Below are 56459 nucleotides of genomic sequence, written 5' to 3'. Positions count from 1 at the left end.
GCCGTGCCGGGCGGCCCGCAGCCGCTCGTGCAGCTCCGGGCCGAGCTTGCGCACGGTGGCGCTGTCGACCAGCTCCAGCCGGCCGTCTTCTGCCGGGCGCTGCCGGTCGAGGCCGGTACGGGTGGCGTCCACCTCCCACTCCGTGGTCCAGGTGGCGGGCCCGAAGCCGTACCGCCCGTAGATCGGGTACTCGGAGGCGATCAGCGTCGCGGCGGCGTCGCCGCGCTCCTTCGCGGCCCGCAGGGCGCGGCCCATCATGCCGGTGAGGAGTCCGCGCCGGCGGTGCGTCGGCGAGACGGTGACGTTGGAGACGGCGCTGACCGTGACCGGGGCGCCGCCCGGCACGGTCAGCTCCTGGGCGAAGGTGCGGAACGTGCCGGCGCAGCGCCCCTCGTCGAAGACGCCCTGGGTCCGCGCGAAGTCGATGGAGGAGCGCCGCAGTTCGAGCTCTTCCGCGGTCACGGCGGGGGTTACCAGGAAGCCGGTGTGCAGTGCGCGGCACCACTCGGGGAGGTCGGCGTCGTCGATCGTGCGTATCTGTGGAGCCATGCCCGCACGGTAGGGACCGCGCGGTACGGGCCGCACCCGAATTTCGTCAGGAGAGCAGGTCGTCCACCTGCGCTTCTCCTTCCCGGTACCGTCGCGCGATCTCCGCGCTGCAGTCGTCGGCCGTGAGCTGGAGCTGCCGGCGGCGGACCGAGACCTGCTGCTCGTACGCCACCAGCCGGGCCAGGCCCGCGTGCAGTTCGGTCTCCGTGCGCGCGGCCAGGTCCGACAGCTCGACCTCGCCGAGCATGTCCTCGGCCAGCCGTCGGTACTCCTCGCTGTGCGGCGGCCCGAGCGTCACGTGCCGGGCGGAGGAGCGGTGGGCGGAGGGCTCGTCGGCGAGGATCTCCGACAGCCGGTCCACCACCGGGGCGTCCGGCCGGGAACGGTGGGCCAGTTCGGCCCGCAGGATGTCGACTCGGCCCTGGAGCAGGCGTCGTACATAGCTGAGGTCCGCCTCCTCCTGCTGGGCGTCCCGGCGCAGCGTACGCAGCTCCGCGAGGCTCAGTTCGCCCAGCCGTCGCGCGGGGGCGTCCGCGTCCGCCAGCCGTCCGGAGCGCTGGATGGGGGGTCTCGCGTGCGGGGTGTCCACAGGGTGCACTCTGTCCAATGCGTCGTGTGTGGTCATGCGGTTCCGTCCCCTCGCGCCGGGTGGCCTGCACGCATCGTGCCACCGGTGACGGTGCGTGCGCAGGCTGTCTCCACCCGAACGGCCCTGGAGGGGCACGGGGCATCATGGTCCGTATGCGTGCTGTGGTGCAGAGAGTGGACGGGGCGAGCGTCTCCGTGGACGGCCGTACGGTCGGCGAAATCCTGGGTGAGGGGTTGTGCGTGCTCGTCGGGGTGACGCACGACGACACCCCGGCGAAGGCGGCGCAGCTGGCCCGCAAGCTGTGGTCCCTGCGGGTGCTGGAGGACGAGAAGTCCTGTTCGGACGTGGGGGCGCCGCTGCTCGTGATCTCCCAGTTCACGCTTTACGGTGACGCGCGGAAGGGGCGGCGCCCCACGTGGAACGCGGCGGCTCCGGGTCCCGTGGCCGAGCCGCTGGTCGACGAGGTCGTTGCGCAGCTGCGGGCGCTGGGGGCCACGGTGGAGACGGGCGTCTTCGGTGCGGACATGCGGGTCTCGCTGACGAACAGCGGCCCGTTCACGGTGCTGGTGGACATCTAGCCGGGCCAAATCCAGCCTGTCCGGCGCTTGAGGACGAGCGGCGAAGCCGCGACAGGGGGTCTGGGGCGCAGCCCCAGGAGACGGCGAGAGGGCGGGACCGGGGCACAATCCCCGCCCCCGTCCCCGCCCGGCAGGGCTACGGCTCGACCACGACCTCCTGCGACGCCGCCGTCGTGTCGGCGATCAGCGCCGCGTCCACCGGAACGTTCCGCTTGACCAGTGCCAGCGCGATCGGCCCGAGCTCGAAGTGCCGCGCCGAGGTCGTGACGAACCCGAGGGCCCGGCTCTCGGGCCCGTCCGCGGCGAGCCGGATCGGCGCCCCGTGCCCCGGCAGGGTCACTCCGCTCCCGTCCAGGTGCAGGAAGACCAGCCGCCGCGGCGGCTTCCCCAGGTTGTGGACGCGGGCGACGGTCTCCTGGCCGCGGTAGCAGCCCTTCTGCAGGTGCACCGCGGTGCCGATCCAGCCCAGCTCGTGCGGGATGGTCCGGTGGTCGGTCTCCAGGCCCAGCCGGGGCCGGTGCGCCTCGACGCGCAGCGCCTCGTACGCGAGGGTGCCCGCCGCCGGGCCGTGCTCCGCGGCGAAGGACTCCAGCCGCTCGCGCGGCAGGAACAGGTCGCGCCCGTGCGCGGTCTCGCGCGCCACCACGTCCTTGGGCGTCTCGGCGACCGAGCCCGCCGGGAGGTGCACCACCGCGAACGCGTCCGTGCTGTCGGTGACCTCGACCCGGTAGAAGAACTTCATGCTCTCCAGGTAGCCGATCAGGGCTTCCCGCGTGCCGGGCTCGACGTGCGCCCAGGTCGTCTCGCCGTCGTCCACGAGGTAGAGCGCGTGCTCGATGTGGCCGTGGGGGGAGAGGATCAGCGCCTCGGTGGCCTGCCCGGCCGGGAGTTCGCTCACGTGCTGGGTGAGCAGCAGGTGCAGCCAGCTGAGCCGGTCGGTCCCGGTGACGGTGATCACCCCGCGGTGGGAGAGATCGACGAAACCGGACCCGTCGGCCAGCGCGCGCTGTTCGCGGAACGGATCGCCGTAGTGCGCGGCGACGCCTTCGTCCGGGCCCTCGGCGGGGACGGCGCCGGGCAGCGACAACAGAGGGCTCTTCGATTGACGCAGCATGTACAAAGCCTACGACCCTGCCGAAGGCTCTTTCGAGGGTTCCTCCGGGGGTTCCTGCGACGGCTCCTCCGAGGGTCCCTGCGAGGGTTCCTCCGAGGTACAGGAACCGCACCGCCCGAAGATCGCGAAGTGCTTCATATCGGTGTCGAAACCGAACTCCTCGCGCAGCTTCCGCGTGAACTCCCCGGCCACCGACTGGTCGGCCTCGATCACGCCCGTGCAGTCCCGGCACACCAGATGGATGTGGTGGTGCCGGTCGGCGAGGTGGTACGTCGGGGCACCGTGCCCGAGGTGGGCATGGCTGACGAGACCGAGCTCCTCCAGCAGCTCCACCGTCCGGTAGACGGTGGAGATGTTGACCCCGCCCGCGGTCTTGCGGACCTCGGTGAGGATGTCGTCCGGCGTCGCGTGCCCCAGCCGGTCCACAGCCTCCAGCACGAGCTGGCGCTGCGGAGTCAGCCGGTAGCCGCGCTTACGGAGATCGCTCTGCCAGTCGGTGTCCACCACGCCTTCATTTTAGGCCGGGCCACCGCGCGGGCTCACGGGTTGTAGGGCGTCCCGTCCTGGCGGTAGAACGCGACGCCGTCCGGCAGGTCGTCCGGCAGGTTCTGCGCCCAGGCCTGAAGGTCCTCGGGGACCTTCTTCAGCTGCGCCGACATGTACGGCCGCAGCGGCACCTCGGGGGTGGCCTTCTCGCCGACCCACATCAGGTCGCCCTTGACGTAGCCGTACAGGCGCTTGCCGCCGGAGTACGGGCCGGAGGCGGCGGTCCGCGCGACCGCGTCCGTGACGATGTCGATCTGCGGCTTCTTGTCCGCCAGCTCGCCGTACCAGACCTCGACGATGCCCTGGTCGCGGATCATGACGACCTCGACCTTGCGGTCCTTGTCGAGCCGCCAGTAGCCGCTCTCCGTCTCCAGCGGACGGACCTTGTTGCCCTTCTCGTCGAGCACCCAGCTGTGCGAGACGTACTCCAGGAAGTCACGCCCGTCGTGCGTGAAGACGACCTCCTGCCCGAAGTTGCACTTCTCGGCCCCGGGGAAGTCGGCGACGCCCGCACCCTCCCACTTGCCGAGGAGGAAGACGAGGGGCACCAGGTCCCGGTGCAGGTCGGAAGGAATCTCGATCATGGGATCAGCTCAGACGATCTGTAGGGGTGAACAAGGAGGGTCAGCGCTGGCCCTGGTACAGCTTCTTCCAGGTCAGCCCGGCGAACGCGAGAACGCCGACGGCGACCAGAACCAGCAGGGTGGTGAAGAAGGTCTCAAGCGCAGCCACGAGCGTGCTCCTCGGTCGGGGGGAGGGTGTATACGGACCGGGGACGAGTCTAATCGGACCGGCCGCAAGCGTTCCTATGAGGTTGATCGTGCCCCTCGGGCTCCGGGGTCACCACTGGTTCTGGCCGTCGCCATCCCCGCCCCCGGTCTCGCCGTCCATGGCCGCGCGCCAGTGCACGACCACGTCCCGGACGATGAAGTTGTCCACCTGGTTCCCCGGGGTCTTGCCGTGCTGGATCTGGATGGTGTTGGTCCCCTTCTTCAGAACGCCCTCCTCGACCGGGTCCATCCAGGTCTGCCAGAGCACCTCGTTCCTGGGGCCCGCGGCGATGTCGAAGTCGGCGAGGTCCGTCCCGTTGACCAGCACCCGGTGGCCGGTGAAGTTGACCCCGTACACCTGCATCACCAGATAGCCCTCGCCGACCGGGTCCGAGTCGATCTCGAACTCCTCGGCCGTCGTCTTGGTGCCGACGTACTGCGACGAGCCGGCGATGAAATTGAACGGTGGCTTACGGTCACCGATCCTCTGGTTGAAACGGACCATCCGGAAGTCGGCTCGCGTGCTGCCCATGCGGATCCTGCCCTCTCGCGTACGTGCGCCTGGCCCCCGGATCAGCCTGCGCCGCGCCTCGCGCTTCCGCCACCCGGTGACGTGACGTGACAAGTGGGGCGGCATGCTGCTCGGCCGGGTGCGGGTCTCGTCTCGCGCCTTCGGCGCACAGCGGCGGGCTACGGGCGAGCAGGGATCCCGGCTGGTGCGCGTTGCCGGGTGCCGGTCCGCTGCGCGGGGGCGGGACCGCTCCGGTCTCACGGGTCCCGTGCGCCACAGTCCGGATGCCGAACGGCGAGTCGGGTACGGGTTTCCTCACGGCTGAGGGCAGTTTTCGTGAGGAAACCCGTACCCGACTCGCCAGCCCCCCTCACGCTCGCGCATGGAGCGGCAGCGGTGGGCGGTTCGCGGTGTGGGTGGGGCGGGTGTGATGTGAACGGGATGCCAGACCACCCAGCCGGTCCCGCACCCGGCGACGAGAGCCCGGCTCGCCCCCCATCCACCCTGTAACCAGCCGCTTTTCACGCGCACAACGACGATACGGTCAGACGGCCAAGCACCCGCCACGTAAACCGCCCACCGATGCCGCCCCGACAATGCGGGCCGTGCCGCCGAATCTTGGGACTGAAGTACCGAAGCCTTCAACGGATTCGGCAGACCGTGGTCTCATCGGCGGGCTACCGTCGGACACGCCGCGTTGCCCACGGTCAACTCCCAGGAGGAATCCTGTGTCATCGCCCTGCGACCCCCAGCATGCTCCCGCCGGCGACGTGGGTGCGGCACTCATGGTGATCGACTCTCGGCTCAAAGCCATCTACGCCGACAAGGTCGAGTCCGACCCCGAACAGCAGCAGTTGATCGACCAGTTCACCGCGTCACTGGGTCCCGAGGAAGCCCATGACCTGGTGGACGGCGCGTGCACGCTCATCTACATGTTCATGCAGTGGCTGCGGCTGGCCCACGAGGACCACGACAAGGACGTCATCGAGTACGTGGTGCCCACCCTGGTGGACTCGATGCGCATGATGCGCAAGAGCGTCCGCCCCGAGACCATCCCCACCATGGCCGGCCTGGTCATCGCGGCCGGCACCGGCCTGAGCCCCAGTCTGTGGCGCAAGCAGTACGGAGACTGGACCGCAGACGAGCTGAATGCGCTGGAAGTCACGGCTGTGCTGCTCGCGGAGCACATCAACCGGCTCACTGACGACCGCGACTTCGCCACCCGCGTGATCGCCGAAGCGCTGTCCAGCGCGGACGACGACTGACGTTGTCAGCCGCCGGGCGCCCCGGAACGGACCTCACGTATGAACGAGGACCAGGCCGATGCGCGTATCACGAGCGCGGGCCCGTTGCTGTGCTTCGAGTCGCGGACGCCGATCAGCTCACCTAGGGGCGCGACCGAGACGCAGCTGACGCCGTTTTTATCGTCGCTGTGACTGGACTTGAACCAGGCGCTTTCATGCGCCATTTCGAGTGCTGTCAGGCAGGTATCAGTCTGCATCGATCTCTCTCGCCAGTCGGTGGAGGAATTCTGCTGTCTTCGCCGGGGCCAGGGCGCCCTCGCGCATTGCGTCGAACCTCCGGGTGTAGGCCCAGACCTCGCTTCTCTTGTCGGACACAGTCATGACCGGGCCGTCTTCCATGACAACGGGATCGAGCTTGGCACCGAAGTCCAGGAGCACGAAGTTCACGCCGGACCGGTAAGTGGCAAGGTTCAGCGGGAGGATCTGGACTGTCACGTGATCAAGTGCAGCCACCCGTGCGATCTCCTCGTACTGCTCACGCATGACATCCGGGCCGCCAATCATGCGGCGGAGCGCCGCTTCGTCGACGATCACCCGCAGTTCGATGGGGTCTTCCCTGTGCACGATTTCCTTGCGCCTCATACGAAGCGCCACGTTCTCCTCGATGAACTCTGTCTTCTGCTCGTCGACCGGCTTCGCCATCGTGAACATGGCTCGGGCGTAGTTCTCTGTCTGCAGCAGCCCGAAGACAACCTGCGAATGCCATGCACGCATGGCGGCGGCGTCTGACTCCAGTCCCGCATACAGCAGAGCCCCTGAGGGAAGGAAGTTCTGGTACGGCCTGTACCAGTCCGGGCTGAGCGACTCCCGGTGAAGCATCAGCAGGTGGTCACGGTCGTCGGGGTCCGTAACGCCGTACAGGTCGAGCAGATCTTCCAGGTCGCGAACGCGGGGCAGCTGATTGTTGCCGCTTTCCACTCTGTTGATTTTGGTGTCTGAGCTCTCGATGGCGTCAGCCGCATCCTTCGTGCTGTAACCCTTCCTCACCCGCAGGCGCTTGAGCTCCTTGCCCAACTCCCTCCGACGGAACGTCGGACCGCGTCGTGCTGCCACTTCGAGCCCTCTCCATGCTGTACCCGGCATCGCGCGCCTGTACCCCGTCGACGCTTCCCTGTTGGTCCACAGCGAGCCTTTGCAAGCCCTGAAACGCGCTGTGTTCGCAGTCTTTCAGCGCGTGTAAGTGCCTGTACAAGCCATGCCCGGCCATTGTCATATGCCAGTTTTCACGGACGGGTTCTCTGCCCTTGCGAGGAAAGTCGCCGCTGCGGAACGGTGGTTCAGCCGGTCGGCACTCTCACCCCACCGCTCGCCAGGAGCTGCACCATGCCCGTCTTCCCCTACACCGCCAACCCCGGCGGGTGGCTCACCGCCCCGCCCCAGCTCGCCACCCCCATGCGGCTGCCCCGAACCGTGGTCCGCGAACTGGTCCGCGAAGCAACGACGCTGGAGCAGTCGCTGCCGGTCCCCAGCCGGGTTCACGTACTGACCGAGCGGCTCCGCACGTATATCGGCCCCGCAGCAGATGAGTTGGACGGCATCGCAGCCGCCAGGCCCATGGGCGACTCCGTCCGCGAGGACGTTCTCGCTGTGGTGAAGGAGGCCCGCCACCGGCTGGGGCTGACCCCCGGCGACGGCTACGCGTCGGCGATCACGTACGCCAGATGTCTGGGACGGGCCGCAGAAGACCTGCTCCACTACCAGCGCCAGTTGTAGAGCACCTGATGAACAACAGCTGCCGCCACGAGTTCGGTTGGGATGCCACAAACGGCCAGCAGCGGTGCAAGACGTGCGGGACGCGCCGTTTCACGGAGTACGGCGCGCTGCGCCCGCCGGGGCTGCCGGACAAGGCGACCCCGTCGCCCAGGGACCGCGTCCGCGCGGACCGCGCAGCTGCGATCGTCGTGTCGCGCGCCGTGCGTCACCTCAGCCGCTGGCGGCTCGGCAGGACGGCCCTTTGGCCGGCCACTTGACCAGTCCCGGGCCCTACGGTGCGGCGGTCACGCCCGCCGCGTGGGTGTCGTGCCGGTGCTGCGGGCCGAGCTCGCGCAACTCGTCCAGCACCGTGGTGCCACCGGGCGGAGGGGTGAAGATCCGCAGGCGCTGGTCCGCCGCGGGCGTTGCCAGCACCTCGCAGTCCAGGTCGATCCTGCCCAGGTCGGGATGCACGAGACGGTACGGGTGCGACCTGCGCACGGCGACCTCGTGCCGGTCCCACAGCGCCGTGAATTCCGGGCTCGCGGCCCGGAGCCGCGTCACAAGCGAGCGGGACGCCGCGTCGTCGCCGCGACGGGTCGTCGCTGCCCGCAGGTCGGCGACCAACTGCCGGGCCTGCTCCTCGTGTTCCTCGGCCGCGAAGTGACCGCGGACGCCGGGGTCGGTGAACCAGCTCAGCACGATGTTGCGGTCCTCCTCGGCGACCGTGCACACGCACCCGAACAGCGCGAGCGCCAGGTCGTTCTGCGCCAGCAGGTCGCCCAGATCGCTCACCACCTGCACGGGCACGCCGTCCAGGCGGTCGAGGAGGTACCGCAGGCCCGGCCGCAGGTACTCCCCGGCCCGCGCGCCCTCCGGCGGGCGGTGCCCCGCGAGCAGGTACAGGTGGTCCCGCTCGTCCTCGGTCAGCCGCAACGCGCCCGTCAGCGCGGCGAGTACCTGGACCGAGGGCTGGGGGCCGCGGGCCTGTTCGAGCCGCATGTAGTAGTCGGCCGACATCCCGGCGAGCATCGCGACCTCCTCGCGACGCAGGCCCGGGGTCCGCCGCCTCGGCCCTTCGGCGAGCCCGACGTCGCGCGGCGTCAGCCGCTCCCGGGACCGGCGCAGGAAATCGGCGAGGTCGGGACGGTTCAGTGTCATGTCCTTCTCGGGATAACGGTGTTGTGAAAGCGCATCCTGGGACCGCCGATCCTAGGGGAAGCGCTCCGATTCCGCGGCGTCGGCGACGGCGGCACGATCGGCACATGGCCGTCCAAGGCCTGTCCGACGAGAGGATCGGTGGTCGCACCATGAAGGAATCCATACTGGAAGTGCCGGGCGCGCGACTGCGCTACGCCGTCCGCGGCGAGGGCCCCTTGCTCCTGCTCGTCGCCGGGGGCCACCACGGTGCCGACGCGAACGAACCGCTCGCGCGCCACCTCGCCGACCGGTACACCGTCCTCACCTACGACCGGCGCGGCCTGTCGGGGAGCACCACCGACGCCCCCGCGACGACGCTCGCCACGCATGCCGACGACATCTCCCACCTGCTCTCCGCCCTCACCCCGGAACCCGCGTTCGTCTACGGCACCAGCATCGGCGCCCTGATCTCGCTGGAGCTGACCGTCAGGCACCCCGGGCAGGTCGCGGCGGTCGTCGCGCACGAACCGCCCGTCACGCAGCTGCTGCCGGAACCCGGGCGCACCCTCGCCCTCGGGCAACTGCTCACCGTCGAGGAGACCTTCAGGGCGGAGGGCGCGGCCCCCGCGATGCGCAGGTTCGCGGCCGACCTCGACATCGACCCGAACGACTGCGAGCCGGACGTCCCGGCACGCGCTCCGGGGCCCGACCACCTGCGGAACGCGAAGGTCCTCCTCACGCACGACATGCCGGCCATCAGGGCGCACGTTCTCGATGTGGCCGCGCTCAAGGGCTCACCCGCCCGTGTCGTGCCCGCCGCCGGTGAGAACTCGGGCCACGTCTGGCCGCACACGTGCGCCGCGATGCTCGCCTGCGAACTGGGGACGCGCCTGGAGATGTTTCCCGGCGGTCACAACGGATACGTCTTCCGCCCGCGCGGAACCGCGGAACGGATCCGCGCGGTGCTCGGTTCCTGAGGGGCCCTGCAGGCAACTCCCCGTCACAAGTACCGCTGCCGCTGTTGCGGTTCGCTCGCCGCCTACAGTGGCCGCATGAACAAGAAGCTCGTGATCAAGGTGACGGCGGGTGCGGACGCGCCCGAGCGGTGCTCGCAGGCGTTCACGGTGGCGGCCGTCGCGGTGGCCAGCGGCGTCGAGGTGTCGCTGTGGCTGACCGGGGAGTCGTCGTGGTTCGCGCTGCCGGGCCGGGCGGCGGAGTTCGAACTGCCGCATGCGGCGCCGCTGCCGGAGCTGATCGAGGGGATCAAGGCCGGGGGCGGGATGATCACCCTGTGCACGCAGTGCGCGGCACGCCGGGGCATCGAGGAGAAGGACCTCATCGAGGGCGCGCGGATCGCCGGGGCGCAGGTGTTCGTGGGGGAGATCATGGCGGACGGCGTGCAGGCGCTGGTCTACTGAGCGGGCTGATCTGATCGTGGAGGGCAATGATGTACGCGATATCCCTGGGCGATGACGGCTCCGAGCTGCGCCCGCTCGAGCCGTGGCAGGCTCAGGAGCTCCTTGACCACATGGACCGTGGACGCGAGTTCATCGGGCAGTTCATTCCGCTGCCCGACGTCGTCGCGGACCTGGAGTCGAGCCGCGCCTACCTTCGGGGGTACGCGGAGAAGGCGGCCACCGACACCGGGCGGATCTACGGCATTTGGGTCGACGACAAGTTGGTCGGCGGAGTCCTCCTCCGGACCATGGACATCGAGCAGGGCACTGCCGAGGCGGGCTGCTGGCTGGAGCCCTCGGCGGCGGGCAAGGGGCTGGTGACCCGGGCCGTACGTGTGCTCATCGACTGGGCTGTCGAGGAGCGGGGAATCCACCGTGTGGAGTGGCAGGTCGCGGCGGGCAACCAGCCCAGCATCGCCGTGGCCCGGCGGCTGGGGATGGTGAAGGAGGCCGTGCTGCGCGAGTGCCGCCTGTACCGGGGGAAGCGGCACGACATCGAGATCTGGTCGGTACTGGCGTCGGAGTGGCGGGCGGCCAAGCGCAAGTCAGGCGCTGTAGGGCTGTAGCACGCTGGTGTCGAGGGTGAAGCCGAACGGTTCCGGGATGTGGACGGTCTCACCGAAAGCGGCGTCTTCGCGAAGGCGATAGCGGCCGTTCTCCGGTTCGCTGAACAGCGTGACCGTCTTCTCCCGCGCGTCGACGATGAGATACAGCGGGATGTGCATCAGCGGATAGTCGCGAAGCTTCCCCACCCAGTCGTTCTCCGGATTGGACGGTGAGACGACTTCGACAGCGATCAAGGCCAGATCGGCGGGCACGCTGCTATCCGTTGTGACCATGGCCTCTTCGGGCAGGTACGTCAGATCCGGGTTCCGGACCTTGGAGGTCTCCGGGGATTCGAGGTCCGTGTTGCCCGAGTCGATGTATCCGGGGGGGACGTGCTGGTCGAACTGCCTGCGGATCTTGCTGAGGTTGAGCTGGTGGAGCGCCGAAGGCGAAGCCTGCATCACGATGGTGTCGCCGGACAGTTCGGTCTTGAAACCATCGGGCAGGGCGCGGCGAGCCGCTTCGAGCAGTTCAAAGTGCTGTGGGTTCACCATGGTGTCCATCATGGCGTAGCGCGGATGCAGATACCTGCTGTAGTGGTGCGGCTACCGCTTGCCGTCCAGTTCGTCCCACCAGGCGTCCGACTCCGGGTCGCCGGAGGGGTCGTCCCACCAGCGGTCGTCCGGGCCGTGGCGGTTGGCGACGATCGCGGCGACCGGGGGGATGACCATGGCGAACAGGCAGAGGCCGACGGCTGCGGGGACGGAGAAGAGCCGCACGACGGCCCACGCCAGGACGAACAGGCCGATGCAGGTGCCCATCATGGCGAAGTAGAGGTGCCTACGCCGCGCGTACACAGTTACACGGTACGGCGCGGTGTGAGATGGCGCGAAGGGGCGTACTCCTCCATCGGCGGCGTCCAACCCCCGGAGTACGCCCCTTCGCGCGGCGTGTGCGCCGTCTGACGGTGGTCGTCAGACGGCGATGGCGACCTCGGTCAGGTCGCCCTGCTGCGCGACGACCTTGCGGTCGGCGGTCGCGCCCGGGACGAGGGCGCGCAGCGTCCAGGTGCCCTCGGCCGCGTAGAAGCGGAACTGGCCCGTCGCGGAGGTCGGGACCTCGGCGGTGAACTCGCCGGTGCTGTCCAGGAGGCGTACGTAGCCGACGACGGGCTGGCCGTCGCGGGTCACCGAGCCCTGGATGGTGGTCTCACCGGAGCGTACGGTCGAGGCGTCCGGGCCGCCGGTCTTTGCTCCACACATGGGGGATCCTTCGGTTCGCTGATCGGGAGGGTCAGTTGGCGCCGAGCTCGATCGGTACGCCGACGAGGGAGCCGTACTCGGTCCAGGAGCCGTCGTAATTGCGGACGTTGGGCTGGTTGAGGAGCTCGTGCAGGACGAACCACGTGTGCGCGGAGCGCTCGCCGATGCGGCAGTAGGCGATGGTGTCCTTGCCCAGGTCGACGCCCGAGTCCTGGTAGAGCGTGCGCAGTTCGTCGTCGGACTTGAAGGTGCCGTCGTCGTTGGCCGCCTTGGACCACGGGATGTTGCGGGCCGACGGCACGTGGCCGGGGCGCTGCGACTGCTCCTGGGGCAGGTGCGCGGGGGCGAGCAGCTTGCCGCTGAACTCGTCGGGCGAGCGCACGTCGACGAGGTTGAGCGTGCCGATGGCGGCGATGACGTCGTCGCGGAAGGCGCGGATGGAGGCGTCCTGCGGCTGGGCCCGGTACTCGGTGCGCGCACGCTTGGGGACCTCGGCGACCAGGTCGCGCGAGTCCAGCTCCCACTTCTTGCGGCCGCCGTCGAGGAGGCGGACGTCCCGGTGGCCGTACAGCTTGAAGTACCAGTAGGCGTAGGACGCGAACCAGTTGTTGTTGCCGCCGTAGAGGACGACGGTGTCGTCGTTGGCGATGCCCTTCTCGGACAGCAGCTTCTCGAAGCCGGCCTGGTCGACGAAGTCACGGCGGACCGGGTCCTGGAGGTCGCGCTTCCAGTCGATCCGGATGGCGTTCTTGATGTGGTTCTTGTCGTAGGCCGAGGTGTCCTCGTCGACCTCGACGATGACGGTCTTCGAGTCGTCGATGCGGGCTTGTACCCAGTCGGCGTCCACCAGGACGTCACTGCGGCTCATGCTGTTCTCCTCCGGGAGTTGCGGATGTCGCCGGGGTGTGCAGGCACAAGTGCCGTGTGCTGCACGGCGGATGGGAGGGTACGGGTGGGGCGGGGCCGCCCGTCAGGCACGGCGACACAGCATGGCGGACAGGCGGCACAGGTCGACTGCCCGCCGCTTGGTGAGGTCCGCCTGTCGCTTCATGCGACCGATCGTAGGGAGGGGTGGGGAGGTGTGTCACCGGGGTGCCGGATTGTGAGACGGCGGGTCTTGGTATGTGGGAACCTGGGGGTTCCCGGAGGGATCTGTTCGCCTCTCGCGGCGCCGCCGTGACCGGGGGGTCTGGGGTGCGGACGGTGTTGTCTCGCACCGTGGACGGAGTTGTGCCCCTGCCCCGCCCTTTCACCGTTTCTTCCGGGGCTGCGCCCCGGGCCCCCGAACCGCGCTTCGCGCGGTGTCCTCAAACGCCGGACAGGCTTAATTTCCCGCGAGCTTGATGTCTGTGCCGGTGAGGGTGATGTCCACGCCCTTGTCCGTGGCGGTGACCTTGTCCAGCTTCAGGCCTCTCGGGAGGCCCGTGATCTGGCGTTCGAAGTCGATCTTGCCACGGATGAGCTGCTCGGCGCCCGGGATGCCCACGGAGGGGATCTCCGTGGCGTGTGCCTTGATCGTGTTGCCGTTCGCCACGGTCAGGGTGGAGAGCACGCTCTTCTCGATCGTCTGGCCCATCATGTCCGCCTTGCCGGTGACCTTGACCCGGTCCTGGCCGCCGTAGGCGACGGTGATGTTGGGGCCGTTGACCTTGCTCAGTTCCTCGTAGGAGAGGTGGGCCTTGCCGCTCGCGCGCTCGGCGGTGGCGGAGGTGAAGCTGCTGTTGAAGGTGACGCCGTGGAGTGTGGCGTCGAAGTTGGAGACGTGGATCGCGTGGCCGTTGCCGGTGTCGCGGGTCACTCCGCCGTCGAGGGAGACGTCGACCTCGTCGAGTTTGGAGTCCGCGATCTGGGTCAGGAAGGGGAAGCCCTTGATGGAGACGTCCGGTGTGCCAGAGAGGTTCTGGCTGCTGCGTATCTTGTCCGCGGCCTTGTTCTCCGCGAAATAGACCGCGACGCGGTCCGCGGCGACGAACAAGCCGCCCAGGACCACGACGAGGATCACAAGGTTGCGTATGAGGCGCATCGGACGATCTTCCCCCAAGGCTTCGGTTGGCTCTGCCGTTTCCGCGAGCCTAACCAAAGCCGTCGGGGAAGTGCCGTCAGAGCAGCGTTCTGGCGATCACGTAGACCGCGGGGGCGGAGAGGGCGAGGGGGAGGGCAACGCCCGCCGTCATATGGACAAAACGGGACGGATAGTCGTAACTCGCCACGCGCAGGCCGGTCAACGCGCAGACGCCGACCGCGAGTCCCGCCAGCGCGGCCGACGGGCCGGCGCCCGTGAGCTGGCCGCCCACGATGCCCGCCCCCGCCGCCGCGATCAGGGCGACCACCGGGGAGGCGGCGGACGGCAGCGGCAGTGCGCGGGCCAGGACGGTCGCCGCCACGGCGACCGCGCCGATCACCACGGCGTCGGAGTCGGCCGCGAGATGGCCGGCCGCGAGCACCGTGAGGGCGGCCGAACCGGCCGCGGTCGTCAGCCCGTACAGCCGCTCGTCCGGCGAGGCGTGGCTGCGCAGCTGGAGGACGATCATCAGCAGCAGCCAGACGCCGAGCGTGCCGATGAGGACCGTCGGCGCCTGCTCCTCCTTGGTGAGCAGCATCGCGACGTCGGCGACCACGCCGCCCAGGAACGCCAGCGCGATGCCCTGGCGCGCGGGCCACATGCCGTTGAGCCGGAACCAGCCCGCCGCCATGACCGCCTGGAGCAGCACGACCGGCACCGCGAGGACCGGCTTGGCCAGCGGTGCCGTGAGCGCGAGGAGCGCCGCCAGCACGGCCGTCACCAGCGCGGGACGCAGGCCGGGGGAGAGGATCTGCGACCGGCCCTCGGCCTTCGCCTTCTCGGCGGCGGTCATGGGCTTGGCGGGTTCGGGAGCGGGCTCGGGTTCGGGAGCGGGCCCGGGTGCCGGTTCCGCGACGGGCATGGGCGCGAACGCGGGTTCCGGCTCCGGCTCGTACGCCGTCTGCTCCGGCACGTACGGCTGTTGCCAGGTGTGCGTGTCCCAGGTCTGGGTCTGCCAGGTCTGGGTGGGCTCGTCCACGGCGGGGTAGCTCTGCTGCTCCCCGGCCGTCGGCCACGCCGTATGCCCCTGCTGCGCCGGGTACGAGTGGTCGTACGCGTACGGGCCGGTCTGTTCCGGCTGCGGTGCGTACGGGTCGTACGGACCGTAGGGATCGCCGGGTTGGTAGGGATTGCGGTACTGGTCGCTCATCGCGCCGGGATCACCCTCCTGCGAAGGGCGGGAGCACCTCGACCGTGCCGCCCTCGGTCAGCTGGACCGTCGTGTGCTCGCGGGTACCGACGGGGTCGCCGTCCACGAGGTAGGAACAAAGGGACAGCACGCGTGCGAACTCCGGCTGCTCCGCGCGCCGTCGCCGGGCGGCGTCGAGCGCCTCCGCGAGCGTGTGCGCCGCGTACGGCTCCTCGGCGGTGCCGGCGGCGGCCTTCGCCGCGGCCCAGTACCGGATCGTGCCCGCCGGGAGAGGCGTGCGCGCCCCCGGCAGCACCGACCGTGCCGTGTGTGTCGTCTGTGTCGTCGCCACGGCCACCCCTTTCGCTGCTTGTGCTCCCCCATGATGACGGGTGCGGGGCGCCCCCAGGCCCCGCGGGCCGAAAACCAGGGGTCGTCCGGCCGGTGCTCGCATAGGCTTCAGGTGTGTTGGTACGACTTCTCCGGGCCTATTTCAGGCCGTACTCCCGGCCCATCGCGATGGTCGTGCTGCTGCAACTCGTGCAGACCCTCGCCACCCTCTATCTCCCCACGCTCAACGCGGACATCATCGACAAGGGGGTCGTGAAGGGCGACACCGGTTACATCCTCGGCGTCGGCGGCGTGATGCTCGCCGTCACCCTCGTGCAGATAGCCTGCGCGATAGGCGCCGTCTACTACGGCGCGCGCACCGCGATGGCGCTCGGCCGCGATCTCCGCGCCGCCGTCTTCGACCGGGTGCAGTCCTTCTCCTCCCGTGAGATGGGTCACTTCGGCGCCCCGTCGCTGATCACCCGCACCACCAACGACGTCCAACAGGTCCAGATGCTGGCCCTGATGACCTTCACGCTGATGGTCTCCGCGCCGATCATGTGCATCGGCGGTCTGGTGATGGCCCTCAACCAGGACGTCCCGCTGTCCGCCCTGCTGCTGGCGATCGTTCCCGTGCTCGGCATCGTCGTCGCGCTGATCGTCGTGCGGATGCGGCCGCTCTTCCGCGGCGTCCAGGAGCGCATCGACACCGTCAACCGCGTGCTGCGGGAGCAGATCACCGGCATCCGCGTGATCCGCGCCTTCGTGCGGGACGGCCACGAGCGGAATCGGTTCAAGGGCGCCAACACGGATCTGATGGACATCTCGCTGCGGGCCGGGCGGCTGATGTCGCTGATGTTCCCGTCGGTGATGCTGATCGTGAACCTGTCCTCGATCGCCGTCCTGTGGTTCGGCGGGCACCGCATCGCGAGCGGGGGCATGGAAGTCGGCGCGCTGACCGCGTTCCTCAGCTATCTGATGCAGATCCTGATGTCGATCATGATGGCCACCTTCATGTTCATGATGGTGCCGCGTGCCGAGGTCTGCGCCGAGCGTATCCAGGAAGTGCTCTCCACCGACTCGAGCGTGGCGCCCCCGCTCGCGCCGGTCACCGAGCTGCGCCGGCACGGCCATCTCGAGCTGCGCGGCGTGGAGTTCAGATACCCGGGCGCCGAGGAGCCCGTCCTCAAGGACATCTCGCTCGTCGCCCGCCCCGGAGAGATCACCGCCGTCATCGGCTCCACCGGCAGCGGCAAGTCCACGCTGCTCGGCCTGATCCCGCGCCTGTTCGACGCCACGTCCGGCGAGGTGCTCGTCGACGGCGTGGACGTACGGGACCTCGAGCCGGCCATGCTGGCCGAGGCCGTCGGGTTCGTCCCGCAGAAGCCCTACCTCTTCTCCGGCACCGTCGCCTCCAACCTCCGCTACGGGCGGCCGGACGCGACCGACGAGGAGCTGTGGCAGGCGCTGGAGACCGCGCAGGCCCGTGACTTCGTCGAGGCCATGGAGGACAAGCTCGAGGCGTCCATCGCCCAGGGCGGCTCCAATGTCTCCGGCGGCCAGCGCCAGCGCCTCGCCATCGCGCGGGCCCTGGTCCGCAAGCCCGAGATCTACCTGTTCGACGACTCGTTCTCCGCGCTCGACTACGCCACCGACGCGCGGCTGCGTGCGGCGCTGTCCCGGGAGACCGGGGACGCGACCGTCCTGATCGTCGCCCAGCGCGTCTCCACCATCCGCGATGCCGACCGCATCGTCGTCCTGGACGAGGGCCGGGTCGTCGGCACCGGCACCCACCACGAGCTGATGGCCTCCAATGAGACCTACCGGGAGATCGTGCTCTCCCAGCTCACCGAGGAGGAAGCAGCGTGAGCGCCGCCGAGAAGACGGACAAGCCCCAGGAGGGGGCGGACAAGCCCGAGGAAGGGGCCGCGCAGCGCAGAGGGCCGGCCCCGGCGGGCGGCATGGCCCGCTGGATGGGCGGGCAGCCCACCGAGAAGTCCATGGACTTCGGGCCTTCCAGCCGCCGTCTGCTGGCCCAGCTGCGGCCCGAGAAGGCGAGGGTCGTACTGATCCTCCTGCTCGGCTTCGTCAGCGTGGCCCTGACGGTCATCGGCCCGAAGATCCTCGGTCACGCCACCGACCTGATCTTCTCCGGTGTCATCGGCAAGCAGACGGAGGGCCAGGGCGCGACCAAGGCGGACGTGATCGCCCACCTGCGCCAGTCGGGCCACGGCAACGTCGCGGACGTCCTGTCGGGCGTCGACTTCGTGCCGGGGCAGCACATCGACTTCGGCGCCGTCGGCACGGTGCTGCTGTGGGTGCTGCTGATCTACGTGGGTTCGTCGCTGTTCGGGCTCATCCAGGCCCGTATCGCCACCAACGCCATCCAGCGGTCGGTGTTCCGGCTGCGCCAGCAGGTCGAGGAGAAGCTGGGCCGGCTGCCGCTGAGCTACTTCGACAAGCAGCAGCGCGGCGAGGTCCTCTCCCGGGCCACCAACGACATCGACAACATCGCCCAGACGCTCCAGCAGACCCTCAGCCAGATCACGGCCTCGCTGCTGACCATCGTCGGTGTGCTGGCGATGATGTTCTGGATCTCCTGGATCCTGGCCCTGGTCGCGCTGGTGACCGTGCCCGTCTCAGTGGTCGTCGCCACCTACGTCGGCAAGCGGGCCCAGCCGCAGTTCGTCGCCCAGTGGAAGTCGACCGGCAAGCTCAACGCCCACATCGAGGAGATGTACACCGGCCACTCGCTGGTGAAGGTCTTCGGGCGCCAGAAGGAGTCCGCCGAGATCTTCCGCAAGGAGAACGAGGACCTCTACCAGGCCGGTTTCAAGGCCCAGTTCATCTCCGGCATCATCCAGCCGGCGATGATGTTCATCGGCAACCTCAACTACGTCATGGTCGCGGTGGTGGGCGGTCTGCGGGTCGCGAGCGGCTCGCTGTCCATCGGTGACGTCCAGGCCTTCGTGCAGTACTCGCGGCAGTTCAGCCAGCCGCTGACCCAGGTCGCCGCCATGGCCAACCTGGTGCAGTCCGGTGTCGCCTCCGCCGAGCGCGTCTTCGAACTGCTCGACGCGGACGAGCAGTCGCCGGACGACGAGAACGCACCGAAGCTCGAGCGGGTGCGCGGCGAGGTCGCCTTCGACAAGGTGTGCTTCCGCTACGAGCAGGAGAAGCCCCTCATCGAGGACCTGTCCCTGACCGTGCGGCCCGGCCAGACCGTCGCCATCGTCGGCCCGACGGGCGCGGGCAAGACCACGCTCGTCAATCTGCTGATGCGGTTCTACGAGGTCGACAAGGGCCGCATCACCCTCGACGGCGTCGACGTGGCCGCGCTCTCCCGCGAGGAACTGCGCTCCCACATCGGCATGGTCCTCCAGGACACCTGGCTCTTCGGCGGCACCATCACCGAGAACATCGCCTACGGGTCCGAGGGTGCCTCGATGGACAAGATCGTCGAGGCGGCGAAGGCCACCCACGTCGACCGCTTCGTGCGCACCCTGCCGGACGGCTACGACACCGTCATAGACGAAGAGGGCTCGAACGTCAGCGTCGGCGAGAAGCAGCTGATCACCATCGCCCGGGCCTTCCTGGCGGAGCCGGAGATCCTGGTGCTGGACGAGGCGACCAGCTCCGTCGACACCCGTACCGAGGTGCTCATCCAGCACGCGATGGCCCAACTGCGCTCCGGGCGCACCAGCTTCGTGATCGCGCACCGCCTGTCCACGATCCGCGACGCGGACGTGATCCTCGTGATGGAGTCGGGCCGCATCGTGGAGCAGGGCACCCACGACTCGCTGCTCGCGGCGGGCGGCGCGTACGCGCGGCTGTACGAGGCGCAATTCGCGCAGCCTGTGGCAGAAGAGGCGTAACCCGTGGCGGAAGAGGCGTAAGGGGTCGTTTAGCACTCATCAATCGAATGTGCATCGGCCACCACGAGAGTCGTGGGGTGATCAATCACCTGATCAGTCACCCCACGACCGAAGGGTCAGCCATGCGCAAGAGATTCACCCGCCGCCTCGCCACCGTCGCCGCGACCGTGGTGGTCGCCACCGCCGGAGTGGTGGCGACCGGCGGAACGGCCTTCGCCCAGCGGGACGCCCAGGGTTTCATGTGGAACGAGACCCTCAACAAGGGCCAGGACCTCAAGAACGGCAACGCCCAGCTCGTCATGCAGGACGACGGCAACCTCGTCATCTACACCACCAATGACAACTGGGCGCACCGGACGCCGATCTGGAGCGCCCCCAACACGTTCCATTGCGGGGAACGCGCCATCATGCAGGACGACGCGAACTTCGTGGTGTACGGCCAGAACAACCGCGTGTGCTGGACCACCAACACCGCGAAGAGCGGATTCGACACCAACTCCGGCTCCAGCGCCGGCTTCCCGGCGGGGAAGCTCGGTCTGAGCTCGGACGGCACGCTGACGGTCTACAGCGAGGCCCCGTACTACATCCCGGCCTGGCAGTCGAAGTGACGCCAGAGCTCCGGTTCTCCCTGCTCGGCCCGGTGCGGGGCCGGCGCGGGGACGCCGAGCTGGACCTGGGCAGACCGCAGCAGCGGGAAGTGCTCGCGGTCCTGCTCGCCGCCGCCGGACGGACGGTGGCGATGCCGCTGCTCGTCGACGGCGTATGGGACGAGGGCGACCGTCCCGTCAGACCGGAGCACGCGATCCGTACCCACATCTGGCGGCTGCGCCGGGCCCTGAACGAGCACGGCGTACAGCCGGTGCTCAAGACGGTCGGCGACGGCTATGCGCTGAGGGTGCCCGAACAGGCCGTGGACATCTGGGCGTTCGAGCATGCCGTGGCCCGGGCGGGGGAGGTGCGGTCCGTCGACGGGGCGGACCGTGCCCGCGAGGTCCTCGACGAGGCCCTCGGGCTGTGGGCCGCCGAGCCGCTGGCGGGCTTGTGCGGGCCGACCGCCAGGGCGTTGCGGGCCCGCCTGTGCGGCGTCCGGCAGACGCTGCTGGAGGCCCGGCTGGAGCTCGACGCCGAGCTCGGGGACCGGCCGGGGCTCGCGGCGGAGGCGGGCGCGCTGGTGGTCGAGTACCCCGTGAGCCAGCGGCTGCGCGGGGTGCAGATGCTGGCGCTGTACCGGGCGGGCCGCCAGGCCGAGGCGCTGGGCGTCTTCGAGGACACCCGGCGGTACCTCGGCACGGCACGGCCCTGCGAGGCGCTGCGGGAACTGCACCAGCGGATCCTGTGCTCGGATCCGTCCCTCAGGCTCCCCGAACCGGCGCGTCAGCAGCGCCGTCCGTCCGCACTGCCGCGCGACATCGACGACTTCACCGGGCGCGGGGAGCAGGTGGAGACGCTCTCCGGGATGCTGACCGGTGACGCGGCGGCTGTCGTCGTCTCCGCGATCAACGGCATGGCCGGCGTCGGCAAGACCACACTCGCGGTCCACACGGCCCGCGGGCTCGGGGACCGCTACCCGGACGGGCACCTGTACGCGGACCTGCGCGGCGCCGACCGCGACCCGGCCGACCCGCAGTCCGTCCTCGGCACGTTCCTGCGGGAGCTGGGGGCCGATGAGCGCGACGTGCCGGACGGCATGGCCGAACGCATCGCGCTCTACCGCTCGTTGCTGTCCGAGCGGCGGGTGCTCCTGCTGCTCGACAACGCGGCGTCGGGCGACCAGGTGCGTCCGCTGATTCCGGGTGCGGCGGGCTGCGCGGTGCTGGTGACCAGCCGCGCGTGGCTCACCGGGCTGGAGGGCGCGCGGCACATGCGGCTCGACGTGATGCCGCGCGAGGAGGCGCTGGCGTTGCTGCGGCGGATCATCGGTGACCGCCGCGTCGACGCCGAGCCGCGGGCGGCGGCGGAACTGGCCGACGCCTGCGGGGCGTTGCCCCTCGCGCTGCGCATCGCCGCGTCCCGCCTGGCCACGGAGCCCGGCCGGACCCTGGCGGACATGGTCCGGCTGCTCACGGACGAACGGAGCCGCCTGGATGCGGTGGAAGCCGCCTTCGACCTGTCGTACTCCAAGCTCACCGGCGAACAGGCACAAACCTTCCGGCTGTTGGCGGTCCTGGAGGTGCCGGACTTCGGGCTGTCGTGCGCGGCGGCGCTGCTGGGCCGGGACGCGTGCGACCCGGGGGAAACGGAGGATATGGAGGAGCTGCTCGAGTCGCTCGTCGACCTGAGCCTCCTGGAGTCCCGTACGCCGGGCCGCTACCACTTCCACGACCTGGTTCGTGCGTTCGCGCGCGCCAGGAGCACCCGCGAGGACCCGCCGGGGGAAGTGACCGGGGCCTTCGCGGGGCTCCTGGACTTCTGCGTGGCCACCGCGCGCAACGCCGATGCGGTTGCGCACTCGGTGGAACCCGCGGAGCGTTCCCTCATCGATGTACCGGTGACCTCGGCGGGCCTCGTCTTCGAGGCCGCGCAGGACGCCACCGACTGGATGCGGGAGGAAACTCCCGTGCAGCGAGCGCTGATCGACCGTGCCTGCGAGGGCGACGGCCTGTCGCTCGTACAGGCGGCCGACCTCATGGACAAGCTGAACACCGTGCTGTCGGGGATCACGCACCTGTCCGCCGTGGTCGAACGGGCCGAGCGGGTCGCCGGCGCCGCCGCGCGCCGCGGCAGCGCGGAGGTCGAGGCGCTGGCCCGGTACGTACGGGGCAACGCCCTGTGGCACGCGAACTCCTACCCGGAGGCCGAGTCCGAACTCGCCCGCGCCCTGGAGCTGTGCGCCGGCGGATCCGCGCGGTTACGGGCGTCGGCACATCTGACGTTGTGCGCGAACGCCCGTGTCCACGGCGACTTCGCCGAGGCGGTCGGCCACGGCGAGGCGTCGGTACGGCTCTTCCGCGAGCTCGGTGCGGAGATCGCGGAAGGCACCGTACTGGGCGAGCTGGCCTTCAACTACGCCCGCCAGGGCAGGCTTTCCGAGGCCCGGGCCGCCGCCGAGCGGGGCGCCGCCCTGGTCGGCGGCCGGGAATCGGTGTCGAAGGCCATCGGCCTGTACTACCTGGCCCGGGTCCTGCGCCTGTGCGGGGACGGGGACGCCGCACTGGGCAGGGCCCGGGACGCGCTGGGCCTGTTCCGTACCTTCGGGGTGACCGCCTTCGAGGCGGCCACGGGCACCCTGATGGCCGAGGTCCACGCGGAAGCGGGGCATTACGGCCTCGCGGCGGAAACCGCCGAGGAGTTCATGCCACTGGCCCGGCGGACCAGCGGCATGCTCGAGGGCGCGTTGCTCAGGGCACTCGGGCGCAGCCTGTGCCACGTGGGGCAGGACGCGAGGGCGAGGGCCTGCCTCGAGGCCGCTCTCGACCTCTTCGACCGGCGTGGGGCCCACGCGGATGCCGAACAGACCCGGGCGCTGCTGGCCGAATTGAGCTGACCGGGCCGGGCGGCCCCTGCTCCGCCCGGCACCGGGGTCAGTTCTTGTACTCGCCCCACACGACATAGGCGTTGTTGCCGCCGCCGCCGTCGATGGTGTTGCGGAAGGTGTTGTCCGTGCCGTTGGTGTCGTAGCCGTTGCCGCCGACGTAGGGGTTGTTCCAGTGGAAGCGGATGGTCCGGCCGTTCCGCCAGTCCTCCTCGCAGTTGGACGTCGTGTAGGTGACGGAACCCTCGGTGCCGGTGGCGAACCCGTTGCTCTCCGACTGCCAGTTGACATCGTTGGTGTTGTAGACGGTGGACGGAGGCTCCTGCCCCTGGCTCCAGATGCCGTGGTCGAGGTTGTAGCCCTGCCGGTTCAGCTGGCAACCGGTGCCGTTGTGGAACTTGACGTAGGTGCTCCGCTGGGCATCGGCGCCGGCCGGGGCGGCCGAGGCGGTGCCGGTGGCCAGGGCGCCGAACCCGATCGCGGCCACGGCGGCGGTGGCCATCAGGCGGGGGGTGATGCGACGCATGGGGAACCTCATTCCTTGCGGTTTCGCGGGTACTTCCTGCGATACCGGGAACACTGAGGCACCCCGTTCAACAACCGATTGACGGTGTTTGTTTATCCACCCACGCCGCGATGCGGCCCAACAATCCCTCCGGTGCCGCGTTCTCCGCGTGGCCGAAGCCGCGCTCGATCCACAGCTCGGTGGTGGCCGGGTCGCCGGCCGCCGCGAGGCTGCGCGGGTGGTCGAGCGGGAAGTACGCGTCCCGGTCGCCGTGGACGATCAGCAGCGGGCGCGGCGCGAGCAGCGGCACGGCGGCGACGGGGGAGAGCGGGACCGGGTCCCATTCCCGGTCGTGCACCCGGGTGCCCAGCGCCCAGCGGGTCACCATCCGGCCCGTGGGCCGGGTGACCGCCCAGTGGAGCCGGCGCATCCGCGGGGTGCCGCGGTAGTACCACCGCGCGGGTGCGCTCACCGCGACGACCGTGTCGGCGTGTGCCTCCGTGCGCCCCTCGTGCTCCGAGCCACCACCCCCTCCGTACAGCGCGCCGTGTCGCAGCACCACCGAGCCGCCCATCGAGAAGCCGACCGTCGCCACCCTGCGGTGCCCCAGTGACCTGGCCCATGCCACGGCCGCCGCAACGTCGAGCACCTCACGGTCGCCCACCGTCGACCGTCCGCCCGAACGCCCGTGCCCACGGAACGAGAAGGAGATCACCGCAGCGTGCCGGCCGAACACCCGCACCGCCCGGCGCAGGCCGGGCCGGTCCACTGCCCCGGTGAAGCCGTGTGCGAGCACAATGGCAGGGAGGTTTCCCCCGGCCGGGCCCGGCTCGTAGGACGCCTCCAGCCGTACGCCGTCGGCTGTCAAGAGCGCGCTGTGATGACCACCCGAAGTGATCGACGAAACACAAGACCGTGCAAAGTCGCCGGTACCACGGAAAGCCATGTGGGTTATTCTGCTGGGCAGAGAGGATCCGGGCAGAGTCGCCCCCGGGTCCTTTTGTGCATTCGGACGCGCAGCGGTGCGTCGGCCGGGCGCACGCGTGGTACCCCCGTCGCAGGGACCGAGGAGGAACCGACGTCATGGGTGAGCGAAGTGCGTACGACCGGAAACGTACGTGGCACGGTGACAGGGCGGGTGACCGCCGATGAGCTCTCTGCTGTTGCTCACCAACGCGCTCCAGCCGTCCGCCGAGGTGCTTCCCGCGCTCGGACTGCTGCTGCACAGTGTCCGGGTCGCCCCGGCCGAGGGCCCGGCCCTCGTGGACGTGCCGGGCGCCGACGTCATACTGATCGACGGCCGCCGTGACCTGCCCCATGTCCGCAGCCTCTGCCAGCTGCTGCGCTCCACCGGCCCCGGATGTCCGCTGCTGCTCGTGGTCACCGAGGGCGGCCTCGCCGCCGTGACCGCCGACTGGGGCGTGGACGACGTGCTGCTCGACACCGCGGGCCCCGCCGAGGTCGAGGCCCGGCTGCGGCTGGCCATGGGCCGCCAGCAGATCTCCACCGACGACAGCCCCATGGAGATCCGCACCGGCGATCTCTCCGTGGACGAGGCGACCTACAGCGCCAAGCTCAAGGGCCGGGTCCTGGACCTGACCTTCAAGGAGTTCGAGCTGCTGAAGTACCTCGCCCAGCACCCGGGCCGGGTTTTCACCCGGGCCCAGCTGCTCCAGGAGGTGTGGGGCTACGACTACTTCGGCGGTACGCGCACGGTCGACGTGCACGTACGGCGTCTGCGCGCCAAGCTCGGGCCCGAGCACGAGTCCTTGATCGGCACCGTCCGGAATGTCGGCTACCGCTTCGTGGTCCCGGAGAAGCCGTCGGAGAAGGCGTCGGACAGGGCGTCGGACAGGGCGTCGGACAGGGCGGAGAAGTCCGCCGGACGTCCCGGGGACCCGGCGGCGAACGACCCGGCTCACGACCCGGCTCACGAGCCGGAGCGGACCACTGTGACAAAGAGCGCTCGCCCGGCCAAACGCTAGGTGGACCCGCGTAGACTGCCCGCCGTGGCCAAGGTGACGCGGGACGATGTGGCGAGGCTGGCGGGGACGTCCACCGCGGTGGTCAGCTATGTCATCAACAACGGACCGCGCCCGGTGGCACCGGCGACGCGGGAACGCGTGCTCGCCGCGATCAAGGAACTGGGATACCGCCCCGACCGGGTGGCCCAGGCCATGGCGTCCCGCCGCACGGACCTCATAGGGCTGATCATCCCCGATGCCCGCCAGCCCTTCTTCGCGGAGATGGCGCACGCGGTCGAACAGGCTGCGGCCGAGCGCGGGAAGATGGTCCTCGTCGGCAACTCCGACTACCTCGACGAACGCGAAGTCCACTATCTGCGGGCCTTCCTGGGCATGCGCGTCTCCGGGCTCATCCTGATCAGCCAGGGCCCGAGCGAGACCGCCGCCCTCGAGATCGACGCCTGGGACGCCCGGGTGGTGCTGATGCACCGCCGCCCCGACGCGATCGACGACGTCGCCGTCGTCACGGACGACGTCGGCGGCGCCCAGCTCGCCACCCGCCACCTGCTGGAGCACGGCCACCCGTACGTCGCCTGCCTCGGCGGCACGGAGCGCACGCCGACCGTGGGCGACCCGGTCACCGACCACGTCGAGGGCTGGCGGCGGGCCATGCGCGAGGCCGGCCTGCCGCTCGAGGGCCGGCTCTTCGCGGCCCCGTACGACCGGTACGGCGCCTACAAGGTCGCCCTGGAACTGCTGGCGGGCCCCGACCGGCCGCCCGCCGTCGTCTGCGCCACGGACGACCAGGCCATCGGCGTGCTGCGGGCCGCGCGCGAACTGCGCATCGACGTGCCGGGCGAGCTGGCCGTCGCGGGCTTCGACGACGTCAAGGAGGCGGCCCTGACCGACCCTCCGCTGACGACGGTCTCCTCCGACCGCAGGGCGATGGCCCGCTCCGCGGTCGACCTGGTGCTGGACGACGCCCTGCGGTTCACGGGGACGCGGCGCGAGCGGCTCAAGCAGTTCCCGTCGGCGCTGGTGATCCGGCGGTCCTGCGGCTGCGGTCCGGCCTAGCCCCCGGCCTTATACGGAACCGACGACCTTCTGCCCGCCTTCTCACCACGTGCTCAGACGGTTCTCATGAACGCGGAGGAGAGTCGTGGCCATGACGGACAACCAGCAGCCCCAGCAGCCCTTCGCCTACCCCGCCCCGCCGGCGCACCCCCCGCAGCAGCCGGTCACCACCGCGGGCGGCGTCACCGTCTGGCACGGCAGCGGCGCCGGCGGCGGCAGCGGTGACGGCGGGCACGGCGGACAGGGCACGTACGCCGGATTCGCCGAGCCCGCTCCCGCGGCGCACCGCCGCCCCCGGCGTGCCGGGGCCCTCGTCGCCGCGTGCGCGCTCGTCGCCGCGCTTGTCGGCGGTGGTTCGGCCGCGCTCGTCAGCAGCCTGACCGACAAGTCCGGGGACAGCAGCCAGTCGATGCCCGTCCAGAACGCCTCCGCCAAGAGCGGTGGTGTCTCCGCCGTCGCCAAGGCGGTGCGCCCCAGCATCGTCGAGATCAAGGCCACCACCGACAGCGGACGGTCCACCGGCTCCGGCGTGATCGTCACCTCCGACGGCGAGATCGTCACCAACAACCACGTCGTCTCCGGCGCCGACACCGTCCAGGTCACGCTCAGCGACGGCACCACCAAGACCGCCAAGGTCATCGGTACCGACCCCGCCAAGGACCTCGCCCTCATCAAGATCCAGGGTGCGAGCGGCCTCAAGGCCGCCAAGCTCGGCGACTCCAGCAAGATCGCGGTCGGCGACCAGGTCGTGGCCATCGGCTCGCCCGAGGGCCTCACCGGCACCGTGACCAGCGGCATCGTCTCCGCCCTCAACCGCGACGTCACCGTCGCCAAGGAGCCCGGCCAGAGCCAGGACCAGGGTCAGGGACAGGGCCAGGGTCAGGGCCAAGGTCGGCAGGGGCGCGGCGGGATCCCGTGGCCGTTCGAGTTCGGCGGCAACCAGTACAACGGCGACACCGGCTCGTCCAAGACCACCTACAAGGCGATACAGACCGACGCCGCCCTCAACCCCGGCAACTCCGGCGGCGCCCTCATCAACATGAACGGCGAGATCATCGGCATCAACTCCGCGATGTACGCGCCCTCCGGCGGCGGCTCCGAATCCGCCGGAAGCGTCGGGCTCGGCTTCGCCATCCCGTCCAACACCGTCAAGTCCGACCTCGCGAGCCTGCGCTCCGGCGGCAGCGGCAGCTGAACGTGCGAGGCTGAAGGGGCCCGCCCCCGCAGCCGACCCTCGTGAGGGAGACCGATGAGCCCCGCCGACCACGGCGACCAGCGTGCCCGCATCCTGATCGTGGACGACGAACCCGCCGTCCGCGAGGCGCTGCGCCGCAGCCTCGCCTTCGAGGGATACGACACCGTCCTGGCCGCCGACGGGCTCGAAGCGCTCGACGCGGCCGCGGCCCACGACCCCGACCTGATCGTGCTGGACGTCCTCATGCCCCGCATGGACGGCCTCACCGCCGCCCGGCGGCTGCGCGCCCTTGGCACCACCACCCCGATCCTCATGCTCACCGCCCGCGACACCGTCGGCGACCGGGTCACCGGACTCGACGCCGGGGCCGACGACTACCTCGTCAAGCCCTTCGAACTCGACGAGCTCTTCGCCCGCATCCGCGCCCTGCTGCGCCGCAGCGCGTACGCGACGCCCGCCTCCCCGGCCGAGTCGCACGCGCTCGCCTTCGGCGACCTGCGCATGGACCTCGCCACCCGCGAGGTCACCCGGGGCGCGCGACAGGTCGAGCTCACCCGCACCGAGTTCACGCTGCTGGAGCTGTTCCTCACCCACCCCCGGCAGGTGCTCACCCGGGAGCAGATCCTCAAGTCCGTCTGGGGCTTCGAGTACGAGCCCTCCTCCAACTCCCTGGACGTGTACGTGATGTACCTGCGCCGCAAGACGGAGTCGGGCGGCGAACCGCGCCTGGTCCACACCGTGCGCGGAGTGGGGTACGTCCTTCGGGACGGCGGCGCATGATCCGGAGATTCCGTGCCCTGCCCCTGCGGTCCCGCCTGGCACTGCTGACCGCCTCGGCCGTGGCCTTCGCCGTGGCCTTCGCCGCCGGGGCGTGCTGGCTCGTCACCAAGCAGCAGCTCGAGGACCAGCGGGACAGGACGCTGGCGAGCCAGCGGCTCGACGACAGCAACGTCAGGACGGCGCTGGGCGCCTGCGAGAACCGCGTCCCCGTGCGGGCGACCTACCCCAACTCGTACACCATCCAGATCATCACCGCCGGTGGAGCGGTCTGCACGGTGGCGGGCAAGTCCCCCGTCAAGGTCGACGACAACGACCTCGCGGTCGCCCAGGGCGAGGAACGGCAGGTCCTGCACGACGCCCGAGCCCAGGACGGCACCGAGATGCGGGTCGCCACCACCCACTCCGAATCCCTGCCGGACATCGCGGTGTCGATCGCCCAGCCCACCAGCGGGGTCACCAAACCGCTGAACACCCTGGCCCTGGTGCTGGTGCTCACCGCCGGGATCGGTGTCGTCGGCGCGGCCGTCGCCGGCCTGTGGATCGCCCGGGCCGCGCTGCGCCCGGTCGACCAGCTCACCGGCGCCGTCGAGCACATCGCCCGCACCGAGGACCTCGCGGTCCGCATCCCGGTGGACGGCGACGACGAAATCGCCCGCCTGTCCGCCTCGTTCAACTCCATGACCGCAGCCCTGGCCTCGTCGCGCGACCGGCAGCAGCAGCTCATCGCCGACGCGGGCCACGAACTGCGCACCCCGCTCACCTCCCTTCGCACCAACATCGAACTGCTCGCGCGCAGCGAGGAGACGGGCCGTGCCATACCGCCCGAGGACCGCAAGGAGCTGCTCGCCAGCGTCAAGGCGCAGATGACCGAACTGGCCGACCTGATCGGCGACTTGCAGGAACTCTCCCGGCCCGACTCCGCACCGGGCCCGCTCCAGGTGGTCGCCCTGCACGAGATCGCCGACCGCGCCCTGGAGCGCGCCCGGCTGCGCGCCTCCGGGCTGACGGTCTCGGCCGCGCTGGACCCGTGGTACGTCCGCGGCGAACCGGCCGCGCTAGAGCGCGCCCTGGTCAACCTCCTGGACAACGCGGTCAAGTTCAGCCCGGCGGGCGGCACGGTGGAGGTACGGCTGACGGACGGTGAGCTGACCGTACGCGACCACGGCACCGGCATCCCGGCGGACGAACTCCCGCACGTCTTCGAGCGGTTCTGGCGCTCACCCGGCGCACGCAGCCTGCCGGGCAGCGGCCTCGGCCTGTCCATCGTCGCCCGTACGGTGCACCGGGCCGGCGGCGAGGTCGCCCTCCGCCCGGCGGAGGGCGGCGGCACGGTCGCGTCGGTACGGCTGCCGGGCGCGGCGACGGAGCCACCGTCGCTGTAGCCAACCGGATGCTCGCACTCCGCGAACCCGCGACATATCGTGAGTGACAGCCTTGCGATATTGCTCAACTCCTGGAGTGTGCAGCATGATTGTCGTCACCGGAGCCACCGGCAACATCGGCCGCCAACTGGTGGACCAGCTCCTCGCCGAAGGCGTCACGGACATCCGGGCCGTGACCCGCAGCCCCGAGAGGGCCCAGCTGCCGTCGCCGGTCGAGGTCGTCAAGGGCGAGCTGTCCCCGGGCGGAGAGGCGCAACTCGCCGATATCTGCCGGGGCGCACAGTCCCTCTACCTCAACCTCGGCGCCACCTCCGACGCGGACAACCGCGCCCTTGTCGCGGCGGCGAAGGACGCCGGGGTGCGGCGCATCGTCCTCAACTCCTCGCTCTCCGCCCTCGGCGGCGGGGACGGCGGCCTCATCGCCGCCATCCACCACGACGCGGAGCAGGCGATCCTCGACTCGGGGCTCGAATGGTGCTTCGTCCGTGGCGGCATGTACGCCACCAACGCCCTCAACTGGGCGGAGGAGATCCGCGCGACGGGTGCCGTACACGGCGCCTACGCGCAGGCCGTCGGCGCCCCCGTGCATGAGGCCGACCTCGCGGCCGTGGCACTGCGCGGGCTGCTCGACGACAAGGGCCTCCACGTCGGCCAGGCATACACCGTGACCGGCCCCGCACCCGTGACCTTCGCCGAGCAGGCCGCCGAGATCGGCCGCGCCATCGGCCGCGAGGTGCGCTACGAGGAGATCTCGCCGGCCGAGAACGCGGCCGCCATGGCCCGCCACGGAATCCCCGAGGCCGTGGCCGCCGAGATCATCGGCTACTTCGGCAAGACGGTGGGCCAGGAGCCGCTGGTCACGGACGCGGTGGAGCAGGTGACCGGCAGCGCGGCCCGGACGTTCGCGGAGTGGGCGCGGGACCACGCGGAGGACTTCCGGTAGGAGATTCTCGTCCTACGTCAGACTGCTCTGCAGCACCAACCCCGCGTAACGGCCGTTGAGTTGCATCAACGCGTCATGCGTGCCGTGTTCCGCGATCCGTCCGCCGTCGAGGACGATGATCTGGTCCGCGGTGCGGATCGTGGACAGGCGGTGCGCGATGGTGATGGTCGTACGGCCCTCGGCCAGAGCGTCCAGCGCCTCCTGCACGGCTTGTTCGGTGCGGGTGTCCAGCGCGCTGGTGGCCTCGTCCAGTACGAGCACCGGAGGATTCCGCAGCATGGTGCGCGCGATGGCCAGCCGCTGTTTCTCCCCGCCCGAGAAACGGTAGCCCCGCTCACCGACGACGGTCTCGTAGCCGTCGGGCAGGCTGGAGATGAGGCCGTGGATTCGGGCTGCCTTGGCTGCGCGGACGATCTCGTCGTCCGGGGCGTGCGGTTTCGCGAAGCGGAGGTTGTCGGTGATCGTGGTGTGGAAGAGGTGGGTGTCCTGGGACACCACCCCGACGATGTCCGCGAGAGTCTCGTGGCCGAGGTCGCGCACGTCGACCCCGTCGATGGTGACCCGTCCGCTGCTGACGTCGTACAGGCGCGCCACCAGATAGCCGAGGGTCGTCTTGCCGGAGCCGGTCGCGCCGACGATCGCGAGGCTGGTGCCGGCGGGGATGTCGATGTCGATGCGCTCCAGGTTCGGCGCCCCCGCGCCGTAGGAGAAGCTCACGTCCTCGAAACGGACGGCGCCGCGCGGCGCGGGCAGCTCGACGGGCTTCGCCGGCTCGGGTACGTCCACTGGGAGGTCGAGGTACTCGAAGACCCGCTCGAACAGCACCAGTGAGCTCTGGACGGAGATCCCTGTCTGCAGCAGTTGGACCGACGGCCCGAACAAGCCCTGCTGCAGTGTAGTGAAGGCGACCAGCGTTCCGATGGAGATCAGCGAGTGCCCGTGGCCGATGGAGAATCCGGCGACCCAGTAGATGGCGATCGGCATGGCCGCCATCGCGATCTGCATCGTGGACTGGCGCCAGCGTCCCGCCATGGACGAACGGACGGCCAGATCCGTGAGGTTGGCGGAGTGACCGGCGAACTCATCGACCATGGTGCGGGTCCGGCCCATCGTCCGGCCGAGCAGGAAGCCGCTCACCGAGAGCGACTCCTCGACCAGTGCCGTCATGGTCGCCATCTCCTGCTGGCGTTCCAGCGTGATGGTCCGGCGCTCGTCGCCGATGCGGCGGCTGATCAGTACGAAGACGGGCAGCAGCAGAAGCGACACCAGGGTCAGCCGCCAGTCGAGCAGGACCATGGCCGTCAGACTGGCGAGCACCGTCGCGACGTTGGCCACGATCGAGGTGGCCGTGCCGGTCACCGTGGACTGCATGCTGCCGATGTCGTTGGCGATCCTGGACTGGACCTCGCCGGTGCGGGTCGCGGTGAAGAACGCGAGTGACATGCGTTGCAGATGGCAGTAGACCGCGTTGCGCAGGTCGTTCATCACGCTCTGGCCGACGACGGTGGACAAGTAGGCCTGGAACACGCCGAACGCGCAGTTCGCCACGGTGATGCCGAGCATGCTCAGAGCGAGCAGGGACAGCAGCCCCGTACGTCCCTCGGGAAGTGCCGTGTCCAGCATCGCCCGGAGGAGGAACGGCGACGTCATCGACACCGCGGTGGACAGCAGGATGAGCAGGCAGATGACCGCCAGCCGGCCTCGGTAGGGGACGAACAGACGGGCAATCCGGCGGATCGATACATCGGGCCGGGCGGAAGGTGCGGAATCCATTGAATCCCCGGATGCGAACGGCGTACTTGTGCAAAGGCCGTGCCCGCCGCGGGTCCGTGCCGGCGGCGAGCAGGGCCTTTGCACCTGTCAGACGAGGGTGAGCAGACCCTCACGGACGAGGGTGCGCACGAGCACCTCGCGTCCCGGCTGGTCGAGCTCTCCCGGGATGTCCGAACCGCAGAACTTCTCGCCGTCGGTCGAGGCGATGAACCGCACCTCGTCCTCGACAAGTGCCGGTAGCCGCACGGTCTTGTTGTGGAAATTCAGCTCGACGTGCTCGTCGGTGGCCGTGATGTTCCAGTGGATTCCCGGCCGGACACGCAGCGCCGTACCGGCGTCCACGGTCTCGAGCTCCTCCAGGTCCAGCAGGTGGCCGCGCAGCGCGGGCAGCCTGCTGTAGACCGCCCGCTGAACCGACCTGGCGGCGATGGCGCGCGGCGCCAGCGAAGCCCGGAGCTCGTCGAGCAACTCGCTGAATGCAGCTTCGAGTTGACCGGACGCGTTCTCTTCGGAGGCGAAGCCGAGCGGCAGTCCGCGGCGGAACCGGACGTCTTCCTCCAGGAGCTTCTGAACGGCTTCCTGGATGACGGTTCCCCACAGGATCGGGTAGGCCCCGATGGTGAGATGCAGCGACGCCGTGTCGTTCGTGGAAGCCGCGTGGACGGTGCCCCGCGGCAGGTAGAGCAGGTCCCCGCACTCCAGGACGATCTCCTGCTCGGGCTCGCCGACGTCGGGATCCGTGTGGCCGAACGGCTGGCTGTGCAGCGGCAGTTCGAACGGCGCGCCGTACAGCCTCCACCGCTTCGATCCGTGGACCTGGGCGATGAAGACGTCGTGGGTGTCGTAGTGGGGGGCGAAACCCTGGGCGCCGCCACGGGGCGTCAGGTAGGTGTTCACCTGGACCCTGGCGCTGATGTCCGTGCCCATCTGCTGCACCAACTCGCGGAGCGGCTGGTGCCGTTCCTGCAGGGCGTTGAGCACCAGAGTGGAGCCGTTGCGGTACCGCTCGAACAACTCCTCAAGGGCGTTGACTCCGCCGTGCGGACCGCGCTGGGCCAGCTCCAGGAGAGGGGTCTCCACCCCGCTGACGACCACCCGGGTGTCTTCCGGGCGCAGGCTCGAGACCGAAAGAATTCGGTCCATCTCGCCCAGGGTCATCAGATCGGCATAGTAGTCCGGGTCGTTGCGGCGGATGAGGAGAGGCTTCTTCTCCCAGTACTCCTCCTTGAAGGAGGAAATGTCAATGGGATTGATCAGGCGAGAAAGGCCGAAGAGCGGCCGCGCGGAATGCGCAGCCCCTCCCCGGTCCGTAAGAAGCGGCATTTACCGAGAACTCCCTACGAAATGTGACGATGGTGATTCAGTCGCGGTCGTCGTGACCGTCGTTACCGCCGTGGTCGCGGCCCCAGCCGTGGTCGTTGTCGTCCAGGGGGCCCTTGCCGACGTCGCTCATGGGGCTCGCCGTGATGGCCGGCCGGACAATGACGACATCGGAAGCGTTCAGCGACTTGGTCATGACCGACTCCTTCCTTTTTGATAGGGCTAATGCGTGAGTGATCCTGCTTTTCCGTGGGCGGAGTTGATCTAAGCACAGGGTTCGGTGACGGCAGTGCAGAGATTTGTCTGCGGGGTGGTCCCGGGGCTATGTGGAAGGGGTGGTACCGCTTTCTCTTCGGTAAATGTGCAGGTCGGTGAGGTGTTGGTGGTGTCAAATGCCTGCGTCTGAGGATTCTTCGTGATCACCGCCACAGGGTTTTCCCTGCTTGAATCCCTTGGAGTTCTATATATCTACGTATCCAGGCAAAGCGGCCGACGCCACCGGGTCGCGCTGCGCCCGTGGTTCAGAGCCGCGAGCACAACAGGGCGTTTTCGCGGGTTAGTTCGCACGAACGAGTGATTGCGGGCGGTGATGTCCTCGTCCGCGGCCCTACGGTCGGCCCATGGTCACTTCACGCCACGAGGCGTCGCACCGGATCTTTCGGGAGAGGCCGGAGTTACTTGAGCCGGTGTTCGAGATCCTCAATGTTCCGTTGCCTGATAGGGCGTCCATTGATGCGCTCGAGACGGATGTCACTGAGATCAGACCGGTGGAGCGGCGCGTGGACAGCGTGCTGCGGGTCGTGCCGTCCGACGGCAGGGGTGGCTTCATCCTCGCCATCGAGGCGCAGGGACGCCGGGACCGGGACAAGGAGGTCAGCTGGGCGTACTACCTCGCGTATCTCAAGTCGAAGTACGCGTGCCCAGCGCTGCTGCTCGTGGTCTGCCAGGACAAAGCGACCGCCGAATGGGCGGAGGGGCCGTTCCGGCTCGGCACCGAGGCATGGACCTCGCTGTCCGTGCACCCACTGGTCGTGGGGCCCGGAAACGTCCCGATGATCATCGACCCGGAGGAGATCGCACGGAACGTGGACCTGGCGGGGTTCTCGGTCCTGACTCACGGGCGTGACCCGGCGGTCACGGACATACTGGAGCCACTGGCGCGCGCCTTGGGCGGGACATCCCGGGAGTCCCAGACGTACTGGGCGCAATTCTTGGATGTCGCCCTGGCGGACACCCGGGCAGGAGAGACCTGGAGGAATCTGATGGAGACTCTTAACTACTTTCCCGGCCGCGGCACCCTCGTCGAGGAGAAGCTTCGGGAGGGCGAGGCGAAGGGCCTTCGGGAAGGCGAGGCGAAGGGCGAGGCGAAGGGGCGTGCGCAGGCAGTGCTGCGTGTGCTGGGAAAGCGAGGCGTCGCCGTGTCGCCGGAGGCCCGGGAACGGATCACGGGCTGTTCCGACATCGAAGCCCTGGATCATTGGGTCGACCGTGCCCTGGACGTTTCCAAGGTCGACGAGCTGTTCGACGACGAGAGCGGAGCCGGAGCTCGCGATGACCTCGTGTGAACAAGGCCCTGACTCCGAGCCCTCCGCCGAGCGGGCTGAGGAACGTCTCGACGCCCCTCTGAAGAGCGACTATTGGGCGGGCAGTGATGCAGGGAGGCTGCTGGCAGCCGGAGGGTGCGTGCTGCGCGTGCTGGATCACCGGGGAATCTCCAGGAAGCCCGCGCACGAGAAGCGCATCATGATGTGTTCCTGCCTCGACACCCTGGACGACTGGTTCGACCGAGCCTTCACTGTGACCCAGATCGAAGAGCTCTTTGACGAGTCGGTGCCCCCATCGTCGTCAAGCTGGCGGAAGGCACAAGCGTTCCGGCTGCTCTTGTGCGGCTGACGCCCAGCAACACTTCGCCCCGCCAGACGGCAACGCAACCCGGCGGGGCGAAGTGGCGTACGGCGTCCGTTACTTCACGACCGTGATCCGCTCCGGCTTCGGCGGGGCGAGCGGGGACTGCTTCGAGGAGTGGGCCTTGAGGTAGGAGATGAAGACCTCGAGGTCGGACGCGCCGGCGTGCTTGTTCTTCGCGTCCTTGAAGGTGGTGAAGCCGTCACCGCCGCCCATGAGGAACTCGTTGGCGGCGACCCGGTAGGTCTTGGCGGGGTCGATGGCGACGCCGTTCAGCTTCACGGACGAGGCCACGACGCGGTCCGCGCCGGACTTGGTGAGGTCGAGGGTGTAGGTCAGGCCCTTGCTGATCTGGAGGATCTTCGGCTCGGGGCCGTTGACCGGGCCGCTGACCTGCTGCTTGAGCATCGAGATGACCTGGGCGCCGGTGAGGTCGGCGGTCTGCATGATGTTGGTGAAGGGCTGGACGGTGAACGCCTTGCCGTAGGTGACGACGCCGTCGCCCTCCTTGCCCGCGGCTTTGTAGGCGAGGTCGGAGCGGATGCCGCCGGGGTTCATGAAGGCGATCTGCGCGCCGCCCTTGCCGGCGGGGGCGAGGCCCTCGAGCTGGGCGTCGGCGATGACGTCGCCGAGCGGCTTCTCGTACTCCTCGGAGCCGCGGCCGTTGATGTCGGCGGAGATCCAGCCGACGGGGCGGCTGGCGACCGGTGCGGCCAGCTTGTTCCAGCGGGCGATGAGCGCGGACATGTCGCGCGCCTTGGGCTGGTTGCGGGTCACCACGTGGTTGACGGCGTGCGGTGCCTTGACGGCGGTGCGCACGATGCGGCCGGTGCGGCGGTCGTAGGTGAGGGTCGTCTCGGTGTAGACGCGGCCGAAGGACGCCGCCGAGGTGACCGTGCGCGGGTGGCCCGCCGGGTCCGGGATGGTGCAGGTGTACGCCTGGTGCGTGTGGCCGGTGAGGAGGGCGTCCACCTTCGGGGTCACATGCTTGGCGATGTTGACGATGGCGCCGGAGAGGCCCTTGCCCGGACCGCCCGCGTCGCAGTTGTAGTTGTACGCGTTGGAGGCGGGCATGCCTCCCTCGTGGATGAGGGCGACGATCGACTTGACGCCCTTGCGGTTGAGCTCCTTGGCGTACTTGTTGATCGTGGCGACCTCGTCGCCGAACTTCAGGCCCTTGACGCCCTGGGCCGTGGTGACGTCGGGGGTGCCCTTCAGCGTGACGCCGATGAAGCCGATCTTGACGCCGTTGCGCTGCCAGACCGTGTACGGCTTGAGGATCGGCTTGCCGGTCTTCGCGTCCGTGACATTGGCGGCGAGGTAGGGGAAGTTCGCGCCCTTGAACTTCTTGCCCTTCTCGTAGCAGCCGTCCTTGGGGTGGCAGCCGCCGCGCTGCTTGCGCAGCAGCTCGGCACGGCCCTGGTCGAACTCGTGGTTGCCGACCGAGGTGACGTCGAGGCCGAGCTTGTTGAGGGCCTCGATGGTGGGCTCGTCGTGGAAGAGGCCGGACATCAGCGGGCTCGCGCCGACCATGTCGCCGGCCGCCGCGGTCACCGTGTAGGGGTGGCCCTTGCGGGCCGTGCGCAGGGCGTTGGCGAGGTACTCCATGCCGCCCGCGGGTATGACCTTCTTGCTGCCGTCGGGCTCGGCCTCGGTGACCGCGCCGGAGGAGCCCTGCGGGGGCTCCAGGTTGCCGTGGAAGTCGTTGAAGGAGAGCAGTTGCACGTCTACCGTGCGGTTGCTCTTGTGGTGGGCGTCGGCAGCACCCGCGGTGGGGGTGGTCGCGGCGAGGGCGCCGGCGGTGGCGGCGAGCACGGCGGTGGCCGCGGTCAGGCGTCTGGCGAGGCGGCGCTCACGGGGAGGCGTCGCGGGCATGGGTTTCCCCTTTGGATGGTCAAGGGCGGGACGGTTCCGGCGCAGCATAAGGTCAACGCGCGTAGCACGACAGGATGGTTGAGGTAACGGAAAGGTGACGTGTGTGGCAGGCTCACACCATGAACGACGTGCTGAATGACGCGAGCGGACGGCGGCGGACCGAAGTCCTGACGGAACTTACGCCGGAGCAGGCGCGGGACGTACTGCGGCTGCTGGCCGAAGCGGCGGCGGAGGACGGGCAGCAGGCCGTCTCGGAGCAGGGCCGGCTCCAGCTCAAGGGCCGCCGCGCGGGTGTGCGGCATGTGCTCGTGCACAACGTGGCCGGGGACTTCGTCGCGTACGGGCAGTTGGAGGAGAGCGACCCGGTGGAGGCACCGGCGGCGGAGCTGGTGGTGCACCCGGCGCACCGCGGGGTCGGCCATGGACGGGCGCTGGGGAACACGCTGTTGCACGAGTCGGGCAAGCGGCTGCGGGTGTGGGCGCACGGCGGGCACCCGGCGGCCCGGCACCTGGCGCAGGTGCTGGGGCTGAGCCTGTTCCGCGAGCTGCGGCAGATGCGCCGGCCGCTCGAAGGCCTGGATCTGGCCGAACCGGCGCTGCCCGAGGGCGTGTCCGTACGGGCCTTCCGTCCCGGCGAGGACGACGCGGCGTGGCTGGCGGTGAACGCGGCGGCCTTCGCGCACCACCCCGAGCAGGGTTCGCTCACGCAGCGGGACCTGGACGACCGCAAGGCGGAGAGCTGGTTCGACCCGAAGGGCTTCTTCCTCGCGGAGCGGGAGGGGGAGCTCGTCGGCTTCCACTGGACGAAGGTCCATGCCGAGGAGGGTCTGGGCGAGGTGTACGTCCTGGGCGTGCGCCCCGGTGTGCAGGGCGGCGGGCTCGGCAAGGCGCTGACCACCATCGGGCTGCGGCACCTGGCGGCGCAGGGGCTGCCGACGGCGATGCTGTACGTGGACGCGGACAATGTTGCGGCCGTGGCGGTGTACGAGCGGCTGGGGTTTGTGGTCCATGAGACCGATTTGATGTACCGCACGGAGAGCTGAGAACAGCCACGGTTTGACAGCTCTCCGTCACGTCCCGCAGCCTTTCACTAGTCAAGTAGTGAAAGGGTGATGGCGTGCTGGAGTTCCGCATCGAGCGGCGCAGCGGAGTCGCCACCTACCTGCAGATAGTTCAGCAGGTCAAGCAGGCGCTGCGGCTCGGGCTGCTCGTGCCCGGTGACAAGCTGCCGACGGCCAAGGAGGTCGTCGCCGCAACGGCCATCAACCCCAACACCGTCCTGAAGGCCTACCGCGAGCTCGACCGCGAGGGTCTGGTCGAGGCGCGCCCCGGGCTGGGGACGTTCGTCCGGCGCTCGCTGGCGCGGCCCGGGGCCGCCGCCGACTCGCCGCTGCGCGCGGAGCTGGCCGACTGGACGGAGCGCGCCCGCGCGGCCGGGCTCGACCGGGAGGACGTGGCCGCGCTGGTCGCGTCGGTGCTGGAAGAGTCCTTCGACGGCGCAAACGGCGCGAACGGCGTGAACGGCGCGGCGGCACCGCATGTGGACGAGGGGACGGGATGACCGATCTGACCTTTCTCACCGGCCGGACCGCGCTGGAGGCGGTCGGCCTGGGGGTGGAGCACCGGCGTGGATGGGCGCTGCGCGACTGCTCGTTCCGGGTGCCCGCGGGGCGGATCTGCGCGCTCGTCGGGCCCAACGGGGCGGGCAAGTCCACGCTGCTGTCCGTCGCCGCCGGGCTGCGGCGGGCGGACGCGGGCGCGCTGCACGTCTTCGACGGCGATCCCACCGTCGAGGCCACCCGCCCGCGGGTGGCCTACCTCGCGCAGGACAAGCCGCTCTACCCGCACTTCACGGTGGGCGACATGCTGCGCATGGGCCGGGAGCTGAACCCGGGCTGCTGGGACGAGGCCGCGGCCGCGCGGATCGTCCGGCAGGGGGACCTCGCCCTCGACGCGCGGATCGGTGCGCTCTCCGGCGGCCAGCGCACCCGTGTCGCGCTCGCCCTCGCCTTCGGCAAGCGGCCCGAACTGCTGCTGCTGGACGAGCCGATGAGCGATCTCGACCCGCTCGTGCGGCACGAGATGATGGCCCTGCTCATGGGCGAGGTGGCCGAGCGCGCGACCACGATCGTGCTCGCCTCGCACGTCCTGGCCGAGCTCGAGGGCGTCTGCGACTACCTGCTGCTGATATCCGGCGGCCGGGTGCGGCTCGCGGGCGAGGTCGAGGACCTCCTCGGCGCGCACCGCGTCGTCGTCGGCCGGCACGAGGAGTCCGGTCCGCCGAGGGCGTTCGCCGCGCACACGGTCGTCGAGACGCGGACCACCGGGCGCCAGCTCACCGCCATGATCCGGCCCGAGGGCCCGCTCGCCGGGCAGTGGGAGACGTCCGAGCCGACGCTCGAGGAGATGCTCCTCGCCCACCTGCGCTCCCCGGACGCGCCCGCGCTGCTCACCCCGAGCGCCGAGCCGCGTTCCCGGAAGGCGGCGGCGTGAGCGCCACCGCCACCACGACAAGAACCACACACCGGCTCGCCCCGCGCGGGTTCGTCTGGCTGGTGCTGCGGCAGCACCGCGTGGCGGCGCTGACCGCACTGGCGCTGCTCGTCGTGGTCGTCGTCCAGCTGGTGGCGCTGCGCTTCGCCATGGCCGACGTGATCGGCGGCAAGCATCTCGGCGAGGCCTGTGGCCGGCAGGGCTACGACTGCCGCGAGCTCTCGGACGCCACGGACGGCTTCCGGGCCACGTACGGCGACGTCCTGCACTACAACGGGCTGCTGGTGCAGTATCTGCCGCTGGTGGCCGGCCTGTTCGTGGCCGGGCCCGTGATCGCGCGGGAGCTGGAGACCGGTACGTACAAGGTGGCGTGGACACAGTCCGGCGCCCCGATGCGCTGGTTCGCGGCGAAGCTCGCCGTGCCCGCGGTGGCGGTGACCGCCGGGGCGTCGCTGCTGGCCGCCGCGTACACCTGGAGCTGGTCGGTGGTGCCGGACGGGCTGCTGCCGGGCCAGACCTGGTACACGTCGTTCGGCATGATCGGGCCGGTGCCCGTCGCGAACGCGCTGCTCGGCGTCGGGCTCGGCGCCCTGGCGGGCCTGGTGGTCCGGCAGGTGGTGCCCGCCATGGGCCTGACCCTCGTCGCCTACGGCGCGGTGCGCTGGCTGGCGGGGGCGCTGCGGCCCCAGCTGATCGCCCCGTCGACGGCGATGAGCCCCGACCTGCCGGGGCTGAGCGGGGACAGCAGCTGGCGGTTCGAGCGCGGCATCGTCGCGCGGACGGGGAAGCGCATCGTCGACGCCCAGTGCGACGTCGGCGTGGACCCCGTACGGTGCCTCGCCCAGCACCACGCGGACCGGTGGTACCTCGACTACCACCCCGTCTCGGACCTGTGGCCCCTGCAGTGGGCCGAGACCGGGCTGCTGGTGGTGTGCGCCGCGCTCGCGGGCACGTCCGCCGTATGGCTGATGCGGCGTATGCACCCCTGACCGGACGTGCGGGTCACCCGGGGTGGTCCCCGGGTTTCCTGCACGCCATGTGGGCGTTACCCGTGATTCAACAGCGGTTGCGAGCCTTGCCCAATGCAGCCCGCCCACCCCCACACCCGCGAACGATGGCTCCGCGCCGCCCCCGCGCCGCCTTCCGACCCCCCGGTATCGGCCGTGACGCGGAACAATGAGGGTATGACCCAGCCCAGGGAGTCCTCGTCCAGGGAGCCCTCGCAGGATCCGAGTCAGGATCCGAGCGCCCGGGGCGGCGACCGGCAGTCCGGCGGCCAGGGCGGTCACACCCGGCCCGCCGCGGCGTTCGACGCCCCGCACCGGCCGCACCTGGACTTCTCCCCGGTCGTCCCGGAGCTGGAGCCCGACCTGGACGCGGACCTGACCGGCTACGCCGGCGAGGGACCGCCGGTCCGCATCGGCGACGCCGGCGAGATCGACTATGTGGACGGGTACGAGCTGCCCGGGGAGGCCGCCGGCCGGGCCGGCGAGCCGCTGCCCGAGGGGCGCTTCCTGGACCGGGAGCGCAGCTGGCTGGCGTTCAACGAGCGGGTGCTGGAGCTGGCCGAGGACCCCGCCACCCCGCTGCTCGAGCGGGCCAACTTCCTGGCGATCTTCGCGAGCAACCTGGACGAGTTCTTCATGGTGCGCGTCGCCGGTCTCAAGCGGCGCATCGCCACCGGTGTCGCGACCCGCTCCGCCGCCGGGCTGCAGCCGCGCGAGGTGCTGGAGCAGATCTGGGCCCGCTCGCGCGAGCTCATGGCCCGGCACGCCGCCTGCTTCCAGCAGGACGTCGCCCCCGAGCTGGCCGAGCAGGGCGTCCACCTGATCCGCTGGACCGAGCTGACCGAGAAGGAGCAGGGGCGGCTCTTCACCCTCTTCCGGCAGCGGATCTTCCCCGTGCTGACCCCGCTCGCGGTCGACCCCGCGCACCCCTTCCCGTACATCTCGGGGCTGTCGCTGAACCTCGCGGTGGTCGTCCGCAACCCGGTCAGCGGGCATGAGCACTTCGCACGCGTGAAGGTTCCGCCGCTGCTGTCGCGGTTCCTGGAGGCCTCCCCGCAGCGCTACGTCCCGCTCGAGGACGTCATCGCCGCCCACCTCGAGGAGCTCTTCCCCGGCATGGAGGTGCTCGCGCACCACATGTTCCGGGTGACCCGCAACGAGGACCTGGAGGTCGAGGAGGACGACGCCGAGAACCTGCTCCAGGCGCTGGAGAAGGAGCTCATGCGGCGCCGCTTCGGCCCGCCCGTGCGGCTCGAGGTCGAGGAGACCATCGACCCGTACGTCCTGGACCTGCTCGTGCGCGAGCTGAAGATCTCCGACGCCGAGGTCTACCCGCTGCCCGGCCCGCTCGACCTGACCGCGCTCTTCGGCATCGCCGCCCTGGACCGGCCCGAGCTCAAGTACCCCACGTTCGTGGCCGGCACCCACCGCGACCTCGCCGAGGTCGAGTCCGCCTCCGCGCCCGACATCTTCGCCGCGCTGCGCGAGCGGGACGTGCTGCTGCACCACCCGTACGACTCCTTCTCCACCTCGGTGCAGTCGTTCCTGGAACAGGCGGCGGGCGACCCGGACGTGCTGGCCATCAAGCAGACGCTGTACCGGACTTCGGGTGATTCCCCGATCGTGGACGCGCTCATAGACGCGGCCGAGTCCGGCAAGCAGGTCCTCGTCCTGGTCGAGATCAAGGCCCGGTTCGACGAGCAGGCCAACATCAAGTGGGCGCGGAAGCTGGAGGAGGCCGGCTGCCACGTCGTCTACGGGCTGGTGGGGCTCAAGACGCACTGCAAGCTGTCGCTCGTGGTGCGGCAGGAGGGCGAGACGCTGCGCCGCTACTCGCATGTGGGAACGGGCAATTACCACCCCAAGACCGCGCGGCTCTACGAGGATCTCGGTCTGCTCACCGCCGATCCGCAGGTCGGCGCCGATCTCTCCGACCTGTTCAACCGGCTGTCCGGCTACTCGCGCCGCGAGACCTACCGGCGGCTGCTCGTGGCCCCGCGGTCGCTGCGCGACGGGCTGGTCATCCGGATCGCCAAGGAGGTCGCGCACCACCGCGAGGGGCGCCCGGCGTACATCCGCTTCAAGGTCAACGCGATGGTCGACGAGGCCGTCGTCGACGCCCTCTACCGTGCCTCGATGGCCGGGGTGCCGGTGGATGTGTGGGTGCGCGGCATCTGCGCCCTGCGGCCCGGCGTGGCGGGGCTCTCGGAGAACATCCGGGTGCGCAGCGTCCTCGGCCGGTTCCTGGAACACTCCCGGGTCTTCGCGTTCGGGAACGGCGGTGAGCCCGAAGTATGGCTCGGCAGCGCCGACATGATGCACCGCAACCTGGACCGGCGCATCGAGACGCTGGTCCGCGTCACCGACTCCGCGCACCGGGCCTCGCTCAGCCGGCTGCTGGAGCTCGGCATGTCCGACCGTACGGCCTCCTGGCACCTGGGCCCCGACGGCGAATGGACCCGGCAGGCGACCGATGCCGACGGGCAGCCGCTGCGGAACGTGCAGGAGATGCTCATTGACGCCCGGAGGCGCCGGCGTGGCTCAGCAACCTCATGACCCGGCGGTCACCGCAGAGCCCGGGGAGCCGCGGAACATGACCACGACGACCAGGACCACGACGACCAGGACCACGACGACCAGGACCACGACGACCAGGACCACGACGACCGGGCAGGACACCGCGGGCGAGGTGCTCTCGCGCTATCTGCACGTCCAGGCCGCCGAGTTCCTGCGCAGCCTGCGGCTGCACGCCGACAGCGGGAGCGACGCCGAGGACGCGTCAGACGCCGCCCGTATGCTGCGCGCCGCGTCCCGCCGGATCGCGGGCGTGCTGCACATCTACCGGCCGCTGACGGACGCCGCCCGGTCCGACCAGCTCGGCGCCGAACTGCGCTGGCTGGGGGAGACCCTCGGCCGTGAGTACGCCTGCGCCGCCAGGCTGGCCCGGCTGCGCGGGGCGCTGCACCGGCTGTCGGGCCCGCCGGGCGACGCCTCCGGCACCCTCACCGTGGGCGCGGCGCGCGCCGGGGCGCTGCTGGAACGGCAGTTGACCCTCGCGCGGACGCGCGCCCACTCGGCCGCGCTCCAGGCGCTGGGCTCGGGGCGCTTCCACGCCGTCGCCGACGGCGTCGCCGTGCTCTCCTCCGAACCGCCGCTGCTCGCGGCCGCGTTCGGCGCGCGGTCCCGCGAGGGCCTGTCGCTGCTCACGGAGCAGACGCACCGGCTCCTCGGCGAGGCCGTGGACGCCCTGCCGCTGTCGGTGGCCGGGCTGCCGTACAACGCGGAGGCGCTCGTACACGGCCTCGCCGCCACCCCCGACGCCGACGCCCCGCCCGCCGAGGCGCGCCAGGACGCGCCGTGGCACCAGGTGCGGCGGCTGGTGCGGCTGCGGCGGTACGCGCAGGAGGTGCTGGACGAGCTGGGGCAGGCGGAGGCCGAACCCTCGCTGTCCGTACGGCTGTTGGGTGCGAGCCAGGCTCTCGACCGGCACCGTGACGCGGCCGGTGCCGCCGCGGCGGCGGCCTCGGCGGCCCGTACGCCCCGCATCGCCCCGGCGACGGCGTACGCCCTCGGGGTGCTGCACGCGGACCAGCGGCACGAGGTCGAGGCGGCGCGCTTCGCGTTCGACCGGGTGTGGCAGCGGCTGACGGCGGCACCGTGAGCACCGTGGGGGAGAGGCTCGTACGGGCCGCGGGCTGTGTCCTGTGGCGGCGTGCGCCGTTGGACGGCGGCATCGAGATCGCGCTCGTCCACCGGCCGAAATATGGCGATTGGTCGCATCCCAAGGGCAAGTTGAAGCGCGGCGAGGACGCGCTCGCGGGGGCCGTGCGCGAGGTGCGCGAGGAGACCGGCATGGAGTGCGTGCCGGGTGCCGAGCTGCCCACCGCGCGCTATGTCGCGAACGGGCGGCCCAAGGAGGTCCGTTACTGGGCGGCCGAGGTCACCGACGGCGAGTTCGAACCCAACCGCGAGGTCGACCGCCTGGTGTGGCTGACCCCGCGGGCCGCCCGCAACTGCCTTACGCACGACCGCGACCGGCCGCTGGTGGACGACGCGCTCCAAAGGATCATGAACGGGGCATGAACGGCTTTTTCCGTCTCGGCACCTTTTTCCGCCCGTGAATTGAGATGTGTGTTACGGCCGAGGTGTGTTCCGTATAAAAAGCGGAATGCTGACCGCCGTTAATTCTGAATGGATCAAGGGTGGTGTTTGCCGAGTGCCGGGGGTAGCGTCAACGGTGCTCCAACGGGGTGCTGGGAAAAAGCAGTTGACAGCGCCCCGGTGAAGTTGCTTCTTTCCGTGGGTAATTCATTTTCATTCGATGAAAGGAGTCGTCATGGAAGACAAGAACCTTGACTTCAACCTCGATGACATCCCGGCGGATGTTTTCGAGCTGGCCGACCGCGGTCTCACGGTCGAGTCGCTGACCAGCGGCCACGGCCTGGTGGAGAACGGAGCCTCGTCGCCGAGCTGCGGCAGCTCCTGCTCCTCCCTGCCGTAGCGGGTCCACGGGGTGCCGGGGCGGCCACCACCGTCCCGGCACCCCGTGCCGGCGCGGGACTTGGGCACAGGCGGCTTCGGCAGGGGTGACGTGTGACTTCTTACTCCGATTACTCCGGCTACTCCGGTTACTCCGTCGGGGAACCGTTCTTCGTCCGCTTCTGCGGGCTGCCGGTGTCCGCGCTCGAGGCACTGGACTCCGGCCGGTCCTGGCGTACGGCCGAGCGGATCCTCGCGCTGGACGAGGCGCTGGCGGCCGGTGCGGAAGAGCTGGGCGACGCGCTCTTCACGGTGATCGGCACGCTGGCGGGATCGCCCTGGAAACCGCGCGTAGTGGCATTGCGGCGCTGTGTGTACCGCGGCCGTTTCCCGGCGAAGGGCGAATGGAGCGAGGACCTCGCACAGGCCCTTCCGCGAGAAGTGGCCGAACGCGTCCGGCAATGGCTCGAGAACATGCGTGAACGCGAAGTGATCCTGCGGGAACTGTCCGCATTCATTTCCCGCGACCACGAAGAGGAAAAGCAGGGACTGCTGCGGATCGCCGCCGATCCGGTGTTCCGGCACGCCCTGTCCCAGGCCAGCCCCGCCCTGCTGGACGAGCTGGTGCGCGGCGACCTCGCCGACGGCACGCGCCTGCGCCGCCGCACGGTGAGCGGGCTGACCAAGTACGTCTCCCGCGCGGCCACCAAGACCAGCCCCTACAGCACCTTCACCGCGACGGCAGTCGGCACTTGGCGGGACGAGGGCCCCGCGTTCTCCGTGTCCGGCTCCGCGTCCGGCGGTGACGCGGTGCACTGCGTGCTCGAGCTGGACCGCATGGTCCTGGAACAGATCCTCGGCGCCCTGCTGGCCGACACCGAACTGACCCGCTCCCTCGCCGTCCGCCCCAACCCCGGCCTGGGCGAACGCGACGGCAGATACACCCTCCTCGGCCGCCGGCCCGACGAGTCGCTCGTGACGGTCCCCGCCTCCAAGGAGATCGCCGAGTGCCTGCGCATCGCCCGCGACGGCTGCTCCCTGACCCGCCTGACCACCGAACTGGCCGAACTCGCCGGCCGCCCGCCCGCCGCGGTGGAACCCTTCTGCGAGCGGCTGGTGAGGATCGGCGTCCTGGAGTACGTGAGCCCCGTCCCGGACCAGTCCGAACGGCCCCTCGACGACCTCATCTCCTTCCTCGAGAGCGCCGGTTCCGCACGGCACGGCACCGTTCTGCGCCTTCTGACCGAGCTGCGCGCCGAGTTGGGGCGCGAGCCGTCGCCGTCCGACGTCGCGCCGTACCGCAAGCAGCAGGCCGCCATCGCCGGGCTTGTCGCCGCGCTCGGCCGTGAACTCGGCCTCGACTGGCCGCCGGCCGAGGTCCTGGCCAAGCTCGCGTTCCACGAGAACGCCGTCCTGCCCCACGCGAACCCGAGCTCCTCCGCCGCGCACTGGCGCCCCGTCCTGGACGACCTCGACGTCCTGCGCCGCTGGCTGGCCCTGCACGACCGCATGCTGCCCGTCCGCATCGCGCTCGCCGAGTACGCCGCACACCGCTTCGGCACCGGCGCCGAGGTGCCGTTCCTCGGCCTGCACGCGGCCGTCCAGGCCGACCTCGCGCTCGAGGACGCCGACTGCCCCGCATGGCTGCGCCCGCTGCGCCCCTTCCTCCAGCTCAGCAACCCGGTACCGCCCGGCGAACTGGAGCACAGCCCGGTGCCCGCCCTCGCCGAGCTGCACCGGCTGCGCCAACACTCCCTGGAGACGGCCCTGTCGGGCGAGACCGCCCTGTCGGGCGAGCGGCACGACGGCGTCGTCCGCACCGACCCCGCCGTCCTCGCCGGGCTGGCCGCGAGCTGGCCCGCCTGGGTCCGTACCCCCGGTTCCATCGCCTGCTACGCCCAGCCGTTCCTCGCGGAGGACGGCGGGCCGATGGCGGCGGTGAACACGATCAGCGGCGGATACGGCAAGGGAACCGGCCGCTGGTCCAGGCTGATACGCAAGGCGGGAGGACACGTCCCCGCCCCCCGGCACCCCGACGGCGACGAGCACAGCCCGCTGCTCGCCGAACTCTCCGGCACCTTCGGCGTCTCGGTGAACCTGCGCGCCCCCGTCGCGCCGTACGAGATCGACTACCCGTACACCACCGGCACCCGGCCGGCCGCCGAACGCATCCCGCTCGACGACCTCGTCGTACGGCGCGAACCGGGCAGCGGCATGCTCGAGTTGGCCTCGCGCGCCCGGGGGCGGCGGGTGCAGCCCGCGCACCTCGGCATGATGGCCGACCCGCTGATGCCGCCCGCGGCCCGGCTGCTCATGGCCGCGTTCGGCCAGTCCTACCTGTTGCACCCGAGCCTGTCCCTGCTCAAGCCCGCGGAGGCGTCGGCCTCCGAGGACGTCGAGCACCTGCCGCGGGTCGAGGTCGGCCGGGTCGTCGTGCAGCGGGCCGAGTGGTCCGCCCCGGCCGCACAGGTGCCGCGCGAACGCGCCGGGGAGACGGAGGCGGAGTACCTGCTCCGTCTTGCGCACTGGCTGCGCGCCCACGGCATCCCGCGCCGCTGCTTCGTCCGGCTGTACGCGACGGACGGCGACTGGGTCAGCAGGGTGTTCGTGAAGGCGAGGAAGCCGATGTTCCTCGACTTCTCCAGCATGTCGATGGTCGGGGTGTTCAAGAACATGACCAAGGAGTTCACGGGCCGGGTCGGCTTCGAGGAGGCGCTGCCCGATCCCGCCTCCGGCGAGAGCGGGCCCAGGGTCGCCGAGTTCGTCGTCGAGCTGACCGCGGACGGTGCCCGGTGAACAGCCCGGTGAACAGCCCTGTGAGCGACGGAGGCTGGATCAGCGCCCACCTGTTCCACCAGGGCGACCTCGACCGGGTACTGACCGGTCTCGTCGGCCCGCTCCTCGCCGAACTGCGCGAACAGGGCCTGGCCGACCGCGGGTTCTTCCTGCGCTACTGGGACGGCGGCCCCCACCTCCGGCTGCGCGTCCTGCCGCGCACCCCGGACCGCGAGGAGGCCGTCCGCGAACTCCTCGAGCGGCGCTGCACCGCCCACCTCGCCGCGCACCCGTCGCCCGACGTGCTCGGCCAGGACGAGTACCTGCGCTCCGCCCGCGAGATCGGCGCATGGGAAGGCGTGACGCCCACGGAGCGCATGTACCCCAACAACTCGGTGCGGTTCCTGCCGTACGTCCGCGAGCACGAGCGCTACGGGCACGGCAAGGCGATCGAGGCGGTCGAGGAGCACTTCGCCGTCTCGAGCGAACTCGCCCTCGCCCAGCTGGAGGCCCAATCCGGCGGCGAACAGCGCGAGTTGGCCGCCCTGTGTCACCTGCTGCTCGCCTGGTACCTCGGAGGCGCCGACGTCCGGGACCTGGCGCGGCGGCAGCTCGCGAAGGCCGACGGCGCGTTCCCCGCGTCCGCCGCCGAGACGGGTGGCGAGCTCTACGCGCGTCAGCGCGACCGGCTGTGCACTCTCGCCGACACCATGCGCACCACCGCGCGGGCATGGCCCCGCCTGCCGGAGAGCAGCGGTCTGAGGCAGTGGGCCGCCTCCCTGGCACACGTGACGGACACCCTGCGCGCGGACGCGACCGCGCCGTCCGCAGCGTCGGTGACGGACCTGTGCGCGCACCTCTTCGCCAACCGGACCGGCGTGCGCATCGACGCCGAGGGCTCCCTGCGCTACCTCGCCGCCCGCGCGATCACCGACCCTGACGCACCCGAGGGGGCATGATGTGGCGCAGCTTCCACGTCCACTACTACGACCACGACAAGAGCGCCCTGCTGCTGGACGCCGTGCGGCCCCTGGTGGAGCGGATATCCCCGCACGTGGCGGGAGTTCACTACGTGCTGCACTGGCTGCACGGCCCCCACGTACGGATCAACGTGGACGCCGAGCCGGACGTGTTCGCGGCCGTGGTGCGGCCCGCGATCGACGACGTGATCACGCCCTGGCTGGCCGCGCACCCCTCGACGGCCGTGATCGACCCCGCCGCCCTGGCGGCCCAGCACGAGCGGCTCGCCGAACTCGAGCACGAGTCCGGGCCCGTCACCCCGCTGCGCCCCGACAACTCGGTGCACGAGGACGCGTACGACCGGCGGCTGCACGTCCTCGGCAGCGAGCAGGCCGCCGAGCTGCTCGCCGATTTCTACGACGCCACCACGCCGCTGGCCTTCGACATGGCCGCCCGCGTCCGTGACGGCGGCCAACTGGCGGGACTGGCCTTCGACATCATGGTCGCCACCGCGCACGGCCTGTCCGAGGTCGGCCTGGAACGGGGCTTCGTGTCGTTCCGTTCGCACGCCGAGGCCTTCCTCTCCTGGTGGCCGGAGGCCGAGGGCCTCCGGGAGGCATGGGACCGGCACTATGCCGCGCACGCCGAGACGCTCACCGGGCGGGTGCGCGAGGTGATGCGTGTCGTGGATTCCGGGGCCGTCGACACGAGCCTCGTCAGCCGCTGGATCCGGCAGCTGCGCCCCTTCCGCGAGCGCGGGGCCGAACTGCTGGCGGCGGGCGCCATGTCCATGGACCCGCCCTGGGCGGGCCGCCACTCCGAGGACGATCCGGTCGTCGCCGAGCTGGCGCGCAAGAGCACGTTCCACAACCACCGCCGCCCGCCCGGCAGTACCGTCGACCCGCTCTGGTTCGACCGGTACCGGCTGGTCCTCAACTACACGTATCTCCAGCTGACCCGGCTGGGGTTGCAGCCCGCGGAACGCTTCCTGCTGTGCCACCTCGCGGCGAACGTGGCGGAGGACCTGTTCGGCGTCGCGGCGACCGACGTGCGCCTGCCCGCGCCCGGAGAGCTCGCGGGGGTGCCGTCGTGACCCCGCGCGTGTACCGGCTCCACCGGCTCCGGGACGGCGTGAGCCTGCTCTCCGGCTCCGGCTCCGGCGGTACGGCTCTCGCGGCCTGGCCGCACGTCCAGCCGCTCGGCGAACTGGCCCCTGCGCAGCGGGCGGTGCTGCGGGAGCTGCACACGGACCGCTCGGCGGAGGAGCTCGCCGCCCTGTGCCCGGTTCGCCAACTCGCCGAGCTTCTCCGCGCGTTGCGCGCCGGTGGCTGGCTCGTCGGCACCGTGGTCTGCGACGGGCAGCCCCTGTACACCACGCTGCCGCGCGCTCCGTACACCGCACCCGCCCCACCGGAGACTCCGCACCGGCTGTCCCGGTTCGCGGCACTCCGGCGCGACGGCGACGCGTACCTCGTCGAGTCCCCGGCAGCCCGCACCACCGTGCGGCTGCACGACGGCCGCCTCGCCGCACAAGTCCTGACCGCCGGAGCCGCGAAGGACGCAACCGGCCTGCCCGAGGCCGCCATTGAGCTGCTCCTCGAGGACCTCGCCGACGGTGGCTTCCTCGCGCCCGCCGCCGAGACCGCCGAACTCGGCAGGGCCCAGTGGAGCCCGCACGAACTGGCCTTCCACCACGGCAGCAGGCTCAGGGCCGACCGCCGCATCGGCGAGGACTTCGGCGGCTCCTACTGGGCGAAGGGAACCTTCGACCCGCCGCCCGGCCGACATCCGGCGTGGCAGGGCGAGGGCATTGCCCTGCACCGCCCCGACCTGGACGAGCTCCGCGACCGGGACCCGTCGCTCGCGGCGGTCCAGGAGAACCGGCGCTCCGTCCGCTCGTACGACGACGACAACCCCCTCACGGCCGACGAACTCGGCGAGTTCCTGTACCGCACCGCACGCGTGCGCGCGTCCGGCGAGGACGGCGGGCTCGAGGTGACCAGCAGGCCGTACCCCGGTGGCGGCGCGGCCCACGAGCTGGAGATCTACCCCCTCGTGCACCACGTCCGCGGACTGGACGCGGGCCTGTACCACTACGACCCGTACGGGCACCGGCTGGTCCCGGTGCCGTCCACGCCCACCGCGCGGCGCTGGCTGATGCGGTCCTCGGCGGCGGGCATGACCGGCGGTGCCACCCCGCAGGTGCTGATGGTCATCGCGAGCCGCTACGGCCGCCTGGCCTGGAAGTACCAGGCCATGGCCTACGCCCTGACCCTCAAGCACGTCGGGGTGCTCCAGCACGGCATGTACCTCGCGGCCACCGCCATGCGGCTGGCGCCCTGCGCCCTGGGGGTCGGGGACTCGGACGCCTTCGCCGCGGCGACCGGGCTGGACCGCTTCGAGGAGACCAGCGTCGGCGAGTTCGCGCTGGGGAGTTTGAAGCCGGGGAGCCTGAAGGAGGGCGCCGCATGAGGCCGAGGCTCGACGACGACGCGTACTTCGCGCCCGTGGACCAGGGCGTCGCCTGGCTGACCCCCGCCGGGACGGTGACCATGAAGGGCGCGACCGTCGCCGCCGTGGTGGAGCGACTCGCGCCCCGCCTCGACGGACGGCGCACGGTCGAGGAGCTGACCGCCTCGCTGTCGGAGCAGCACCGCGCCATGGTCGTGGACCTCATCGACGCCCTGGCCGAACGCGGCCTGGTCCACGACGCCGACGCGGAGCCCGCACAACACCCCGGCGGCAGGGTCTTCGTGGCAGGCCCCGCCCCCTTCGTCGCCGCCACCACCGGCGTCACCGACGTGACGACGGCCCTCGACGACGCCGACTTCGCACTGCACTTCTTCGGCTGCGACGACCTGCCCCGGGCCCGCGAGCTCGCCGAGGCCTGCGCCGCACGCGGCACCCCCCTCGTCCAGGCGCTTGTCTCGAAGACCGAGGTCCTCGTCGCGCCGGACACCGGGCCCGACTGGGACTCGGTGTGGCAGCGCCTGCGCCCCGAGGACCGGCAGGCCTTCCGTACGGCGCCGGTCGACGCCCCCCAAGTGATCGTGAATCAGCTGGTGTTCCGCCTCCTCCGTGGCGGCGGAGCGGACGAGCGTCTGCACTCCGTCGACACACGCACCCTCGCCGAGAGCCACCACCACGTGTTGCCGCACCCTTCCGCGCACGACGTCCGGCCGCAGTCCCGCGAGGAGTTCGCCGCGACCGTCCGCGCGCTGCGGCAGGGGCCGCCCGTCACCGGCGAGGAGTTCTCCACCCGCGTCATGACGGCGATCGACGCACGCTTCGGGATCATCCGCGCCCTGGACGAGGACGGGCTGACCCAACTCCCGCTGCGCCAGGCCCGCGCGATCGTCGCGGCACCCGGCGCCGCACCGGTGACCGTCACCGCCACCGGCCCGGACTTCGCCACGGCCCGGCAGCGTACGGCGCTGCGGGCGCTCGGCGCGTACGCCGCCCTGGCCTTCGACCCCCGGCGCGCGTCCGACGGCCGGGTGTGGGGACTGCGCCTGCACGACGACACACCGCGCCCGGTGGACGCGCGCACGGCCTTCCCCGCGCAGCTGCCCGTCGGCCTCGGTGCGGGCCTGTGCTGGGAGGACATGATCGTCCCCGGACTCCTCGCCCACTGCCGGGAGTTGGCGTTCGGCGCCTCCGGCCCGTACGTCGACCTGGACCGGACCGACGCCGGGCGCCACCGCCGTCTGCTCACCACGCTGGGCCATGACGTCCGCCTCGTCGACCTCACCGGCACCACGGGCATCCCGACGGTGGCGGCGCTGCTGGACGGGACGGCGGTCGGGGTCGTGACCCGGCTGCGGTTCGCCGACGCCCTCCGCGACGGCTTGGAGACGCTGCTCGCGGCCGTTCAGCCGGGTGTGACCACGCCCGTCCTGCCGGACCCGGCTGCCCACGGCGGCAGTTGGAGCCCACCCGCCGACGCGACCGTCGCCGACGCGGTCGCCGCGCTGCGGCGGACCGGCCGGACCCCCGTGCTGGTGCCGCTCGACCACGACCCGGCGGTCACGCGGATCACGCCCTACCTCGGAAATGTGGTGCTCGCCGATGACTGAACGGCTGGTGGGGGAGGGCATCCTCCGCGACGCCATCGAACGGAGGCTGGGCGACGGCGAGTCGGCGGCCACGGTCGTCGTCTCGGACGCCTGGCCCGAGGACCCCGTCGCGGCGGGGCGCGGGCACCGCGCGCCCCTGCTGCCGGTGTGGACCGAACCGGGCCACGTCGTGATCGGTCCGCTCGCCGTGCCCGGCACCCCCGGCTGCCCGACGTGCGCCGCACTGCGCCGGGACCGCAACCACCCCGACCGGGCCGCCGTCCACGCCCGAAACCGGGACGCCCTCGCGAGCCGTCCGCCGGCCCGGCTGACCCCCCTCGCCGCCGACACCGTCGCGGCACTGGTCGCTGACGAGCTCACGGCGCCGGCGCGCACCGCGTCGTCCTTCCTCCGGGTCTCGCTGGCGGACCTCTCCGTACGGACGCACCCCGTGCTGCCCGACCCGCTGTGCCCCGACTGCGGCACGCTGCCCGACGACACCGCCGAGCGGGCGGTGATCTCCCTGGAGCGCCGGCCGAAGCCCGCGCCCGGCGCGTTCCGCGTCCGCGCGATCGCCGACGAACACGAGGACCTCCTGCGCACGTTCGTCGACCCCGAGGCCGGGCTGATCAGCGAGGTGCAGACCGGCGACGAGGGCGGCCTGCCCGTCGCCAGGGCGCCGCTGGCGATGCGCGGCACCACGGCGACGGAGGCCGGCTGGGGCCGCAGCGACAGCTACCGCGCCAGCTCCGTCACGGCGGTGCTGGAGGCCGTCGAGCGGTGGGGCGGACTCCAGGCGGGCGGTAAGCGCACCACCGTCCGGGCCGCCTGGCGCGACGTCCGCGACACCGCCGTCGACCCGCGCACCCTCGGGCTCCACGCCGCCGAGCAGTACGAGAACCCCGGCTTCCCCTTCACGCCGTTCCGCGAGGACCTCGAGCTGCACTGGGTCTGGGCGCACTCCTTCCGCCGCCGGAAGGCGGTGCTCGTGCCCGAGGCCTACGCGTACTACGGCGCACACGTCCTGCGGCGCGACGAGCCGAGGCTCGCGTACGAGATCTCCAACGGCTGCGCGCTGGGCAGTTGCCTCGAGGAGGCGATCCTCTACGGGCTCCTCGAGGTCGCCGAGCGGGACGCCTTCCTCATGGCCTGGTACGCGCGCCGCCCGCTGCCGCGCATCGACCTCGCCACCGCCCGCGACCCCCGGGTCCGGCTGCTCGCCGCGCACCTCGAGGAGGAGACCGACCGTACCGTCACCGTGCTGGACACCACGGTCGAGCAGGGCATCCCCTGCGTGTGGGCCGTCGCCGTCGACCGCACCGGCGACGACGGCCGGGCCAAGGCGCTGTGCGCGGGCGGCGCGCACGTCGACCCCGAACGCGCCGTGATGAACGCCCTCGTCGAACTGGGGCCGATCCTGGCGAGCGTGGACCGCTCGTACCGCCAACAGCGCGCGCACGCCGAGGCCATGGTGGCCGACTCCGCGCTCGTGCGCACGATGGGCGACCACTCGCTGCTCCACGCCGACCCGGCGGTCTTCCCCCGGCTGGAGTTCCTCTTCGCCTCGCCCGAACGCCGGTCACTGGAGGAAATGGCGGCGCGGAGCATCCCCGTCTCGCCTGCCGACCTCACCGAGGACCTCGAACACACCGTCCGGCGCTACCTCGACACCGGTCTGGACGTGCTGGCCGTCGACCAGACCACGCCGGAACAGCGGCGCGCCGGGCTCTCCTGCGCCAAGGTCGTCGTGCCCGGCACCGTGCCGATGACCTTCGGCCACACCAACCGCAGGGTGGACGGGCTCCCGCGCCTCCTCGAGGTGCCGAAGCTGCTCGGCGACCCGGCCCCGCCGTCGGCCGTGACGGACCTCAACCCCCACCCGCACCCGTTTCCCTGAGGAACGAAGAGGAACCGAACGCGATGACCACGAGACGGCAGAAGTACCCCTTCCGCGAGCCGCAGGGCGTCGCGATCGACCCGGAGTACGCACGGTTGCGGCGCGAGGAGCCGCTGGCCAGGGTCACCATGCCGTACGGCGGCGAGGCCTGGCTGGTCACCCGGTACGAGGACGTACGGACGGTTCTCGGAGACCCCCGGTTCGGCCGGGCCGCCACGCTCGGCCGCGACGTGCCCCGGCTCGTCCCGCTGATCCAGCAGGTGCCCAGCATCCTGACCATGGACCCGCCCGACCACACCCGCCAACGCCGCATTGTGTCGCGGGCGTTCACCCCGCGCCGCCTGGCCGACCTCCAGCCGAAGGTGGAGTTGTACGTCGCCGAACTGATCGACGGCATTGTCGAGCAAGGGCCGCCCGCGGACCTGGTGGCGCATCTGACGCAGCCGCTGCCGGTGATGGTGATCTGCGAGCTGCTCGGAGTGCCGTTCGCCGAACGGCACTTGTTCTCCCTCTGGTCCGAGGCGATGCGGTCCACCGGCCCCGACGCGGTCGCGAAGATGCGTGAGGCAGGCCAACTGCCCTGGGACTACCTCGCCGGCAGGATCGCCGCCGAGCGCGAGAACCCCTCCGACAACCTGCTCGGCACGCTGGTGCGGGCGCGCGACGAGGAGGAGCGGCTCAGTGAGCAGGAGCTGGTCAGCTTCGCCGTCACCCTGCTGCTCGCCGGACACGAGACCACCACCGACGAACTCGGCAATCTCGTCTACACACTTCTGACCCACCCGGACCACCTGGCGCAGCTGCGTGCCGATCCCGGGCTGCTCGAGCCCGCCGTCGAGGAGCTGCTGCGCTTCGTACCGATCGGCACGCTGTCGGGCTTCACCAGGATCGCCCTGGAGGACGTGGAGCTCAGCGGCGGCACGGTACGGGCGGGGGAGCCGGTGGTGGTCCAGGCGGACGCGGCCAACCACGACGCGTCGGTCTTCGAGAACCCGGACGAGCTGGACTTCGGCCGTACCCCCAACCGGCACCTGGCCTTCGGGTACGGCCCCCACCACTGTCTGGGCGCCCAGCTCGCGCGCATCGAACTGCGCGCCGCCATCGGCGCGTTGCTGGAGCGGCTGCCGGGGCTCGCCCTGGCGGTGCCGGCG

56 protein-coding genes (2 of these 56 only partly in view) are annotated in these 56459 nt (G+C 70.8%); 34 read left to right on the top strand and 22 right to left on the bottom strand.

Annotation, left to right across the window (positions count from 1 at the left end; all coding sequences use genetic code 11):
* Nucleotides 1–549: the start of a GNAT family N-acetyltransferase gene (locus ACV530_RS16390; RefSeq protein WP_494333197.1), read on the bottom strand. Its footprint begins 690 nt before the window's first position; 549 of the gene's 1239 nt are visible here — the first part of the coding sequence; the start codon lies at nt 547–549; its stop codon lies beyond the left edge, outside the window.
* Between the two features lie 46 nt (nt 550–595).
* Nucleotides 596–1174, bottom strand: coding sequence for an RsiG family protein (locus tag ACV530_RS16385; RefSeq protein ID WP_494333196.1), 579 nt, complete (start codon nt 1172–1174; stop codon nt 596–598).
* Nucleotides 1175–1290: 116 nt separating this feature from the next.
* Between ACV530_RS16385 and dtd the strand changes: the two genes are divergently transcribed.
* Nucleotides 1291–1716 carry a D-aminoacyl-tRNA deacylase gene (gene dtd, locus ACV530_RS16380; RefSeq protein ID WP_494333195.1) on the top strand — a complete coding sequence of 142 codons (426 nt, stop codon included), beginning with the start codon at nt 1291–1293 and terminating at the stop codon, nt 1714–1716.
* Nucleotides 1717–1852: 136 nt separating this feature from the next.
* Here dtd and ygfZ read toward each other — a convergent pair whose 3' ends face one another.
* The 4 genes from ygfZ to ACV530_RS16360 form a co-directional block, all read right to left on the bottom strand.
* On the bottom strand, nt 1853–2830 hold the full coding sequence (gene ygfZ / locus ACV530_RS16375) for a CAF17-like 4Fe-4S cluster assembly/insertion protein YgfZ (RefSeq protein ID WP_494333194.1): 978 nt from the start codon (nt 2828–2830) through the stop codon (nt 1853–1855).
* 9 nt (nt 2831–2839) lie between these two features.
* Nucleotides 2840–3337, bottom strand: coding sequence for a Fur family transcriptional regulator (locus ACV530_RS16370; RefSeq protein ID WP_494333193.1), 498 nt, complete (start codon nt 3335–3337; stop codon nt 2840–2842).
* Nucleotides 3338–3369: 32 nt separating this feature from the next.
* Nucleotides 3370–3960: a heme-binding beta-barrel domain-containing protein gene (locus ACV530_RS16365; RefSeq protein WP_494333192.1), complete on the bottom strand. Its 591-nt coding sequence runs from the start codon at nt 3958–3960 to the stop codon at nt 3370–3372.
* A 256-nt stretch (nt 3961–4216) separates the two neighbouring features.
* A complete protein-coding gene (locus tag ACV530_RS16360) occupies nt 4217–4678 on the bottom strand; it encodes a DUF7383 domain-containing protein (RefSeq protein WP_494333191.1) in 462 nt (153 codons plus the stop codon).
* A 707-nt stretch (nt 4679–5385) separates the two neighbouring features.
* On the opposite strand from ACV530_RS16360, the gene ACV530_RS16355 reads away from it, so the two are divergent.
* On the top strand, nt 5386–5922 hold the full coding sequence (locus ACV530_RS16355) for a hypothetical protein (RefSeq protein WP_494333190.1): 537 nt from the start codon (nt 5386–5388) through the stop codon (nt 5920–5922).
* 5 nt (nt 5923–5927) lie between these two features.
* Here ACV530_RS16355 and ACV530_RS16350 read toward each other — a convergent pair whose 3' ends face one another.
* Together ACV530_RS16350 and ACV530_RS16345 are read right to left on the bottom strand one after the other, a co-directional pair.
* Nucleotides 5928–6125, bottom strand: a complete 198-nt coding sequence (locus tag ACV530_RS16350; protein ID WP_494333263.1) for a DUF397 domain-containing protein — start codon at nt 6123–6125, stop codon at nt 5928–5930.
* A gap of 22 nt (nt 6126–6147) precedes the next feature.
* Nucleotides 6148–7014, bottom strand: coding sequence for a helix-turn-helix domain-containing protein (locus tag ACV530_RS16345; RefSeq protein ID WP_494333189.1), 867 nt, complete (start codon nt 7012–7014; stop codon nt 6148–6150).
* Between the two features lie 270 nt (nt 7015–7284).
* On the opposite strand from ACV530_RS16345, the gene ACV530_RS16340 reads away from it, so the two are divergent.
* Together ACV530_RS16340 and ACV530_RS16335 are read left to right on the top strand one after the other, a co-directional pair.
* Nucleotides 7285–7674, top strand: coding sequence for a DUF6415 family natural product biosynthesis protein (locus ACV530_RS16340; protein ID WP_494333188.1), 390 nt, complete (start codon nt 7285–7287; stop codon nt 7672–7674).
* On the top strand, nt 7623–7931 hold the full coding sequence (locus ACV530_RS16335) for a DUF6255 family natural product biosynthesis protein (RefSeq protein WP_494333187.1): 309 nt from the start codon (nt 7623–7625) through the stop codon (nt 7929–7931). Before ACV530_RS16340 ends, ACV530_RS16335 begins: the two co-directional genes overlap by 52 nt.
* Nucleotides 7932–7944: 13 nt before the next feature.
* Here ACV530_RS16335 and ACV530_RS16330 read toward each other — a convergent pair whose 3' ends face one another.
* The gene (locus tag ACV530_RS16330; protein ID WP_494333186.1) at nt 7945–8814 is read right to left on the bottom strand and encodes a helix-turn-helix transcriptional regulator; all 870 of its coding nucleotides are present in this window, start codon (nt 8812–8814) and stop codon (nt 7945–7947) included.
* A 104-nt stretch (nt 8815–8918) separates the two neighbouring features.
* On the opposite strand from ACV530_RS16330, the gene ACV530_RS16325 reads away from it, so the two are divergent.
* The 3 genes from ACV530_RS16325 (at nt 8919) to ACV530_RS16315 (ending at nt 10816) form a co-directional block, all read left to right on the top strand.
* Entirely contained in the window at nt 8919–9770 is an 852-nt protein-coding gene (locus ACV530_RS16325) for an alpha/beta fold hydrolase (protein ID WP_494333185.1), read from the top strand.
* A gap of 75 nt (nt 9771–9845) precedes the next feature.
* A complete protein-coding gene (locus ACV530_RS16320; protein ID WP_494333184.1) occupies nt 9846–10211 on the top strand; it encodes a DsrE family protein in 366 nt (121 codons plus the stop codon).
* Nucleotides 10212–10240: 29 nt separating this feature from the next.
* Nucleotides 10241–10816, top strand: a complete 576-nt coding sequence (locus ACV530_RS16315) for a GNAT family N-acetyltransferase (protein WP_494333262.1) — start codon at nt 10241–10243, stop codon at nt 10814–10816.
* Here ACV530_RS16315 and ACV530_RS16310 read toward each other — a convergent pair.
* From ACV530_RS16310 to ACV530_RS16280, 7 genes are all read right to left on the bottom strand, one after another.
* Nucleotides 10796–11350, bottom strand: a complete 555-nt coding sequence (locus ACV530_RS16310; RefSeq protein WP_494333183.1) for a Uma2 family endonuclease — start codon at nt 11348–11350, stop codon at nt 10796–10798. The genes ACV530_RS16315 and ACV530_RS16310 overlap by 21 nt on opposite strands.
* Before the next feature lie 51 nt (nt 11351–11401).
* Nucleotides 11402–11653: a DUF3099 domain-containing protein gene (locus ACV530_RS16305; protein ID WP_494333182.1), complete on the bottom strand. Its 252-nt coding sequence runs from the start codon at nt 11651–11653 to the stop codon at nt 11402–11404.
* Nucleotides 11654–11770: 117 nt separating this feature from the next.
* Nucleotides 11771–12058 carry a DUF1416 domain-containing protein gene (locus ACV530_RS16300; protein ID WP_494333181.1) on the bottom strand — a complete coding sequence of 96 codons (288 nt, stop codon included), beginning with the start codon at nt 12056–12058 and terminating at the stop codon, nt 11771–11773.
* Nucleotides 12059–12089: 31 nt separating this feature from the next.
* Nucleotides 12090–12926, bottom strand: coding sequence for a sulfurtransferase (locus ACV530_RS16295; protein ID WP_494333180.1), 837 nt, complete (start codon nt 12924–12926; stop codon nt 12090–12092).
* A gap of 456 nt (nt 12927–13382) precedes the next feature.
* Nucleotides 13383–14081 carry an LmeA family phospholipid-binding protein gene (locus ACV530_RS16290; protein ID WP_494333179.1) on the bottom strand — a complete coding sequence of 233 codons (699 nt, stop codon included), beginning with the start codon at nt 14079–14081 and terminating at the stop codon, nt 13383–13385.
* Between the two features lie 76 nt (nt 14082–14157).
* Nucleotides 14158–15270, bottom strand: a complete 1113-nt coding sequence (locus ACV530_RS16285; RefSeq protein WP_494333178.1) for a hypothetical protein — start codon at nt 15268–15270, stop codon at nt 14158–14160.
* A 10-nt stretch (nt 15271–15280) separates the two neighbouring features.
* Entirely contained in the window at nt 15281–15562 is a 282-nt protein-coding gene (locus ACV530_RS16280; RefSeq protein ID WP_494333261.1) for a MoaD/ThiS family protein, read from the bottom strand.
* A gap of 152 nt (nt 15563–15714) precedes the next feature.
* Between ACV530_RS16280 and ACV530_RS16275 the strand changes: the two genes are divergently transcribed.
* From ACV530_RS16275 to ACV530_RS16260, 4 genes are all read left to right on the top strand, one after another.
* On the top strand, nt 15715–17448 hold the full coding sequence (locus ACV530_RS16275) for an ABC transporter ATP-binding protein (RefSeq protein WP_494333177.1): 1734 nt from the start codon (nt 15715–15717) through the stop codon (nt 17446–17448).
* Between the two features lie 104 nt (nt 17449–17552).
* Nucleotides 17553–19454, top strand: a complete 1902-nt coding sequence (locus tag ACV530_RS16270) for an ABC transporter ATP-binding protein (RefSeq protein WP_494333260.1) — start codon at nt 17553–17555, stop codon at nt 19452–19454.
* 122 nt (nt 19455–19576) lie between these two features.
* Nucleotides 19577–20062, top strand: a complete 486-nt coding sequence (locus ACV530_RS16265; protein WP_494333176.1) for a hypothetical protein — start codon at nt 19577–19579, stop codon at nt 20060–20062.
* Nucleotides 20059–22938, top strand: coding sequence for an AfsR/SARP family transcriptional regulator (locus tag ACV530_RS16260; RefSeq protein ID WP_494333175.1), 2880 nt, complete (start codon nt 20059–20061; stop codon nt 22936–22938). The genes ACV530_RS16265 and ACV530_RS16260 overlap by 4 nt, the downstream gene beginning before the upstream one ends.
* A gap of 37 nt (nt 22939–22975) precedes the next feature.
* Here the strand turns inward: ACV530_RS16260 and ACV530_RS16255 are convergent, their stop codons facing one another.
* A complete protein-coding gene (locus tag ACV530_RS16255) occupies nt 22976–23452 on the bottom strand; it encodes a hypothetical protein (protein WP_494333174.1) in 477 nt (158 codons plus the stop codon).
* Between the two features lie 67 nt (nt 23453–23519).
* Complete coding sequence (locus ACV530_RS16250; RefSeq protein ID WP_494333173.1) at nt 23520–24377, bottom strand: alpha/beta hydrolase; 858 nt, start codon at nt 24375–24377, stop codon at nt 23520–23522.
* 202 nt (nt 24378–24579) lie between these two features.
* Here ACV530_RS16250 and ACV530_RS16245 point away from each other — a divergent pair, with 202 nt between their 5' ends.
* The 6 genes from ACV530_RS16245 to ACV530_RS16220 all read left to right on the top strand — a co-directional run bounded on the left by ACV530_RS16245 (nt 24580) and on the right by ACV530_RS16220 (nt 30769).
* The gene (locus ACV530_RS16245; RefSeq protein ID WP_494333172.1) at nt 24580–25416 is read left to right on the top strand and encodes a winged helix-turn-helix transcriptional regulator; all 837 of its coding nucleotides are present in this window, start codon (nt 24580–24582) and stop codon (nt 25414–25416) included.
* Between the two features lie 24 nt (nt 25417–25440).
* A complete protein-coding gene (locus ACV530_RS16240; protein WP_494333171.1) occupies nt 25441–26469 on the top strand; it encodes a LacI family DNA-binding transcriptional regulator in 1029 nt (342 codons plus the stop codon).
* Between the two features lie 91 nt (nt 26470–26560).
* Nucleotides 26561–27664, top strand: a complete 1104-nt coding sequence (locus tag ACV530_RS16235; RefSeq protein ID WP_494333170.1) for a S1C family serine protease — start codon at nt 26561–26563, stop codon at nt 27662–27664.
* A 54-nt stretch (nt 27665–27718) separates the two neighbouring features.
* The gene (locus ACV530_RS16230; protein ID WP_494333169.1) at nt 27719–28444 is read left to right on the top strand and encodes a response regulator transcription factor; all 726 of its coding nucleotides are present in this window, start codon (nt 27719–27721) and stop codon (nt 28442–28444) included.
* Entirely contained in the window at nt 28441–29826 is a 1386-nt protein-coding gene (locus ACV530_RS16225) for a sensor histidine kinase (RefSeq protein WP_494333168.1), read from the top strand. Before ACV530_RS16230 ends, ACV530_RS16225 begins: the two co-directional genes overlap by 4 nt.
* Nucleotides 29827–29911: 85 nt before the next feature.
* Nucleotides 29912–30769 carry an NAD(P)H-binding protein gene (locus ACV530_RS16220; protein WP_494333167.1) on the top strand — a complete coding sequence of 286 codons (858 nt, stop codon included), beginning with the start codon at nt 29912–29914 and terminating at the stop codon, nt 30767–30769.
* A gap of 12 nt (nt 30770–30781) precedes the next feature.
* On the opposite strand, the gene ACV530_RS16215 is transcribed toward ACV530_RS16220, so the two are convergent.
* From ACV530_RS16215 to ACV530_RS16205, 3 genes are all read right to left on the bottom strand, one after another.
* Nucleotides 30782–32542 carry an ABC transporter ATP-binding protein gene (locus tag ACV530_RS16215; protein ID WP_494333166.1) on the bottom strand — a complete coding sequence of 587 codons (1761 nt, stop codon included), beginning with the start codon at nt 32540–32542 and terminating at the stop codon, nt 30782–30784.
* Between the two features lie 87 nt (nt 32543–32629).
* Nucleotides 32630–33865: a cupin domain-containing protein gene (locus ACV530_RS16210; protein ID WP_494333165.1), complete on the bottom strand. Its 1236-nt coding sequence runs from the start codon at nt 33863–33865 to the stop codon at nt 32630–32632.
* A 37-nt stretch (nt 33866–33902) separates the two neighbouring features.
* Nucleotides 33903–34058 (bottom strand): hypothetical protein, encoded by a 156-nt coding sequence (locus ACV530_RS16205; RefSeq protein WP_494333164.1) that lies wholly within the window; start codon nt 34056–34058, stop codon nt 33903–33905.
* A gap of 424 nt (nt 34059–34482) precedes the next feature.
* On the opposite strand from ACV530_RS16205, the gene ACV530_RS16200 reads away from it, so the two are divergent.
* A complete protein-coding gene (locus tag ACV530_RS16200; protein ID WP_494333163.1) occupies nt 34483–35427 on the top strand; it encodes an RpnC/YadD family protein in 945 nt (314 codons plus the stop codon).
* 118 nt (nt 35428–35545) lie between these two features.
* Entirely contained in the window at nt 35546–35755 is a 210-nt protein-coding gene (locus ACV530_RS16195) for a hypothetical protein (protein ID WP_494333162.1), read from the top strand.
* A gap of 69 nt (nt 35756–35824) precedes the next feature.
* Here ACV530_RS16195 and ACV530_RS16190 read toward each other — a convergent pair whose 3' ends face one another.
* A complete protein-coding gene (locus ACV530_RS16190; protein ID WP_494333161.1) occupies nt 35825–37642 on the bottom strand; it encodes a bifunctional metallophosphatase/5'-nucleotidase in 1818 nt (605 codons plus the stop codon).
* 119 nt (nt 37643–37761) lie between these two features.
* Here ACV530_RS16190 and mshD point away from each other — a divergent pair, with 119 nt between their 5' ends.
* The 15 genes from mshD to ACV530_RS16115 form a co-directional block, all read left to right on the top strand.
* Complete coding sequence (gene mshD, locus ACV530_RS16185; RefSeq protein WP_494333160.1) at nt 37762–38685, top strand: mycothiol synthase; 924 nt, start codon at nt 37762–37764, stop codon at nt 38683–38685.
* A 74-nt stretch (nt 38686–38759) separates the two neighbouring features.
* The gene (locus ACV530_RS16180; RefSeq protein WP_494333159.1) at nt 38760–39203 is read left to right on the top strand and encodes a GntR family transcriptional regulator; all 444 of its coding nucleotides are present in this window, start codon (nt 38760–38762) and stop codon (nt 39201–39203) included.
* Nucleotides 39200–40135: an ABC transporter ATP-binding protein gene (locus tag ACV530_RS16175; RefSeq protein ID WP_494333158.1), complete on the top strand. Its 936-nt coding sequence runs from the start codon at nt 39200–39202 to the stop codon at nt 40133–40135. The genes ACV530_RS16180 and ACV530_RS16175 overlap by 4 nt, the downstream gene beginning before the upstream one ends.
* The gene (locus ACV530_RS16170; RefSeq protein ID WP_494333157.1) at nt 40132–41124 is read left to right on the top strand and encodes an ABC-2 membrane transporter-related protein; all 993 of its coding nucleotides are present in this window, start codon (nt 40132–40134) and stop codon (nt 41122–41124) included. Before ACV530_RS16175 ends, ACV530_RS16170 begins: the two co-directional genes overlap by 4 nt.
* Nucleotides 41125–41319: 195 nt before the next feature.
* A complete protein-coding gene (locus ACV530_RS16165; RefSeq protein WP_494333156.1) occupies nt 41320–43698 on the top strand; it encodes an RNA degradosome polyphosphate kinase in 2379 nt (792 codons plus the stop codon).
* Entirely contained in the window at nt 43658–44803 is a 1146-nt protein-coding gene (locus ACV530_RS16160; RefSeq protein WP_494333155.1) for a CHAD domain-containing protein, read from the top strand. Before ACV530_RS16165 ends, ACV530_RS16160 begins: the two co-directional genes overlap by 41 nt.
* 5 nt (nt 44804–44808) lie before the next feature.
* Entirely contained in the window at nt 44809–45225 is a 417-nt protein-coding gene (locus ACV530_RS16155) for an NUDIX hydrolase (RefSeq protein ID WP_494333154.1), read from the top strand.
* A 253-nt stretch (nt 45226–45478) separates the two neighbouring features.
* Nucleotides 45479–45643 carry a thiomuracin/GE37468 family thiazolyl RiPP peptide gene (locus ACV530_RS16150; RefSeq protein WP_494333153.1) on the top strand — a complete coding sequence of 55 codons (165 nt, stop codon included), beginning with the start codon at nt 45479–45481 and terminating at the stop codon, nt 45641–45643.
* A 92-nt stretch (nt 45644–45735) separates the two neighbouring features.
* A complete protein-coding gene (locus ACV530_RS16145; RefSeq protein ID WP_494333152.1) occupies nt 45736–48417 on the top strand; it encodes a lantibiotic dehydratase in 2682 nt (893 codons plus the stop codon).
* Between the two features lie 8 nt (nt 48418–48425).
* Nucleotides 48426–49355 (top strand): thiopeptide-type bacteriocin biosynthesis protein, encoded by a 930-nt coding sequence (locus ACV530_RS16140; protein WP_494333151.1) that lies wholly within the window; start codon nt 48426–48428, stop codon nt 49353–49355.
* Entirely contained in the window at nt 49352–50449 is a 1098-nt protein-coding gene (locus ACV530_RS16135) for a thiopeptide maturation pyridine synthase (RefSeq protein WP_494333150.1), read from the top strand. The genes ACV530_RS16140 and ACV530_RS16135 overlap by 4 nt, the downstream gene beginning before the upstream one ends.
* A complete protein-coding gene (locus ACV530_RS16130) occupies nt 50446–51828 on the top strand; it encodes a SagB family peptide dehydrogenase (protein ID WP_494333149.1) in 1383 nt (460 codons plus the stop codon). Before ACV530_RS16135 ends, ACV530_RS16130 begins: the two co-directional genes overlap by 4 nt.
* Nucleotides 51825–53432 carry a YcaO-like family protein gene (locus ACV530_RS16125; RefSeq protein ID WP_494333148.1) on the top strand — a complete coding sequence of 536 codons (1608 nt, stop codon included), beginning with the start codon at nt 51825–51827 and terminating at the stop codon, nt 53430–53432. The genes ACV530_RS16130 and ACV530_RS16125 overlap by 4 nt, the downstream gene beginning before the upstream one ends.
* Nucleotides 53425–55308, top strand: coding sequence for a TOMM precursor leader peptide-binding protein (locus ACV530_RS16120; protein ID WP_494333147.1), 1884 nt, complete (start codon nt 53425–53427; stop codon nt 55306–55308). Before ACV530_RS16125 ends, ACV530_RS16120 begins: the two co-directional genes overlap by 8 nt.
* Nucleotides 55309–55331: 23 nt before the next feature.
* A protein-coding gene (locus ACV530_RS16115; RefSeq protein ID WP_494333146.1) for a cytochrome P450 crosses the window boundary here: on the top strand, nt 55332–56459 show its 5' portion. Its footprint extends 66 nt past the window's final position; only the first 1128 of its 1194 coding nucleotides appear in the window; the start codon lies at nt 55332–55334; its stop codon lies beyond the right edge, outside the window.

It is taken from the genome of Streptomyces sp. SX-6, from assembly GCF_059089585.1.
The sequence above is the reverse complement of the archived record's forward strand: the minus strand, read 5'-3'. Positions and strand labels throughout refer to the sequence as shown.

Excerpts from the sequence above, each read along its gene's own strand:
- ACV530_RS16385 (WP_494333196.1), bottom strand. The coding sequence starts at position 1,174 with ATGACCACACACGACGCATTGGACAGAGTGCACCCTGTGGACACCCCG.
- dtd (WP_494333195.1), top strand. The coding sequence starts at position 1,291 with ATGCGTGCTGTGGTGCAGAGAGTGGACGGGGCGAGCGTCTCCGTGGAC.
- ygfZ (WP_494333194.1), bottom strand. The coding sequence starts at position 2,830 with ATGCTGCGTCAATCGAAGAGCCCTCTGTTGTCGCTGCCCGGCGCCGTC.
- ACV530_RS16365 (WP_494333192.1), bottom strand. The coding sequence starts at position 3,960 with ATGATCGAGATTCCTTCCGACCTGCACCGGGACCTGGTGCCCCTCGTC.
- ACV530_RS16360 (WP_494333191.1), bottom strand. The coding sequence starts at position 4,678 with ATGGGCAGCACGCGAGCCGACTTCCGGATGGTCCGTTTCAACCAGAGG.
- ACV530_RS16350 (WP_494333263.1), bottom strand. The coding sequence starts at position 6,125 with ATGGCGCATGAAAGCGCCTGGTTCAAGTCCAGTCACAGCGACGATAAA.
- ACV530_RS16340 (WP_494333188.1), top strand. The coding sequence starts at position 7,285 with ATGCCCGTCTTCCCCTACACCGCCAACCCCGGCGGGTGGCTCACCGCC.
- ACV530_RS16335 (WP_494333187.1), top strand. The coding sequence starts at position 7,623 with ATGTCTGGGACGGGCCGCAGAAGACCTGCTCCACTACCAGCGCCAGTT.
- ACV530_RS16330 (WP_494333186.1), bottom strand. The coding sequence starts at position 8,814 with ATGACACTGAACCGTCCCGACCTCGCCGATTTCCTGCGCCGGTCCCGG.
- ACV530_RS16325 (WP_494333185.1), top strand. The coding sequence starts at position 8,919 with ATGGCCGTCCAAGGCCTGTCCGACGAGAGGATCGGTGGTCGCACCATG.
- ACV530_RS16320 (WP_494333184.1), top strand. The coding sequence starts at position 9,846 with ATGAACAAGAAGCTCGTGATCAAGGTGACGGCGGGTGCGGACGCGCCC.
- ACV530_RS16315 (WP_494333262.1), top strand. The coding sequence starts at position 10,241 with ATGTACGCGATATCCCTGGGCGATGACGGCTCCGAGCTGCGCCCGCTC.
- ACV530_RS16310 (WP_494333183.1), bottom strand. The coding sequence starts at position 11,350 with ATGGTGAACCCACAGCACTTTGAACTGCTCGAAGCGGCTCGCCGCGCC.
- ACV530_RS16300 (WP_494333181.1), bottom strand. The coding sequence starts at position 12,058 with ATGTGTGGAGCAAAGACCGGCGGCCCGGACGCCTCGACCGTACGCTCC.
- ACV530_RS16295 (WP_494333180.1), bottom strand. The coding sequence starts at position 12,926 with ATGAGCCGCAGTGACGTCCTGGTGGACGCCGACTGGGTACAAGCCCGC.
- ACV530_RS16290 (WP_494333179.1), bottom strand. The coding sequence starts at position 14,081 with ATGCGCCTCATACGCAACCTTGTGATCCTCGTCGTGGTCCTGGGCGGC.
- ACV530_RS16285 (WP_494333178.1), bottom strand. The coding sequence starts at position 15,270 with ATGAGCGACCAGTACCGCAATCCCTACCAACCCGGCGATCCCTACGGT.
- ACV530_RS16270 (WP_494333260.1), top strand. The coding sequence starts at position 17,553 with ATGGGCGGGCAGCCCACCGAGAAGTCCATGGACTTCGGGCCTTCCAGC.
- ACV530_RS16265 (WP_494333176.1), top strand. The coding sequence starts at position 19,577 with ATGCGCAAGAGATTCACCCGCCGCCTCGCCACCGTCGCCGCGACCGTG.
- ACV530_RS16255 (WP_494333174.1), bottom strand. The coding sequence starts at position 23,452 with ATGCGTCGCATCACCCCCCGCCTGATGGCCACCGCCGCCGTGGCCGCG.
- ACV530_RS16250 (WP_494333173.1), bottom strand. The coding sequence starts at position 24,377 with ATGGCTTTCCGTGGTACCGGCGACTTTGCACGGTCTTGTGTTTCGTCG.
- ACV530_RS16245 (WP_494333172.1), top strand. The coding sequence starts at position 24,580 with ATGAGCTCTCTGCTGTTGCTCACCAACGCGCTCCAGCCGTCCGCCGAG.
- ACV530_RS16235 (WP_494333170.1), top strand. The coding sequence starts at position 26,561 with ATGACGGACAACCAGCAGCCCCAGCAGCCCTTCGCCTACCCCGCCCCG.
- ACV530_RS16230 (WP_494333169.1), top strand. The coding sequence starts at position 27,719 with ATGAGCCCCGCCGACCACGGCGACCAGCGTGCCCGCATCCTGATCGTG.
- ACV530_RS16225 (WP_494333168.1), top strand. The coding sequence starts at position 28,441 with ATGATCCGGAGATTCCGTGCCCTGCCCCTGCGGTCCCGCCTGGCACTG.
- ACV530_RS16220 (WP_494333167.1), top strand. The coding sequence starts at position 29,912 with ATGATTGTCGTCACCGGAGCCACCGGCAACATCGGCCGCCAACTGGTG.
- ACV530_RS16215 (WP_494333166.1), bottom strand. The coding sequence starts at position 32,542 with ATGGATTCCGCACCTTCCGCCCGGCCCGATGTATCGATCCGCCGGATT.
- ACV530_RS16210 (WP_494333165.1), bottom strand. The coding sequence starts at position 33,865 with ATGCCGCTTCTTACGGACCGGGGAGGGGCTGCGCATTCCGCGCGGCCG.
- ACV530_RS16205 (WP_494333164.1), bottom strand. The coding sequence starts at position 34,058 with ATGACCAAGTCGCTGAACGCTTCCGATGTCGTCATTGTCCGGCCGGCC.
- ACV530_RS16200 (WP_494333163.1), top strand. The coding sequence starts at position 34,483 with ATGGTCACTTCACGCCACGAGGCGTCGCACCGGATCTTTCGGGAGAGG.
- ACV530_RS16190 (WP_494333161.1), bottom strand. The coding sequence starts at position 37,642 with ATGCCCGCGACGCCTCCCCGTGAGCGCCGCCTCGCCAGACGCCTGACC.
- mshD (WP_494333160.1), top strand. The coding sequence starts at position 37,762 with ATGAACGACGTGCTGAATGACGCGAGCGGACGGCGGCGGACCGAAGTC.
- ACV530_RS16175 (WP_494333158.1), top strand. The coding sequence starts at position 39,200 with ATGACCGATCTGACCTTTCTCACCGGCCGGACCGCGCTGGAGGCGGTC.
- ACV530_RS16165 (WP_494333156.1), top strand. The coding sequence starts at position 41,320 with ATGACCCAGCCCAGGGAGTCCTCGTCCAGGGAGCCCTCGCAGGATCCG.
- ACV530_RS16150 (WP_494333153.1), top strand. The coding sequence starts at position 45,479 with ATGGAAGACAAGAACCTTGACTTCAACCTCGATGACATCCCGGCGGAT.
- ACV530_RS16135 (WP_494333150.1), top strand. The coding sequence starts at position 49,352 with ATGATGTGGCGCAGCTTCCACGTCCACTACTACGACCACGACAAGAGC.
- ACV530_RS16125 (WP_494333148.1), top strand. The coding sequence starts at position 51,825 with ATGAGGCCGAGGCTCGACGACGACGCGTACTTCGCGCCCGTGGACCAG.
- ACV530_RS16120 (WP_494333147.1), top strand. The coding sequence starts at position 53,425 with ATGACTGAACGGCTGGTGGGGGAGGGCATCCTCCGCGACGCCATCGAA.